We start from the raw sequence: 57,671 nt of genomic DNA on the forward strand, positions 1-57,671 counted from the left end.
TAACAGGTGGGAGAGTAGGTCGGTGCCGAATTTAATACGGAGCCCGTTGTCGAAAGATAACGGGCTTTTGTGTTTTGAAAAGTAAAAAGTAAAAAGTAAAAAGTAAAAAGTAAAAATTCAAAAGGATTGTGCCCGGCAGCAGATCTTACTCCACACGCAAGATTGCCGCGCCCTCGTACCTCCGGCTCGCAAATTGAAATTAAAAAGTAAAAATTCAAAAGTCAAAAAACCTACACAGTACCATTTCTACGTACTAATATCTAATCTCATTACGCCATACGCATTACCCAATACCCCAATCTATATACTAAGTACTACATACTAAAATCTATAGTATCTCAATACGTACTACTCACTACTCAATACCCACTACCAACATCCATCCCACAACCTTTCCGCCGCATGCCGCGGCAGGGCAAATACTTTTGTGGGGCAAAAGTATTCGAAACCCCGTCGCTTGAAACCTTTGCAAGGCATGGCCTGTGCTGGGGCAAATTTCTACATACGGCAAAGCTTTCGATGCGACATTTTGCTTAATAATAGTTAGTGCAATTGAAATTCAGAATTCAAAATTCAAAAGTAAAAAGGATTGTATAGGGTACCAAACCCTACATACGAAGCACTACAATCTAACTACTAACTACTAACTACTAATATCTAATCTCATTACGCAATACTCATTACTCACTACTCAACACGCAAGATTGCCGCGCCCTCGTACCTCTGGCTCGCAAGGACGTCCACTTTAAAACACTTCATGTCTCAATTCGCATTACGCACTACCCATTACTCACTCCAAATCTACCTCCTACGTACGATCTACTAAAATCTATAATACCTCACTACGCAATACCCGTTACACATTACCAATTAATTAGGTATCTTTGCAGAGCAATGGGTACATTATTAGATAGTGGCGTGAAGCCTTACAATCATTACGGCGCTTACTTGAAAGAAAAGTATGATGGGCAGCGCGTCTTTAAAGTTATAGTCGATGGAAATTTTACTTGTCCGAACAGGGATGGTAGCAAGGGATATGGTGGTTGTACGTATTGCAATGTAGATTCCTTTACGCCAGATACGGCAAGAAAAATTCCCTCCATCCGTGAGCAGGTTGAGAACGGGATCGAACGTGCACGAAACTCCTATGGTGCGGAGAAGTTTATTATCTATTTTCAGCCAAATACCAATACATACGCGCCAACGCATTTGCTGAAAATGATGTATGATGAAGCGCTTAGCATAGATCCAGAAAACACCTTAGGACTTTCTGTAGGAACACGGCCAGATTGTTTGGATTTTGACAAAATAGCGTTGTTGGAGTCGTATACAGATCGCCTTGACGTTGATTTGGAGATGGGGATGGAATCCATTTATAATGACACCTTGGAACGGATTAATAGAGGCTGCTCCCACGACGAGTTTCTTTCAGCGATGAATATGCTCAAGAATACGAAATTGGAGCTTTGTGTCCACACGATCTTTGGTTTTCCTTGGGAATCGGAAGAAATGATGCTGCAATACGCGCAGGAGATCAATAGACATCCAGAAATAAAGTTTGTTAAGCTGCATCATCTCCATATTGTAGAAGGCTCGATTATGGGTGTAAAGTATAAGCGTGAGCCTTTTAAATTGTTTACGATTGAAGAGTATACCGACTTTTTAGCCAAGTTTATTCCGCTGTTAAGACCAGATATCATTATCCAGCGTATTTTCGGCATTGCGGATAGAGAGTTATTGATCGCTCCCAACTGGGGGTATCCGAAATCGAAGATTCAGACGCATATTGATAAGGGGCTAGAGGCGAGAGGTGTGAAGCAAGGAAGCTTGTATAGCGTTTAGCATAAAAAACGAGAGGAGTTACTCCTCTCGTTTTTTTATTTAAGGATAGTCTTTAAATCTGCAGGGGAGTAATTTATAGACTTTAATGTTTTATTGTCTCCCTCTCTAAATACCAAAAATAGCCCGTCTACCTCTTTATAAAACGAATTTACACCTTTCGTTTTATAATGCGCTTGCGTAGCAATCGCCTCGTCTTCATTTTTACAGGCTTTGCTCATGTTGGAGCGTTGAACCTCTTCGAATAGGGCGTTGAACTTATCTTTTAAACCAAATTCGAGTACGGCGCCAGAGAGAACATATTGAATATCGCATAAAGCATCAGCTATTTCCACCAAGTCTTTATTATCGATAGCTTCCTGTAATTCCTTTAACTCTTCTGCGATCAGTGCCACACGCAGTTGGCAGCGCCCTTCATCAGGAATAGTCGGTTCTTCCAAAATTGGATGTTGGAAAGTTTTATGAAATTCAGCTACGGAAGTCAATGTTTTTGGATCTGTCATGTTTTGCAATTTTTGCTAAATTACAAAAACTTCAGGCAAGAAAAAAAGGCGCCATTGCAGCGCCTTGTATATTACTTCATTAAATGTTTAAGCTGCACAAGCTCTCGCTCTTCCAGATATCTCCATCGTCCGCGCGTCAAATCTTTCTTAGTTAAGTTGGCGTAAACCACCCTATCCAATTTAACAACCTCATAACCCAACGATTCAAAAATACGGCGCACAATGCGGTTCTTTCCGGAATGTATTTGAATACCCACTTCGCGTTTACTTCCACCTTGTACGTAGCTCAAATCATCAGGTTTAATTAAACCATCCTCCAACTCAATACCAAACTGAATTTTATTGAAATCGCCCTGCGTTAGGTTCTTGCTGAGTTCTACGTTGTATATCTTGCTGATGTTATTGCGCGGATGAGACAACTTCTCTGCGAGGTTTCCGTCATTCGTCAATAAAAGTAAGCCTGTGGTATTACGATCTAAGCGTCCCACTGGATATATACGCTCTTTCGTTGCTTTTGCGACCAAATGCATAACTGTGCGGCGTTCCTGAGGGTCGTCCGTTGTGGTGATATAATCTTTTGGTTTATTCAATAGCACATACACCATTTTTTCGCGTTTTAAGCGCTCGTTGTTATAGCGAATTTCGTCAGTTGCCGGATCTACCTTCGTACCTAATTCGGTAACCACTTCGCCATTTACAGATACTACACCAGAGGTGATGAGCTCGTCAGCTTTCCGACGTGAACAGATACCGGCATTAGAGATGTAACGATTTAGGCGAATTAAACCATCGTCTTTAGGCTCCGCAGAGGCAATCTTTTTACGTGGGTGAAAGGTCTTTACATCGCTATTTCCTTCAGTATCATCAAATCTTTTAAATGGACGTTTTGATTTGTCAAAACTTCGGTTATCACCGCTAAATTTCCGATCACGGTTGTCGCGCGTTGGATAACGGTCGCCTTTATCATCGTCATTCCGTCTATCTTTCTTCTCAAAACTGTTGAACGGTCTATCGTTCCCCCTTCTGTCGTCTTTCTCAAACTTGTTGAAAGGTCGATCGCTCCGCCGCCTGTCGTCTTTCTCGAATTTGTTGAAAGAACGCGTACCATCGCTTCTTCCTCCTTTGTCAAATTTATCGTAAGAACGACCGGAGTCCTTCTTTTCAAACTTGTTGAATGGGCGATCCGCGCTGTTGCGTTCCCCCTTGTCAAATTTCTTGTAAGAACGTTCGTCGTCGCGCTTCTCTCTTTTCTCAAATTTATTGAATGGCTTGTCTGACTGTTTTCTATCAGTCCGCTCGAATCCCGGTTTCCCAGATCCACTTTTTGATGAAGATTGTTGATTGCGACCACTCTTAGACCCGAAACTTCTTTCGTCACTTCGGCCTTTTTTGGAGTTGTCATCACGACTGTTCCTTTTGCTATTGAATGGCATATTTTTTTGGAATTTAGGTTACAAAGTTAGTGTTTTTATTTGAATGTTTGAAAAAAAGTTATGGTCTATAATCCCTGTTTAAACATCCGGAAGTAAAGTTTTTCGGCAAACTCGGTTCAGGGGGCTTCTGGGGAGGTTTGGAACCTACGGAAATGCTTTGTATATTTGTCGGCTGAAAAATGAACCAAGCTATTTTTGATCGTTTTCGAGTTTTCTTTACAACAAATTCGATTCGTGGATAGGTAGCAGTAAGGGATTGAATGATTAAAAAAAAGGTACTATGTTCTTCTATAGTTTTATCAGTCATGTTGCTGTCGAAGCTATATACAAACGCAAACTCTTCTTCCAAGAAGGATCCGATTCGAAAGGCTCTTCTGGAACAGGTAGAAAAAAAGAAAAAGGCATCAGCTATGACGCCTCAAAAACAAAAAGAAGCTTATTACAGTTCGATTCGATTCGCGAATAAGCAACTCCCGCTTCACAAGCATACGGTGGAGACCAAGTTTGAAAGGTATTTAGCAACCTTTTCATACCGTAAGCAGCAGTCCTATGCGCTACATGCCAAAGCGGCAAAACACCTCCCCAAAATAGCTTCGATCCTGAAATCGTATGGCATTCCAGAAGATTTTAAATACGTCCCACTTATTGAGAGTGATATGAATCCGCAAATAACCTCGCACAGAGGAGCCGGTGGCTATTGGCAATTTATGCCTTCCACAGCGCGTCTGTACGGCCTTAAGGTGGGTGGCAAATATGATGAACGCAAAGATCTCATTAAATCTACGCACGCTGCTGCTCGCTACCTTAAAAGTCTGTATAGGGAGTTTGAAGATTGGACTTTAGTTGCCGCAGCTTATAATATCGGCGGAGGTAGCCTAAAGGCCGCCATTCGCAGGCAGGGAACCAGCGATTATTACAAATTACGCCTGAACCAAGAAACAGGATCGTATATTTACAAGCTAGCTTCGGTGAAGCAAGTTATCGAAAACCCAAACAAGCACGGCTATAAGCGTTATGCTAAATTAGACGATAAATACCAAAATGTGAATGAGCAAAACCTCTTATAGAAGGTTCAATACATATACTACAAACAAAAGTCCTCTTAAGGGCTTTTTTTTATGCGATTCCCGTTGGTAATACAGTGAAAAGTACCTATCAGGATAGTGACTAACGTCATTTTTTTCCCGGGTTTCGATCATTAGAATGTCATAGAAATCGCTCTACTTTTACCGCAGAAATTAATAACAAAAGTATGCAGTTAGAGCAATTTAAGTATGACAACAGGATTGTGCGCGATTTCGGAGTCGCGACGATTATTTGGGGTCTGGTGGGCATGTCCGTAGGCTTGTTGGTAGCCTGCCAGTTGATATGGCCCGAAATGAATTTCCTTACCCAATACAGCACGTTTGGAAGGGTTCGTCCGGTTCATACCAATGCCGTCATTTTTGCATTTGTAGGCAATGGAATCTTCATGGGCGTGTATTATTCCTTACAACGCGTGCTGAAAGCTAGGATGTTTAGTGACGTGCTGAGCAAGATTCATTTCTGGGGCTGGCAACTGATTATTGTCGCCTCGGCAATCACGTTGCCCTTAGGATTCACTTCATCCCACGAGTATGCGGAAATGGAGTGGCCTATTGATATCGCCATTACGTTAATCTGGGTGGTTTTTGGTATCAACATGTTCGGGACGATCATCAAGCGCAGAGAGCGGCATATGTATGTGGCCGTCTGGTTTTACATTGCTACGTTTGTCACAGTTGCCGTACTGCACATTGTCAATTCAATACAGCTACCTGTAAGCATGTGGAAGAGCTTTTATGTGTACGCCGGCGTCCAAGATGCGTTGGTGCAGTGGTGGTATGGTCACAATGCCGTGGCGTTCTTCCTAACCACGCCCTACCTGGGCATGATGTACTATTTTTTGCCAAAAATGGCTAACCGCCCAGTGTACTCATACAAGTTAAGTATCCTTCATTTTTGGTCTTTGATATTCATCTACATATGGGCTGGCCCGCATCATCTACTGTATACTTCGCTACCTTCTTGGGTGCAATCGCTGGGCGTGGTTTTTTCCATTATGCTCATCGCGCCCAGTTGGGGCGGAATGATCAACGGCTTATTAACCCTACGCGGAGCTTGGGATAAGGTGCGCACGGAACCTATGCTAAAATTTATGGTAGTCGCGCTAACGAGCTATGGCATGGCTACCTTTGAAGGTCCTATGCTGTCGCTTAAGCAAGTCAATGCGATTGCGCATTTTACCGATTGGATCGTTGCGCACGTGCATGTAGGTGCGTTAGGATGGAATGGATTTATGACGTTCGCGATACTATATTATCTTATCCCACGGGTTTACAAAACTACGTTACACTCTAAGAAACTCGCAAATGTGCACTTTTGGATCGGTACATTGGGCATTTTGTTTTATGCCATACCTATGTACTGGGCGGCTGTGGTTCAAGGACTTATGTGGAAAGAGTTTACGCCTGAAGGCGTCCTTAAATACCCCAACTTCTTAGCGACCACCTTGGAGATCATTCCCATGCACATGATGCGCGCCATCGGTGGAGCACTTTACCTTAGCGGCGCCATTATCATGACTTACAACTTGGTGAAGACAATTAAAAAAGGGAGCCTGCTGGCTAATGAGGCGGCCGAGGCACCCGCTTTATTGCCGCTGAAATCGATAGAACGCGATCAGCACCGACGCTTGGAGCGGAAGCCCATTCTGTTTATGGTACTAGCCCTCATCGCTATTTTGATTGGGGGGATTGTCGAAATGATCCCAACGTTCACCGTAAGCAGTAATATTCCGACGATAGCCGCAGTAAAACCCTATACAGCATTAGAACTGCAAGGCCGTGACTTATATATCCGTGAAGGATGTGTAAACTGCCATTCCCAGACTGTACGTCCTTTTCGTTCAGAAACCTCACGCTACGGGGAGTATAGTAAAGCAGGTGAATTCGTATACGATAGGCCATTCCTGTGGGGGTCAAAGCGGACTGGACCTGATTTGCATCGCGTCGGCGGAAAATATCCGCACAAATGGCATTTCGATCATTTACTTGACCCCACCATAACCTCTCCGGGAAGCATTATGCCCGCTTATCCTTGGTTGATCGAGCAAGCCTTAGATAACAGTACGTTGCAAGCGAAAATGCGTGCGATGCGCACTTTGGGGGTCCCTTATCGTGGCGACGAGATCGATCAAGCACTTGCAGATTTACAGAAACAAGCAACGAACATCACGAAAGATCTGGCCTCGAACCAAGTCGAGATTCGTTCGGATCGCGAGATCGTGGCCATGATTGCCTATCTGCAACGTTTGGGAACAGATATAAAGGCTGTTGTAGCAGAAGAACCAGCAGCAAAATCAGATCAAAACTAGAAAGACGCTATCATGTTTAAGCAAATAACAAATTTAAATGGTGATGAAATGTATCTCATTACCTCCCTATGGATTTTTTTGGTCTTTTTCCTTCTTGTGGCCTGTATGCTAGTCTGGATGAAAAAGGACCACGTCAATTACATGAAAGACATTCCGTTTATGGATTCGGAAGAAAGGGATGGAGAACCATTGCATAGAAATTGAAATCATGAATACAATATTATTAACCGTAGATACCACGGCCAAAACTGCCGAATGGTATATGGGATCGGGAAAAGTGTATAACGACGTACTGATTATTGCACTTATCGTTGTGATGTTGGTCCTGCTTTCTTCGTCTATTGTCGTCCATCGTGCCATTAATGCTATAATCAAGCTTACTATGCCCGATTTAGCGGCGGAAGAGGAAGCAAAGCGCGCCAAAAAGATCGATTGGCAGGCGCGCTGGAATAGGCTGTTAAGCTTGCGGCCTTTAGCGGAAGAAAAGGATATCGAAATAGACCACGAATATGATGGTATTAAAGAATTGAATAACCCCATTCCTGCTTGGTTCAATGCGCTATTTTATTCCACATTAGCTTTTGGTATTGTATACCTTTTGGTCTACCATGTATTCAGCTGGGGACTGACTCAAGAGCAAGAATACAACCATGAGGTGGCCGTCGCCGAAAAGGCAAAGCAAGAATATTTAGCTCAGGCCGCAAACCTGATTGATGAGACATCGATCACCGTAGACGAAACTGGTAGTATGGCGGCGTCTGGAAAAGCGGTCTTCATGTCGAACTGTGTGGCCTGCCACGGGAATGCGGGAGAAGGGGGGATAGGACCAAATTTAACCGATGACTATTGGTTACATGGTGCCGATATAAAAGATATTTTCAAGGTTGTCAAATACGGCGTAGCGGCCAAAGGTATGGTGCCATGGGAACAAACACTTACTCCTGGACAAATCGCCGAGGTAAGCAACTATATCCTTTCTCTGCGTGGCAGCAATCCCGCGAACGCAAAAGAGCCACAAGGAGAGAAAATTTCGGTAGCGGAGGCGTCCCCAATGGAGGCTGGTGCAAAAACGGATTAGTGTAGAAAAGAACAGATCAAGAAGATGGGAGCAGTGTCCACAGCTAAGGTAGCACAGGAAAAACGGGCGCACGAAAAGCGTAAATGGATCTATGTGAAAAAGCCGAAAGGCCGGCTTTATCGCTATCGACAGTGGGTGGGGTATCCGTTGTTACTGCTTCTTCTTGTAGCCCCCTTTGTTAAAATTAATGGCAACCCGTTTTTGATGTTTAATATCATCGAACGCAAATTTTCAGTCATAGGTCAACTTTTCTATCCCCAGGATCTATACATCTTTGTATTTGGAATGCTGATTGTCATGATAGGTGTGCTGCTGTTTACGGTGGTCTATGGGCGGGTTTGGTGTGGATGGGCTTGTCCGCAAACGATTTTTATGGAACTCGTTTTTCGTCGGATAGAGTATTGGATTGAAGGTGACTGGCAGCAGCAAAGGAAGCTTAACGAAGGATCCGATTCGGATGCTAAAGCATGGAGGAAATTTCTGAAGCATAGCGTCTTTTTTATCCTATCCTTTTTGATCGCTAATGTCTTTTTAGCCTATATTATTGGCATTGAGAAGCTAGGCCAGATTATTGTTGCTCCTGTTTCGGAACATCTGGGGGGCTTCATCGCTATTTTGCTGTTCACGTTTCTATTTTATGGGGTTTTTGCGCACGTACGCGAGATTGTTTGTACGACCATCTGTCCCTATGGTCGCTTGCAAAGTGTGCTATTGGATGACCAAAGCTTAACCGTAGCCTATGATGTTGATCGGGGAGAGCCCCGAGGTAAGATTCGAAAGGATACATCATTGCAAGGGGATTGTGTGGATTGTAAACTCTGTGTGCACGTCTGTCCAACCGGGATCGATATCCGGAACGGCCTCCAGATGGAATGTGTAAGCTGTACGGCTTGCATCGATGCGTGCGATACCGTTATGGATAAGATTGGAAAGCCTAAGGGCCTCATCGGCTTCTATGCAACAGCCGAAGCGCTGAACAAACAGGGATTTAAGAAGAAGAATATGCGCGCGATTGCGTACTCTTCGTTGTTGGCTCTACTCATTGGTGCGTTGGCTGTGCTATTATTCAACCGATCCATAATAGGTGGAACGTTGTTAAGAGCCAACGGCAGCAGCTACCAATTAATGGCCGACGACAAAGTAGGAAACCTTTATACCCTGGAACTTCTCAATAAATCAGGGAAGGAAATACCCTTTGTATTAGAACCGGTAGACCCAGGCTACAGCCTTCAACAAGTCAATCCTATAAATTCGCTGGGAAAAGAAGGTACAGCGACATTGAGTTTCTTTCTACGCATAGACAGAAAAGATGTTAAACAATACAAGCAATATGTAAAGGTAAAGATTGTATCGGCAGGAAAAGCTATTCACGTTATGAAAACAACCTTTATTGCTCCATTACCAAAATAAGAATAGTATGAATTGGGGAACAAAAATAGTTGTAGGTCTGGGCACATGCATGCTATGCATTATTTGCGCTGCGGTATACATGGTGGTAAAGAACACTGACAGCTTGGAAGAAACGGACTACTACGAAAAAAGTCTGCACTATGACGAGGTGTATCTCGGAAAGCAAAATTTGATACGCGACCAAGCTATGCCGCTTGTGCGTGTTATCGATGACACGTTGTGCCTAGATTTTAAGCAAGAGCTTAATCGAGGCCAGTTAAAGTTTAAGCGACCTGCCGATAATGCTTTAGACGTGACATTACCTTTCTCCACGACGGCGGGCAGCTATAGGATTGCCCTTGCATCCTTTCAAAAAGGAAGCTGGCAGCTCGAGATTGCTTGGCAAAGTGTCCAGACAAACTATATTTCAAATCATCAAATTTATTTTTAAGCCATGGCTTACCATCACCTTGCTTTTTTTATGGGATTGCTTGGAAGCATACATTGTGTTGCGATGTGTGGCCCATTAATTTTTGCTATCGATAGACAGCTGGGCTTCAGTTGGCGCGTGTTGCTACAGCGTGTGCTTTATCAAATGGGGCGTGTGATGATGTATGGGCTTTTAGGACTGCTACTGGGAGCTGTTGGCAACCTTGCTTTTATGCGCGGGTGGCAGCAGGGTTTCAGTATCGTGATGGGAATCATATTGGTCGCTATAGCGTTCCTGTATATGCTTGGCAGGCGGCATCGCGCGATCAACAGCTGGCAAATGCGGGTGTTACAACCTTTCGCGAAAATAATGGGCTTCTGGTTAAACAGGCCCGGAGGCGCGTTCTTCGTGGGGATACTTAATGGCCTGTTGCCCTGCGGTATGGTATATATGGCTCTAGCATCGGCGATGAGCGCAGACTCCGTTTTGGCCAGCTCCCTCTTTATGCTATATTTCGGTTTAGGAACATTACCGCTGCTCTTCTTTTTTTCCTTGATTAGTGGGATATCGAAATCACTGCTCAAAGGAGGTTTTTCACGGATTATGCCTGTCTTATATCTTGTTATGGGTGTTTGGTTTATGCTGCGCGGAGCTAATTTAGATATTCCCTACTTAAGCCCCTTGCTGCACATTGATGGAGCCATACATTGTATGTAATATCGGTCAAAACTTACCGTTGGTTCACCAACGGTAAGGCTGGTATACTCCATATCCCGAAACGGCTGCCGCTCGTTTATCGCCAGCCCCCGCCTAGGGAACGGTATAGATCAACATAAGCCTGCAACTGGCGTGCGCCGATATCTACCAAAGACAGCTCACTATCCAATGCATTGCTTTGGGCTGTGATGACCTCTAGGTAGGTTGCGTAACCTCCCTTAAATAGTAATGACGCATTTTTAACGGCAAGCTGCGAATTTTCGACTCGCTTTCTAGCCAGCTTCAGTTGTTCCACTTGTTTCTCTACGGTCACGACTGCATTGGATACTTCACTCACGGCTTCCATAACAGAGCGTTGCAACTCGAGCTCAGCCTTTTCTCGTTCCAATCGCGCCACCTCGTACTGATTTTTTAATCTTCCGTTTCTAAAGACTGGTCCTGTTAAGTTTCCGACAATACCCCCGAGAAGTGCACCGGGAATGTTGAACCAATTTTTTGGAAGCATGGAATTGACGCCAAACACACCGTTGAGAGAAAGTTGTGGATAGCGCATGATTTGCTGGATATTCATTTGGGCATTAGCAGAGATCAGCGCATACTCTGCTCGTTTGATGTCGGGCCTGTTACGTACAATTTCAAGGGGTGCTCCCAATGTTATCCCCGTTTCCGTATTCATCAAGCTATCTATTTTATTGTTGCGACCGACGGCTTCGGGCATTTGACCGATGAGCACGCGCAGTGAGTTTTCCTGAATAGCTATTTCCTTCTCGATCTCTGGGATGAGGGAGGCTGCCAATAGTCGTTGTGACTCCGTCTGCTGTATAGCTAAGGCTGTTATTTCGCCAGCCTCAAATTGAAGTTGTATCATGCGCAACGTGCTGTCGTTTAACGTTAAATTTCGTTTAGCAACTTCGATCTGGGCATCCAACATGATCAAGTTAAAATAGCCTTTGGCAATATCGGATACAAGCATGGTCTGAATCGCATTCTTTGCCTCGTAGGAGTCCAAAAATTCCGCTTTCAATTGATCTTTCTGATTAGCGATACGTCCCCAAATGTCAAGTTCCCAACTAAATTCTATTCCACTTGCAAACTGTGATTGGTAGTTAAACAGTTTATTAGGTGCTTCCCCTCCTTCTTCCGTGTACCATTTTGATGAGGGACCTGCATAAAAATCTCTGGATCGGTATTGTCGATTTACGGTAGCGATATTGGCGTCAAAAGCCGGAAGGTACTCTAAGCGGTTCTGTCGAAGATTACGATTGGCAATTTCTATATTTTTCAGCGCGGTGCGCATATCGTAGTTGTTTGCCAGTCCGCTATCGATAAGGGACAATAGTTGAGGGTCGTTGAAAAAACTACGCCAAGGTATATGGCCGAAAATTACGGTGTCTTCTCGGTAGGTGATGGTGTCACCCCGGAATTCTTCCGGCAATCCCAATGCAGGCGGTTGGTAGGGTTTTCCCACCTTGCAGGCAGATGCTGCAGCAATAAGAGCTATGCAATATACTAGATGAACAAATTTCAGATATTTCATTCTTATTCCTCCGTTTTAAATCTTTTTTTGACTTTTTCGTCTAAAGTCTTGAACACAACAAACAGCATCGGGATGATAAATATGCCGAATATAACTCCGGCAAGCATACCGCCCGCGGCGCTAAAACTAATGGAATGATTTCCGATAGCAGACGGCCCCACACTCCACATCAACGGCACTAAACCGGCGACGAATGCGAGGGACGTCATTAAAATTGGCCGTAACCTTAACTTGGCGCCCATGATGGCTGCGTTGTATACACTCATTCCTTTTTCGCGCTCTTGCACGGCAAACTCCACGATTAGGATGGCATTTTTTGCTAAGAGCCCGATCAGCATGATTAGCCCTACTTGCACATAAATATTATTTTGCAGACCAACCAGCAAAACCGTAGTGAAAACGCCTACTAGCCCGACGGGGACGGACAGTAGAACGGCCCAAGGCAAAATATAGCTCTCATACTGCGCAGAAAGCAGGAAGTAGACAAAGAGTAGGCTTAAGCCGAATATAAGAATAGTCTGAGAGCCTGACTGGCTTTCTTCAAAAGACATCCCCGTCCATTCGTAACCATAATTGCCCGGTAGCTGTTCGGCAGCCAATCTTTCGATCGCTTCCATAGCATCGCCAGTGCTAAAACCAGCGGCTGGTGTGGCATTGACCGTAATGGAGTTGTAAAGGTTATAGCGGGAAATGGTCTCTGGCCCGATTACTTTTTTTAGGGTCATTAGCGTTCCTACGGGAACCATTGCGCCATCTTTATTTCGAACGAAGATAGAATTCAACGATTCGGGATCTGTGCGAAAATCGAAGTCAGATTGCATGTACACGCGGTACGTCCGGCCAAAGCGGTTAAAATCCCCTGCATTTACACGGGCAAAATACATTCGTATGGTGTTCATCATCTCTCTGATATCTACACCTAAGCTTTTGGCTTTTACAACATCAATATCGGCCTCGTACTGTGGAAAGTTTGATGCAAATGAGGTATATGCGTTAGCGATTTCGGGAAGATTGTTGATCTGATTAATGAAGGTATCGGCTACCATATCAAAATCTCGGATATCGCCTCCCAGTCGATCTTGAAGAACCAGCTCAATACCAGCGAAATCGCCAAATCCTTGCACGGTCGGTCGCGGAAACACCTTAAATGTAGCTTCGTTGATTTGCGAAAGGTCAGCACTTACGCTGTCCATGAACGCCTCGATAGCCGGTATATCGCGTCGTTCGCTATGTGGCTTGAGATTGATGTATCCTGCCGCGAAGGCCGGACTCGTACTTCCATCCAAAGCATTAAATCCAGATACCGTCGTCATACCCGCTACGTCATTGTATTTTTGCATAATGCTATCTGCTTGGCGTAGCACAGCAGTAGTCCGAGATAAAGAGGCTCCTGGAGGCATGATGAGCGCGTAGGTTACGAAACCATCATCCTCTGTAGGAATAAAGCTTTTGGGGGTTTTGACCAGCAAAACGGCACCAGCAACGGTAATTAGTAACAACCCCAACCAAGCTACTTTTTTCTTAGCTATAAGAAATTTCACAGCCGTGATATACTTCGTCGTCAGCCTATCGAAAGACGCATTGAAGGCGTTAAAGAACCTGTTTTTATAGGTGTTAAATTTGTTTTGCTTCTTCTCTTCTTCCGTATCTGTTTCGCCGTGTTTTACAGGTTTGAGTAACAATGCACATAGTGCAGGACTGAGGGTCAGCGCATTCAACGCGGAAATCAAAATTGCCGTGGCTAGCGTATAGGCAAACTGCCTGTAAAAGATACCGGCAGGGCCTTCCATAAATCCAACAGGAAGAAACACCGCAGCCATAACCATCGTGATCGATAAGATGGCACCTGTGATTTCAGACATCGTCTCCAAGGTAGCCGCTTTGGGCTTCATGCCCGTGTCGTGCATTTTTTGATGAATGGCTTCCACCACGACAATGGCGTCATCGACAACGATACCAATGGCTAGTACCAACGCAAACATCGTGAGTACATTCAGGGAAAAGCCAAATAAACTCAAGAAGAAAAATGTTCCGACCAGCGACACCGGGATAGCTATTGCAGGAATTAAGGTAGACCGAAAATCTTGTAGGAAAATAAAGACGATGATAAATACCAAAATAAAGGCCTCGAATAAGGTGTGCTTTACCTGGCTGATCGATTCATCAATCTGATCGCGCACACTGTATGATATTTCATAGTGGATGCCTTTAGGAAAACTTTTAGCCATCTCCTCTAAGACCTGACGCACCTCGATATCAATAGCGTGTGCGTTAGACCCACTTGTCTGTGTGATGTTGAGGGTTAAGCCTGGATAGCCGTTTACTTTATTATCACTTCCCAGATTCGTGGCGCCAAATTCGATCCGCGCAATATCTTTCAAATACAGCACCGATCCATCCTTGTTGGTTTTGATAACCATGTTCTCAAACTCTTCCGGTTTAGAGAACCGGCCCTTATGCTTGATGACCGTCTCAAACACTTCGTCGGATGTCTCCCCAAATTTCCCGGGTGCAATTTCGAAGTTTTGATCGCTTAATGCCTTAGTAATATCTTGGGGTACCAAGTTGTAGACGGCTAATTTCTCTGGATTTAACCACACACGCATGGAATAGTCACGTGCGCCAATACGAGATACTTGTGCAACGCCATCTACGCGGAGCAACGGGCGGATCATATTGATCTGTGCGAAAGCCTGCAAGAAGGTTTCATCGTAGACGGAATCCTTATGATCAGAATAGAGGTTGATCGTCATGATGGCGCCGCTTTGTCGCGGTTGCACCGTGATCCCGTTTTCATTTACCTCTGCAGGGATCGTACTTATTGCTTTGGATATCCGTGTCTGAACGTTTACCGATGCAATATCTGGGTTGGTTCCTGTTTTGAAAAACACCTGTACACTACCGGCTCCTGAATTACTGGCGGATGAGCGGATGTAAGTCATGTCTTCGACACCGTTAATCGCTTCTTCTACGGGCAATAAGACACTCTCTGCAACCGTTTCTGAGTTGGCTCCTGGATAGCTTAGCGAGACGACTACACTGGGGGGCGCTATTTCGGGAAACCTAGAGATAGGAAGCGTTTTCAAACCGACCAAGCCCAAGATCACAAGAATCAAAGATACTACAGTAGCTAGGACTGGCCTATTTACAAAGGTTTTTAACATATACTTTTTTTAAAGGACACATACCGGCGCATCCGTACCCTGAGGTACAGTGCAATGCGAATGAATGACGTAAAAAATTGACAACTACTGTTGTTGGATCGGAATTACACTGGAACCATCCGTAATTTTGTCGAGACCGGATAGGAGCACGCGGTCGCCACGGTTTAGGCCAGATGATACAATGTAATTATCTTTACTCGTTCCATTGATCGTAATGGAACGCCTTTCCACTTTATTGTCTTTATTTAACACGTATACAAATGTACGGTCTTGCAGCTCACTTGTTGCAATTTGTGGGATTTGAATGACATCTTTTTTTACTTCGGAGATCTTAAGCGTACCTGTGCTGCCGCTGCGCAGTATATTTTTCGTATTGGGGAACGATGCACGGAGCGAAATGGCGCCTGTTGTGCGGTCTACTTGTCCATTAACAGCATCCACGCGGCCTTTTTTTGCATATTCCTCACCATCTGCCAAGATCAATGTCGCTTCCGGGAAACTCAATTGATTATTACTAAGTACAATACCAGCCGCGCTATCTTGTTTTGCCTTTAGTTTGGTGAAGTATAGAAAATCAGACTCGTTCATGGAAAAGTAGACGAACACCTCCTGTACATCGGAAAGCACAGTTAGTGGTTCGTTATCCCCTTTACTGACCAAGTTTCCTATTCGCTTTGGGATGCGGCCTATGTAGCCGCTCACCGGCGCCGTCAAAATAGTGAATTCCTTATTTATCTGAGCACTACGTACTGCCGCGGTCGCTTGGTCTAATGAGGCCATAGCTACATCATACTCTGATTTCGCCGTCTGCAGGCGAACGTCGGAAATGACATCGTTCTCGACTAACGGACGTAAGCGCTCAACCTCTAATTTTGCATTTTCGAGCTTTGCTTTCGCTACGTTTTGCGTCGCCACCATATTGTTCAAAACTTCTTGATAAGCAGAGGCATCTACTTTGAATAATTTTTGGCCCTTTTGTACGAACGATCCCTCATCAACATAGATTTCCTGCAATATACCTTCCACCTGGGGACGAATTTCCACGTTAACCTTTCCCTCAATTGTTCCCAAATAGTCCTTTACCGTCACGGCATCGCTAATTTCCACCGTGTGCACCGGAAGAGCCACTGCCTTCGTCGCATTCTCATTTTCTTCGGATTTACCCGTACTGCAATTTGTCAAGCCGAGGGTGCTGGCTATCAATGTTACTATAAAAGCTATTTGTTTTAAATTAGAACTTTTTAAATTCATCTCTTCTCTTTATCTTGTACGACCTGTAATAAAATTGTAACGGTTTAGTTACATGATGTTTGCAAGTATAACATTTTTTACCGGAAATATGTTGGCTCTTTAACAATTCTTAACGTTAAAATCATGCCAAGATAATTCAAAATCATATTTTTTATATTAAATGAACAATATACTTGTTATAGAACACTTACAGTCAATTTTAGAGTTTATCCAACGCTGGTATTGGGTGCCTTTGCTGCTGCTTTACTTTGGTGTAATAAGTACCATTCTTATTGAAAACAGAAACCCTACAAAAACAATCTCATGGGTGTTGGTAATCGTGTTTTTGCCGGTTATGGGCCTGCTACTTTACTACCTTTTCGGGCAGAAGTTCAATAAGGTAAAGCGTATCAAGCGCATCAACCAGGCGCAGGCTATTCGCTTGAAAAAGGAGTGGCAGCATCTGGAACCTTATATGGAGGAAGACATTTTGCATATTGCCACAAAAATAGGAAGTCTTTCTCGTGTTTTCACATTTTTAAAAAACGAACGCCTTTCGTCACCTACAATTGGCAACAAGGTGGCGCTACTGATCAATGGCGAAAACAAGTTTCCGGACTTATTGCGTAGCATACGTGCGGCCAAACACTCCATTCACTTGGAGTATTACATCTTTGACTTAGATCAGATCGGTTTGGACGTGTTAAATGCATTGGAAGCTAAAGCGGCAGAAGGCCTGCAAGTGCGGCTGTTAGTTGATAGTTTTGGCTCAGCAGATTTGATTAAATACATGGCCAAACAACAGCAGTCCAGGATATTGTTCAAGCCATTCATGCCGGTTACGTTCACCTCTCTTGCTAACAGCAACTATCGAAATCATCGTAAGGTAGCGGTAATTGATGCTGCGGTGGGTTACGTTGGCGGAATAAATATATCGGATCGTTACATTAACAGTGCCGTTAACAAGAACGCTACCTATTGGCGCGACACCACGGTGAAAATAGAAGGTCCGGCAATCAACATGCTGCAGATCGGCTTCTGGAATTCCTGGAATCTGGCAGATGGTCGTCCATTTCTTCTGAGCGATGGCTATCTGCGGAGCATACCGTCTGATGAGAAGCCGGGCGAAGCTGCAACCTCCTTTGTCTCCAGCGATCCGGCCTCTGCTGCACCCTACAATATGGAAGCTATTCTAATCGCAATTGGAGAAGCGGATAAAAAAATACAATTGATCACGCCCTACTATATTCCGAGTGATGAACTTGCAACGGCGTTACAAGTTGCTGCTGCAGCGGGTTTGCATGTCGAGCTCATATTGCCGGAAAAATCAGACAGCTACATCGTGCAACATGCCAGCTTATCCTTCGTAAAACCTTTGTTGGAAAGAGGCGTGCATGTTTATTTTTATAAGAAAGGCTTTATACATGCAAAGACGATCAATATTGACGGGAAATTGTCGTTTATCGGAACGGTAAACTTGGACACACGAAGCTTCTATATTAATTACGAGGTGGCTGCTGTGATATCCGATGCTGCACTGTGTTCGCAATTGGAAAGACAGTTTGAGCTTGATAAGCTTGACGCAGAGCGGATGACATTGCGCGAATGGAAGAAACGGAAAGCATGGAAAAGAGGTCTTGATTCGGTTTGTCGACTATTGGCCCCACTGTTATAAGCTGTTAAATTCTTCATTTTTGCAATAAAAATCAATATATTTAGCTCCGCGAAAAATGTGTATATTGATGAAAAGATTTCCTATTTGGCTGTTTGCCCTTTTCTTTCTTTGTTCCTCAAAGCAAAGTTTAGGCCAGCAGCTACCCACAATCCCTATTAATACTGTAGTCGAAAAAGTACAAAAATATTTTGGCGTTTACCCGGTTGAAAAGGTGCATGTGCACTTCGATAAGCCTTATTACGCGGTGGGCGACACGCTATGGTTTAAAACCTACCTCAATCATAATCTCTATGAGTATGCCCCTAGTAAAATCATTTACGTCGAAATGCTTTCCAGCAAGGATTCGCTGATCCAAACCTTTCGGGTGCCTTTAAAGGGCAATAGCGGGAAAGGACAGCTGGTGCTTGATCCGCAGTTTGTATCGCAAGATAACTATCGGTTTCGTGCCTATACCAAATGGATGGCAAATTTTGATCCGGACTATTTCTTCAATAAGATTGTGCCGGTGGGGGATGCCATCAATAAAAAATTAGGTGCCGATATTACCTTCAATCCAGAGGGCACAAATAAAACAAAAGCAAGTATTCAATTTAGAGATCGCTCCGGCAATCTGTTGGGCAGGCGTAAAATCTCCTGGGAGGCCATTGATGGTTGGGATCCTTTTGACAAGGGGAAAGGAGAGACTGACGACATGGGGCGCGTTAATATCAACCTGACGATTAAGGAGCGCGAATACCTTAAAAAGGGGCGTCTAATCGTGCGGGTAGACGGCGACAAACTTGAGCCTGCGCTTGTTGGCAACTACTCTCTACAGCATGCGTTGTGGGATGCCGATGTACAGTTTTTCCCAGAAGGCGGCGATCTTCTTGCCGGTCTTTCCAAAAAAGTTGCCTTCAAAGCCAGTAACGCAGTAGGTAAGGGACTAAAGATCTCTGGAAAGGTTGTCGATAGCAAAAAGAAAGAGGTGGCATCGTTCACAGATTTAGCTTTCGGAATGGGATCATTTGAGTTTGTACCTGTTCTAGGCGAAAAATATAAAGCTAATATCTCTTTTGAGAACGGCACACAACGTACGGTTGATCTGCCCGAGGTAAAAGCAGAAGGAATAAACGTGGTGTTGTTGAAAGACGACGGTACGAATCTGCAAGTAGGCTTGGTGGCAAACGATGCGTTCTACGAAAAGGCGACCAACCAACCCTTTTACATCTTAGGGCAATCTAATGGTCATCTGGTCTATGCTGCGCAAGCAACGCTAAAAAATTCTTCTGTGCTGGTCAATATTCCCAAGGATAAATTGCCCAATGGGATCGTCCAATTGAGCATTTTGCAGCCCGACGGTAAATTTATTAGTGAACGGCTTGTTTTCAACCAATCCCAGCCGCTATTGGATATTGCGGTAAAAACCGACAAAACCAGTTACACGCAAAAAGAAGCGGTCAAGCTATCGTTGCATGTTGCGCCAAAAGATTCGCTGCAAGGGAACTATTCCATTTCTGTTATCGACGAGTCTAAAGTTCCTTACAACGACGATCAGGATCTCGGAATTTTAAGCAATTACCTGTTAACCTCGGATTTAAAAGGCTACGTCGAGCAACCGAATTACTATTTTAATGAAAAGCACGAGAATAGGATGGAGGCGCTAAACAACCTGCTGATGACACAAGGTTTCCGACGTTTTTCTTATGACGACCTTATCGCCGAGAGGTTGCCGCAGGCACGCTTCTTGCCCGAGCAAGGTATTTCGCTAACCGGAACATTGCGTTTAAATACCGGGCGTACCTTCCCGAATGGTGGGCTTCTGCTTTCTGTTCCTGCACGTAATCTCCGGAAAGATACCTACACGGATGTTAATGGACGTTTTGTTTTTGAGAACTTGGTATTTCCCGATTCGTCGAAAGTGACCATCAGTGCCCGAGGTAACGATAACTTTCGGAATTTGGTGATTAATATGGACCCGACGGAGTTTCCAGGCATTGATCAAGGCAATCCTTACACCGGAAACAATTTGCCAAACATTGACAACGCGATGAAGGCCTACCTCACGAATAGTAAAAATGAATATAGAACATCCATATTAATCGATGAGGTCGAGGTCACAGCTGTGCAACGGAAGACCGTTACGAGTAAGGAGTTTTCTGCGTTATCGGGGCTTTCTATGCCCGAGCATCGAATTGAAGCTAATCGCATTACGGGTTGTAACGTGTTGACCATGTGTTTGTCTACGCTGCTAACCGGTATTACCTACGACAATCAAACCTTGAAGTATTATGTTTCCCGCAATTACAACCAAGGCAGCCGCGTTCCGGTACAGTTTTTCCTCAACGGCATGCCTATTGACGAACCATCGTTAAATTCTATCCAACCTGCAGAAATTGAAGCCATAGAGATTTTCCTTCGGGATGATTTGGGGACTGTAAGTAGAACCTATCAAAACGATGGCGTTGTATCTATTTTAACGAAGAAAAATGAGCAGAAGAAACAGCCTCGAATGTCGCTTGCCGAGATTGAAAGTATGCTTCCGAAAACGAATATCATCGATATGATGCCGTTGGGTTATGTGAAGGAAAGGGAGTTCTATACGCCTAAGTATATCACGCCGGAAAGCAAAAATACGAATGACTACAGAACGACAATTTATTGGAACCCCGATGTTCAGTTGGATAGTCAAGGTAATGCTACCTTCCAATTCTTTAATGCCGATGGCAATGGGAAGTATAAAGTGGTTGTTGAGGGCCAAGATCAACTTGGAACTATCGGCCGTACGGTGTACTATTATAACGTTAAATAGTAGCCTGGCGTGACGTAGCAGGGTTTACTCGCAATAATTTGGAGAAAGTGCTTGTCAACAGCGTTGATTGTGTGTTTAACACCTTCGCTATGGGGAAAGCACCTTCTTTTTTTTTGCAGGTACGCTAATAGGAAATGAGGTTGGCTCGACGCTTAGTCCAGTTTGTCGGCCCCTGAACATGTAGGGTAAAGGATACGATATTAGCGGTTCGTTGGCTCGCTGTCGATTTCCAGTTCCGTCTGTTTTACTAAGACAGCATAGGAACTCGGGATTATTCCTTTGCCATAGCGAACGGCATAATTCTTTGTAAACTCTGCTCCGAAATAAAGAATGGCGGCAGAATAATATACGAAAGCCAATAGAATGATAACGGAACCCGCAGCACCGAATGAGCTGGCGGTAGCGTTATTCGTCAAGTAATATGATATTAGAGATTTTCCCAACAAGAATAGGAGTGTTGTGAAGATAGCGCCCCAAAGGATATCGCGGAAACGAACTTTAGCATCCGGCAAAAGCGCGAATATAAATCCGAACAATGTCGTGATAACTAAAAAGGAAACAACGGAATTGATCATTCCAATAAGATGCATATCCAAATCCGGCAGGTATCTTACTGTAAAATTCATCAGCACGCCAATGATACTGCTGAGTATAAGCGAAGTCATGAGCAAGAAGCCAAGGCCAATGACCATCGAAAAGGAGATCAATCTATCAAAAATAATTTTTAGCCATCCCTTTTTCGGCTTCGCCTTCACCCGCCAGATTTCGTTGATAGAGGTCTGGATATCTACAAAAATGGTGGTAGAGGAAAATATTAGCGCGCCGATACCCACATAAACGCCAATGCTATTTTTACTTTCGAACGATATTCGTTTGATAGCAGAGTCGAGCATATTGGCGATATCGTTGCCGAACAATTGATTAAGCTCGCCCATGATTTCGTCCCGGGCGCCGGTGGGACTGTCAAGCTGGCTGCCATAAAAAAAGCCGAGCGCCCATATCAAAATCAGAATCAGCGGACCTATTGAAAATACGGTATAGTAAGCCAGTGACGCGCTCTTCTTCAAACATTTATCATCCAAAAAATCGTTTATAGTACCGTATAACAGAAGGCCAAAACCTTTTAATTTTTGGCCAATTGTTTCTTTTTCCATGTGTTAATGTTCTTCGTATATCTTGTTGATGATCGCTTCTGTATTTTTAAGGATCACCTTTCGTTTTAAACTTAATTTTGGGGTAAGTTCGCCACCGTCAATGGTCCATTCTTTACCCAGTATCTTAAATTTTTTCACTTTTTCCCATTGTCCAAAATCGTTATTCAGGCGGTCGATCTCTTTTTGATATTTATCAATGACCTCCTCGTTTTCGATAAGTTCTTCTTTGGAATGAAAGGATAGCCCTTTGTGTTTGGCCCATTTCTCCAGCTCTTCAAAGGCTGGAACAATCAAGGCTGCCGGAAAGCGCTGATTTTCGCCCACGACCATGACCTGTGCAATGAGCGTAGATTCCATGAATTTGTTTTCAAGAGCTTGCGGCGCTACATACTTTCCGCCCGCCGTTTTAAACATCTCTTTCTTCCTGTCTGTGATCTTCAGAAAGCCATCTGGGGTGAGCTCACCGATATCGCCCGTATGAAAAAAGCCCTGCTCATCGATTGCTTCTTTGGTAGCCTCTTCATTCTTAAAATAGCCGGATGTAATGCTAGGTCCTTTAACCAATATCTCACCATCAGGAGCGATTTTTACTTCAAGATTTTTCAGCACGCGGCCCACAGTTCCAAATTTAACATCCGTTTCCACATGCGAGTTTACCGCAATGACGGGCGAAGTTTCTGTCAAACCGTAGCCTTCCAAGACCTTGATTCCCGCAGCCCAAAAGACGCGTCCTAAGCGCTCTTGAAGGGCGGCGCCACCGGATATAATCAACTCGATGTTGCCGCCGAGAGCCTCCTTCCACTTAGAAAAAATTAATTTACGTGCGATAGCAAGCTGCACGTTGTAGATGAAGCCGTTCTTGGGTGGCTCTTGATAACGATGGCCCAAATCCAACGCCCAGAAAAACAACTTCTTTTTAATACCAGTTAGTGCTTTGCCTTTTTCGACTACTTTGTCATATACTTTTTCCAGTACCCGAGGAACGGTCGTGAAAATCTGCGGTTTAACGTCATTAATTTCGACGACGATATTGTCAAGGTTTTCTGCATAATAAATTTGAATGCCTTTGGATAGGTAAAGATAGACCACCATACGCTCAAAAATATGGCAGAGCGGCAGGAAGCTTAGTGCGGTGCGTGCATGTGCGGGCACCAAGTGTCCTGAAGCTTCGACATTGCTGAGAATATTTCCGTGGGTAAGAAACACACCTTTCGGCTTTCCAGTGGTTCCAGACGTATATATCAAGGTCAGTAAGTCATCGCTGCCTACTGTTGCGCGTATAGGCTCCAAGTCGGTATCCAAGGATTCACCTTTTTTGAGCAACTCTTCGTAGGATGTTTTTCCATCGACGTCGTCAAACGTGTATACGTCAATAGCTAGCTGATGGTCTTCTATGGCCTGATCTATTTTTTTCGACAAATCGGCATTGCTCACAAAGACCAGTTTTGCTCCAGCATCATTAACGATATAGGAAAGGTCTTGGGCCGATAATGTTGGGTACAAGGGAACAATGGCTACGCCCAACTGATTACATGCGAAGTCGGCGATATTCCATTCGGGTCTGTTCCCAGACATTAAGGCCACCTTATCGCCTTTTCTTAGACCCTTGTCCAGCAATGCTTTGCTGAGGTTGTCTACGCTTTTAACGAAATCGTCGGTAGCATATTTTACCCATTTACCATTTCTTTTGCCGGCAAGCATAGTGGGTTGTGCATACTCCGATTTGTAACGTTCTATAATATCAAATAACCGAATAAGTTTGTTCATATGCATCAAAAATTAGTGGTTTATAATAGTATGTTATCGTACTACTAATATAATGCTTTACAGATGAACGAGCGAATTGTTCGAAAAAAATGTAAGTAAATGATAACAGATTTTAACTTTTTGCATGTGAAAAAAAGTACTATTTTTGACCTACATTAAATATAGTACGTACATGAATAAAGCAAGTTGGCTAATATTGACACTCGGAATCATGCTACTTTCTTTCGGGAAAGTTTCAGCGCAGTTGGATACACAGCACGCCGTAGGCGGGCGCTTTGGTAGTGCGACCGGATTTTCTTATCGTTATACCTTAGCGGAAGATAGAGCGGTGCAAGGAATTATGAGTTTGCAAAGTAATTCAAAATCAAGACGGTTCCGATTGGTCGGGTTGTACGAATTCCATAAGCCACTTGCGGAAAACTTTACTTGGTTTTATGGCTTCGGTGGTAGTGTGGGAAGTTCCCGCGATAAGGATGTGGTTACTACGACAACGAATCCAGACGGCTCGGTCACCACTAGGCGTACGGACAACAAATCCGAGCTCGCTTTAAGTATTGATGGTATTATCGGTGTCGAATATGCGATACCAACAACACCGCTATCGATATCGGTAGACTTAAAACCATATTTTGACTTTCTTCAAGAAAGCTCAATTCGGCTGATCGACCCATTCGGTTTGACGATTCGTTATAAGTTTTAGAACGCATTGTCTATAAAAAAAGCCTTCTTTACGCCGTTTTTTTTGTAAAGGAGGCTTTTTTAGCTTCAGGGCTAGGCGAAGCTATGCAGGTTTGCCGTGTTTTAAGACTCCACAACAGAGAGCCATATCCTTCCTCGTTCTTTCTGCTGTTCGGTCGCGTCTATTCTGGGCTGTATACTCCAAAGCTGTTTCCGACAGTAGCGAAGCGGTGTATGGATCGTGCGTATGCGGCCGTCACGGGCGATAAGTAAGTCGACAATGTCTTCGTACTGTCCTTGAGCCAACGCGAAATCGAGTTCCTTGCCTGCGCTGTCTAAACGGTTTCCATTAATAGCAATAAGTTCGTCGTTGACATTCAAGCCCGCATCCCAAGCGCCCGATGATCGCTCCACATTCTTGATAAAAAGCCTACCATCCTGCTCAACGATGCGTATACCGAGCGAAAGCTCTTGGCTATCTTGGTTGAGGTCGATGAGTTCAAAGCCCACCTCCCGGAAGAACCGGTTGTAATCCAGTTCTACCGTGTTATGTGCAGCATCAAAAATTTCGCCTAGATCAACGCCAGTCACGCGTTCTGCTAAGCGGCGGAATTCGTCTTCCTCGAAGCCTCTACCTTCCTTTTTGTAGAACGTGTTGTAGGCTTCACGTAGCACATCGTCGAGTCGCAATTTACCCTGCGTGCGGGCAATGATGTGTGTATCCAAAGCGACCGCAAGCATTGCTCCTTTATTGTAGTAGGATATACTGCTATTGATGGAGTTTTCATCCGGGCGGTATTGTTTAATCCATGTGTCGAAGCTGGCTTGTGCTGCGGATTGTACGCGATGCCCCGCTCTATTGTATACGAGGTTAAACTCATTGGCTAAAGCGTTTAAATATTCTTTAACAGAATAGAAACCACAACGACGGATGATAAGATTGTCATAGTAAGCGGTGAAACCTTCCATGATCCAGAGTCCGGCAGTGTAGTTCTCTGCATCATAATTGAACGGACCAAGTGCTTTGGGTCTGAGGCGCTTCACATTCCATAGATGGAAATATTCGTGAGCGGCCAGGCTTAAAAAATTCTTGTAAGCTGCATCTATTTTATAGGCATTCCGACTCGCCGCCAGCACGGTAGAATTGAGGTGTTCGAGGCCACCACTACCTGCATTGTAGTTGTGTGTTATGAAGACATAATTGCTGTTCGGATTTTCACCCCATATCGCGGTCTCCTGCTCGATTATTTTTACTAAGTCGCTCGTAAGTTGCTGTTTGTTATAAGAGCCGCCACCCACCATGGCAAATTCATGCTGCACGCCCGCCGCTTCAAAGTGCCAAATATCTTGGTTTCCTATTTCTAGAGGGGAGTCGAAGAGCGTGTCGAAATTATCTGCGTAGTAGGTATTGCTTGCTGTAGGAAGCTTGGGTAACCCTGTAGAAATGCTAGCCCATTGCTCGGGCAGATGCACAGTAACTTGGCAGGGTTGATGCGAAAGACCGTCTATGTATAGAAATGTCGCGGCGGGGCTGATGAAAGCATGATCAGCATCAATGAAATTGGTGCGCACCGATACTTCAAAGCCGTAGATGCGGTAAAAAACATGAATGGGCCCCGCATTTTTGCCTGCAGCAACGCGCCAAGTATTTTTTGATGTTTTCTCGCAGGCCAGCTTTCCGTTGGCGGAGGTAGCATAAAGATGCTCTATATGGCGGGAATATTCCCTCACTAAGTAGGAGCCCGGTGTCCAAACCGGCATTTTCAAGTCTATGTGGTCGCTCTCTACGTGGGGAATAAGCATTTCGATTTCGGCGTAGTGCGCTTGTGGCTCTTTAAAGGAAATAGAAAAATGTATAGCGGATTCAGACATGTATTGTGCTTTTATCAAATGATCCCCACAAAACTAAACTTATTCTTCGGCACATCCAACGGATAATGGAAAAGGAACAAACTTTATGTATTTTAATCATTATCTTTGGGCTATAGATTATTTGAACAGTATTTATGATTTTAGTTGCCGATAGCGGATCCTCGAATTCAGATTGGATGCTTAACCTGCCTGATAGTAAGCCCTTATCTTTTCGTACCAAAGGTCTAAATCCTTTTTTCGTCAATGAGAAAGAGATTGCGAAAGTGATGAAAGAGGTGCCGGAGATTTTGCCCTATGCAAATGAAATTCATGAAGTATACTTTTTTGGTGCAGGCTGCGTGACACCAGATCGAAGAGAGATCGTGTCGAACGCGCTTACCGAGATATTTCCTACGGCTTTCATCAATGTGGAGAGTGATTTGTTAGGCTGTGCATATGCCACATGTGGCGACAAAAAGGGCTACGTATCTACTATTGGGACAGGGTCTGATATCGGTTTTTTTGATGGGGAGCATTTAACCACGGGCGTACACGGTGTAGGCTATGTATTGGGCGATGAAGGTTCGGGCGCTTGGTTTGGCAAGCAGCTAATTACTGCCTTTCTGTATGATAAAATGCCCAAAGATTTGACAAAAAAATTTTCCGAGCAGTACCGCTTAAATAAAGATATCGTCATTAAGAATGTTTACCAACGCGATCGGCCGAATGCTTATTTAGCATCTTTCGCTGAATTTATGGCCGAAAATCGCCTGCATCCTTATATTGATACCTTGCTACGGAATGGTTTCGACGAGTTTGTCCGTACAAATATTATGACCTACCCGGATTATTGGGAATACAAGGTCCACTTTGTCGGCCGTATCGCATATCACTTCGATCTGCAACTTCGGGAGGTCTGTGAAGTACTCGGCGTAAAAATGGGCGCTATTTTAAAAAGTCCGATGGAACATTTATTCCATTTTATTGTTGATAGAGAAACAAAGTTAATACAAGAATAATAACATATGACAGTCATGAGCACCATTATGTTGCTGGTTTCCATGTTTGCACCAGCCACATCTATTTACGATTTTACATTCACCTCCATCGATGGTGAAGAAATAAACATGGCCAATTTTAAAGGTAAAAATATTTTGATCGTTAATACCGCTTCAAAATGTGGATTTACTAAACAGTACAAAGATTTGCAAGCTTTGCATGAGCAGTATGGAAAAGATTTGGTGATTATAGGTTTTCCTGCCGATAATTTTGGAGGCCAGGAGCCGGGAACGAATGAGGAAATCCAGGACTTTTGCGAGAAAAACTATGGCGTTACCTTCTTGTTGTCGGAGAAAGTCGATGTGAAGGGAAAAGATATGGATCCACTGTTTAAATATTTGACAGGAGCTGAAAATGCTGACTTCACCGGTGATATCAATTGGAACTTCGAAAAATTCCTAATCGGTAAAGATGGTAAGTTAGTCCATCGCTACAGATCCAAGGTCAATCCATTGGATGCAAGCATTACCTCGCAGCTGAAATAAGCTGCATTATACATAAAAAAAGACTCCGAAAGAGTCTTTTTTTATGTATAATGGCGGGACCATTTATAAACTAATTTTGTTACGGGTAAAAATACCAAGTTTATAGCTATCGACCAAAGCGCTTACGTTAAGCTTTAAGCGATTTACTTTTATAGGTTGTAATAACAGGATCGGCAACGCGGCTCATAGATATCATGCTCACCAAGTAAGACGCGCTCTTCCTGTGCGGAAATACGGAAAGAATAGTTCGCGGGTGCACCACATTGCATACATACCGCGTGCACTTTGGTAACATGCTCTGCAATGGCCATTAAGGCTGGTATTGGCCCGAAAGGCTTTCCTTTAAAATCCATGTCAAGTCCCGCAACAATAACCCGAACCCCCGCATTTGCGAGTTGTACACAGACGTTTGGAAGCTCATCATCGAAAAACTGAGCTTCGTCTATCCCTACGACTTTAGTATCGGCACTAAGCAGCAAGATAGCAGATGAGTGGGAGATAGGCGTTGAGGGTATACTATTGCTATTGTGCGATACGACAGCGCGCTCATCATAGCGAATATCAATCGCGGGTTTAAAAATTTCAACAGGCAGCTTTGCAAACTGCGCGCGTCTCATTCGGCGGATAAGTTCTTCCGTTTTTCCGGAAAACATCGAGCCGCAAATCACTTCGATACTTCCTACCTGGGAATTTTTCTGAATAAAGGTGTGTTCGGAAAACAGCATGTTGTTGTTTATGATAGTTGACAAAGAGCCGCTTAACGTATCTTAAAACTTCTCCTTGAATCTGTGCTAATATCAGAATTATATCTTAAATTTGAACGAAGGAAATGAGCTGTGTGGCGGAATGACATAGCTATCAGTTCATTTTTTTTTTCCACATATCTGCGAACGGAAGTAACGGCATGTGGACCTAGAAAAATAAATACAGACAAAATATGGCGTATACAAAAGAATCTATTTTTTCCAAAATTGGCGAGTTGTTGGTGGAGCTTAATGACGGCTATACGGAACTGTCAGAATCTGATGCGGGAAGCAAATCCGTTGACATCTTATTACTGGAAGCAAAAGCAAAGTTTTTGGCCACGCATCTGGAAGTGTTAAGACAATTGGAATCTGTCAGCACGCAAGATTCATCCGTAACGAAAAGTGAGGCTGATGAAGCTGAAAGTGAGACCAGACAGGAAATCATTTTTACGCCACCTACAGCGTTGGACGAAGCCATCGACCAACAACCAGTCGAAGAAGAAATCGAAGAAGAGCAAGCTCCTCCGGCAGAAGAATCGTCAAGTGCGCCAGAGCCTGTTGAAAAATCTGAAGAAAAGCAATCTACTGCGATATCGCCAGAGGCGAATGCCGATAAAGCTGTATCTGAAAATCTATTTTCCAAGCCTGAGGCGGTTTCCGAAAATGAGGGGGCTCCGCAGGATACAGAGGAAAAGATATCCGCCAGCAGCAATTCCGAACAACAAGCTGAAAAGATTGTCGAAAATGAAGTGGCGGAAGTTGTTGTGCATGAGGTGATACAAGAGCCAAAGGAAATTGTGCTTGAAACGAAGCCAGTGCAGGAAGAAGCAAAGCCTACCCGGCCTTTGACGTTGAATGAAATGCTTCAACAGCAGCGTCAGGCACAGGGAGGACTTAGCCAAGTGCGTAATAATACAACAGCGACGCCGCCTGTGAAAGCTCCAGAAAGCAAAGTCATAGATCTTAAAACGGTGATCAACCTCAATGATAAATTACTATTTATTAAGGATTTGTTTAACGGCTATTCTTTAGCCTACAGCGAAGCGATAGAGCTGTTGAACCGATATAATACGTTCGCGGAAGCGGATGTGTTTTTACAAACAAATTACGCACTGAAAAACAATTGGGCTGATAAGCCCCAGACAGTGGAGAAGCTATATGCCGTGCTCCGGAAAAAATTTATGTAACGTGCACATCGGCAATGAGGAGAAAGGCTTTCTATCGAAATGGTGGAAAGCCTTTTTTTAAGCTACATTTTTAAGTTAAATCAAACTTTACCCAATCCTGACCTTGATGCCCATAGATAAAGTACTTGGGTTGTAATATTTCAGCGCATATTTCCACATCGACCAAAAAATCATCGGCATGTAGGCCGAGGTCAGTTTTTTGTATAATGTAAACTTGGTTCGCCGTCACGGCATCGGTTCGAGCAAGCAAATCATCTTCCAGAAGCGTGCCGATTTCACTGTATAGGCTTTCGTTTTCCTGAATGATTAACAAGATCGATGGGTTGTCAAACTTTTCCTGTAACAGACTGCCGCCCGCAATCTGAACACTATCCATCAGCTGTTCATTATAAATTGGTTCAAATCCAGAGCGCTGCTCGACGATTAGTACCGTTGGTCGTTGCTCCTGCGGGATAAACTTCAGTTTGTGAATCAGGATATTGATTTCTTCATCAAGGTATTCCGCTTCGTGCGGGGCATTTTGCAGTTTTTCGTTGTATAAATGTGTATAGAAATGAAGTTCTTCCATGCGAATCGATTTGACTTGACAAATTTACGTAAGCGATACGTAAGAACCTAATCCGGGTGCTTTAATGTGCACGAATGGCATATAATTTGTAAATTGCATAAGTAAAAATAACAGTACAACTATGTTCGATAAATTAATGCAGGCTCAGCAAAAGGCTGAAGAAGTTAAAAAGAGATTGGATGGTATTTCCGTTTCGGGAGAAGCCGAGGGTGGAAAGATCCGGATTATTGCTTCGGCGAACAAAGAGATCAAAGAGGTTATCATCGACCCTGATTTTTTGGCACAGGCCGACAAGGAAGAGCTGGAGGAGCTGCTTATCGTCGCGTTGAACAAGACTTTGCAACAGGCAGAAAACGTAAGTCAGTCAGAGATGCAAGCGATGTCACAAGACTTACTTGGTGGTCTTGGCGGGTTAGGAAATCTGTTCAATAAATAAAGGAGGAAAACATGAACGTTACGTATTACGGACAGTCGTGCGTAGAATTTGATTTTGACGGTACGAAAGTACTTTTGGATCCATTTATCACGTACAATGAGCTGGCCAACAATATTGATATCGCGACGATACGTCCCGATTACATCTTCTTGAGCCACTGCCACCAAGATCATGTCGCAGACCTCATTCCGATACAGAAAAATAGTGGCGCAACCGTTGCGGCTATTGTGGAAACGGCAGCTTGGGCAAAAGCTCAGGGGGTTCCGGAAGATAAGGTGATCGACTACAATTTTGGGGGAACGCTGGATTTGCCTTTTGGCCGTGTCAAGATGGTGTATGCTTTGCACACCAACAGTACGCCCGAGGGAGATTATGCGGGTGTGCCCGTAGGCTTCGTTTTCTTTGTTGGCACGAAAAAGATCTATTTTGCAGGTGATACCGGTTTGACCTTAGAAATGAAGCTATTGGAAGATCTGGAACTTGACTGGGCTTTCTTGCCTATAGGGGGGCATTATACGATGGATGTGGACGACGCCATTCGCGCTGCCCGTTTTATAAACTGTAAAAATATCATCGGTATCCACTACGATACGTTCCCGCCGATTCGTATAGACCGGGAAGCTGCCAAGCGAAAATTTGATGAGCAAGGTTTAACATTACATTTGCCCAGCGTAGGTGAAAACCTTACGCTCTAAGTAAATCCATCGTGCGAAGCTGATAACAATGGGCACTTTCATCTGAAGATTCTTTCGATCGATATAGCCCATTGCTGCAGTACGGATAGGTTTAATCATAAGATTAGAAGATTCAGTAAAATCGCTACTTGGATAATAAGGATAAGATAAAGGCCCGGATGCGATAGCATTCCGGGCCTTTATTATGGTATGACCTGCGCTGTTTATAAGCGGCTACTAGGCGTTCTTAGCTGCTCGGTTGATATGAAAAACAACAAGGTCGTCAATCGGTGAACGAAGGATTTTCCCTACTTTCATATTGTACTGTGATGCTTTTTCTTCTAAAACATTTCTGAAATTATACCCGACAGAACCGATACAGTTAAACGTGTAGTTTTGATAATCTGGGTATTTGCTTACGAGATTGTTGAAAAAGGCTTCGAAAGCATCCTCAACAATTTTCCTCGTGTACTGGATATTTACATTATTGTCGTACACAAATTTGCTGAAACTTGCACAGAATCTGTTAGCCAACGGTTTGGTGTACACGTTGTCCATGATCTCATCTGGCGTAAGTTTATAGGTTTCGAAAAATGATTTCGCCACATCTTCAGGCATCAATCCGCGAATAAAATCCGTTAATAATTTCTTACCGATAAAGCTGCCGCTTCCCTCATCGCCTAAAATATAAGCGGCAGAATCGATATTGTGGGTGATGTCATGACCATCATAAATACATGTATTAGTTCCTGTACCCAGTATCGCCGCAAAACCTGATTGGTTGCCTAACAACGCGCGTGCAGCCGCTAATAGGTCGTGTCCAATTTCCACTTTGGCATTGGGGAAAACCTTCTGCATAGCGATTTCTACAATTTTCGCTTTTTCAGCATTGTGAACGCCTGCACCATAGTAATTCACCTCATTAATTTTGTCTAAAGGAAGATCTCCCGGAAGACCCTTTTTAAGCGAATTGACAATGTATTCACTATCAACGAAGTAAGGATTATAACCCTCGGTGTTGAAGTATATTTTTTTATTTGAGTCGTCTAACAAGCACCAGTTTGTTTTCGTAGACCCTCCGTCCGCAATGATAATCATTATAGATTTGGTTTTATTGTGTTATTTTGTTTGTTCTCTTATCAATTTCTTACACTAATGTCTCTTCGAAAATACATTTTTATGTTTAGAAATACGAATGTCCAATAGGAAAAAAGCGTATTTCCAAACTGCTTTATGTTTTTTTTGCTGTAAAAAGTGTGTTTAGAGCATGTAAAGCCGTTTTTTTTACGAAAAACATTTTTTCGTATCTTAGTGTATTTAGTACAATAACTGCTGTTACCTAATCTGCTAAAATATGTCGGTATCCATGGTGAACAAATGGCGTACACTTTAGTTTGCGCGAAAGGAGTGCTGTTTTATATGTTCCAGGAAACAGGTAAATGGTTTAAAAAAATAAAATATATATAAAAAGTGAAGAGCTATAAAACATTTTTGTTTGATCTGCGTTAATATTAATATCTGTTCCAGAGTGAAAAAAATATATATAATTTCTTTGAATATACAAATCTTATGTTATTTTTGTGCCAATTCTCAGATTTATCCTTTTGAGGTGATCTAATGTACTTTCAATAAGTGAATCTTTAAAATATGTTTTAGCTCTCCTTTTCATGTAGGTAGCATAGGCTAGAATAGATCGGATAAAATCAAATTGCAATAAAAATCCTATATCTCATAATAACAAGTTAATGGATATTAATGAACTAAATACCAAACTCGTGTCGGAGTTACGCGAGATTGCAAAAGTATTGGGCATCGCTGATGTCGATAAACTACGCAAACAAGAGTTGATTGATCGCATTTCTGCTATTGCCAAACAATCAATTCAAGAAGAACAAGTCGAGGTGCCGGCAGCGGATGAAGCTGATAAGCCCAGAAAACGTGTTCGCACCCTAAAAACAGAGCCTGTAGCCGTTACAAAAAGACCTTCTAGTGAAGAGGTAAGACCAGAGCTTACTGTTGTGGAGGAAGCCGCCGCAAGACCCGTTGCAGCGACAGAAAATGCGCCTAAAGCGGAGTCTTCATCTCCTGTACTTCCAACAGATTTTGATAACGTTATTGTAAACGAGGGTGTTCTCGAAATTATGCCAGATGGCTATGGATTCCTGCGTTCTTCAGATTATAATTACTTGACCTCACCTGATGATATCTACGTTTCTCAATCACAAATTAAATTATTTGGATTGAAAACGGGTGACAACGTTCGTGGGAGTATTCGTCCACCGAAAGAAGGTGAAAAATATTTTCCTTTGGTGCGTGTTGAATCCATTAACGGTCAAAATCCAGCAGAGATCCGCGATCGCGTTCCGTTTGATTATTTGACGCCGTTATTTCCGGATGAAAAGCTTAATCTGGATCTTGGCGTAGGCAACCAGTCTACGCGCATCATGGATTTGTTTACACCAATCGGTAAAGGCCAGCGGGGCTTAATTGTTGCGCAACCAAAAACGGGTAAAACAAACTTGTTGAAGGAAGTGGCAAACGCAATTGCTAAAAACCACCCGGAAGTATATTTAATTATCTTGCTTATTGACGAGCGTCCGGAAGAGGTTACTGATATGGCGCGAAACGTACGCGCGGAGGTTATCTCGTCAACATTTGATGAGCCTGCCGATCGCCATGTGAAAATAGCCAACATCGTGCTTGAAAAAGCGAAGAGAATGGTCGAGTGTGGACATGATGTTGTTATCCTTCTCGATTCGATTACACGTCTGGCACGTGCTTATAACACCGTAGCGCCAGCATCGGGTAAAATCTTATCGGGTGGTGTAGACGCAAATGCTTTACATAAGCCAAAACGGTTCTTTGGAGCAGCGCGAAACATCGAGAATGGTGGTTCACTCACCATATTAGCCACCGCCTTAACCGATACCGGATCGAAAATGGACGATGTAATTTTTGAAGAGTTCAAAGGAACGGGTAATATGGAACTTCAATTAGATCGTAAATTGGCGAATAAACGTATATTCCCAGCGATTGACCTGACGGCTTCGAGTACGCGTAGAGATGATCTTTTGGTGGACAGAGATACCTTGCAGCGGATGTGGGTGTTGCGCAACCATCTTGCAGACATGAACTCGAACGAAGCAATGGAATTCTTGTTGACACAATTGCGCGGGACAAAATCAAACGAAGAGTTTTTGATCAGTATGAATAGCTAATTCAATCAACATTTGATATTTTTAAGCCATCTTTCGTCAGAAAGGTGGCTTAACTTTTTTATTGCATGAAAAAACATCTCCCTAACACCCTAACTTGTCTGAATCTTTTTTCAGGTTGTCTGGCTGTTTTATTCGCGCTTGATGAGGCCTATCTGTACATGTTTTATTGTGTTCTTGCGTCTGGTTTTTTTGACTTTTTCGATGGCATGTTGGCGCGTGCGCTCCACGTGAAATCTACTATTGGCAAGGAACTGGATTCGCTGGCAGATATGGTTAGTTTTGGGTTTCTGCCAGGAGTGGTGTTTTTTCTACTGCTCCAGTCGGCCACAACGTCTGTCTACGTGCCCTACTTAGGCTTTGTCGTGACTATTTTTTCGGCTTTGCGGCTGGCAAAATTCAATGTAGATGAGCGACAAAGTGCTGATTTTATAGGGCTTAACACCCCGATGAATACATTCTTCGTTGTCTCACTGCCATTTATCGCTTCCAATAGCTCGTTTTCATTTTCGCTGATTGTCCTTTTGCCCCTCATTGCGCTTCTTAGTTACCTCTTGGTGTCTGAGATTAGGCTTTTTAGCATGAAGCTTTCTTCGTTGACTTGGCAGGATAATAAGTTCAAGTACATATTCCTTCTGCTTGCGGCCATCCTACTTGTGGTATTGCAGTTTAGCGCTTTTCCCTTTATTCTGCTCGCCTATGTAGCTTTTTCTTTTTTGCACTTTTCGCAGAAAGATGCTTAGACTCCACGCGGGCTAAAGGCTTTTAAGATAGGCCGAAATTTCGGAAAGCAGACGGGCAAATTGCTGCTCTAACGGAATGAATAGTTGTTCTAAGGTCTGCATATTTGCACCGTTCTTGGCTGCTGTTTCCAATTCCTGAAGTGCTGCCCGTAGCTTGGTTGCGCCGATGTACTCCATGGTCGGCTTGATGTGGTGAGCCTTACTTGAAATGTCCATTTGCTGGCCATTGCTCATCGCTTTTGTCAATCCAGCAAAATCAACCGGTATTTGTACAAGGTAAAGATCTAAAAATTGCTTAATCAATTCCGTGTTCTGCATCATATTTTGTTGGATCGCCACAGGGTCAATCACCGTATAATCTTCATTCATGGGTTTGGGTTTAATAATTGCACCTTCAACGCATCGTCGCAGGCGGTTAGCAAGCTTTCATTTGTTTCTAATAGTATAGGGTGTATAAAATCGGCGGCTATTTCTACCAAGGGTATCAGGGTAAACTTCCTTTGTGCAATATAGGGGTGTGGTACGCTAAGCCGCTCCTGTTGAATAATCTCATCGTTATAATACAAAATATCGATATCGATAAGGCGCGCACCCCATTTTTCGAGCCTACGACGCCCGAGATCATGTTCTATTTCCTGGATGCGGTCCAAAACTGATAAGGCTGACAATTCGGTGTTCACGTCCAATACTTGGTTGAGGAAAGGAGGCTGATCCAGCACACCCCATGCCTCCGACGCATAAATGCGAGATTCCTGATTAATGGATCCGATTCGATTTTTTATGGCCGCCGCTGCGCTGTGAAGTTGGGCGAGAGGCTCCCCTAAATTAGCTCCTAAAAGGAGAAACACCTTATTCATGGCCTAAAGATAAGCCTTATCCATATAATTTTCGAATTCTTCAAAGAAAGGTTTAATTTAGGTTTTTCAAACGTCATTTGTATTATGAGATCTTTTTTTAAATATGTATTGGCTACCGTGACTGGGATCAGCATTGTGGTTGTTCTTTTCTTTGCCGTAATTATCGGCCTTATCATGAGTACGGTCAGTCAAATGGGAAGTGGTAAGGAGATAGATGTTCCTTCCAATGCAGTGCTTTACGTTTCACTGAACCATGCCATCACCGAACGAACGAGTGAAAACCCATTGGAGGGACTGAACTTGCCCGGCTACGGCGATATGAAATCATTGGGCTTGAACGATATTATCGGGCGTATTGCGGCGGCGAAAGAAGACAGTCGTATAAAAGGAATCTACCTCAACCCGACTTATGTCAATACGGGAATGGCTAGTCTAAAGGAAATACGAGACGCCTTGTTGGACTTTAAAAAATCTGGTAAGTTTGTCGTTGCATACAGTGATTCGTATACGCAAAAGGCTTATTATATTGCTTCGGTCGCTGACAAAGTTTACTTAAATCCAGAAGGAGGATTGGAGTTTAACGGTCTGTCCAGCTCCATCGCTTTTGTAAAGGATGCCTTGCAAAAGCTCGGTGTGGACATGCAAGTCGTGAAAGTGGGAACTTACAAGTCGGCAGTGGAGCCGTTTATTTTGAACGAAATGAGCGCAGCAAACAGGATGCAGGTTACGGCATACTTAGAAAGCATGTACGGTTCATTTTTAACCAATGTTTCCGAAGGTCGAAAAATATCGGTGGACTCCCTGCGCTATGTTGCGAATAACTACCTCATACGAAACGCCGATGACGCTGTTCGCTATAAATTTGTGGATGGGAAGCTTTACAAAGACGAGTTGTTGGCAGAGCTGAAAAAGCGACTGAACGTCGAAAAAAAGAAAGATATTCCATCGGTTTCTTTATTAGACTACGTGGGGGCTTCCGGTAAAGAAAAGACGGGAGATCGAGTTGCTGTATTATATGCTTATGGTGACATTGTCGACGGTGAAGGGTCTGATCTTAATATCGGAGGCGACCGTTTCTCGCGCGAGTTACGTAAACTTCGCACAGATGATCGTGTGAAAGCCGTTGTGTTGCGGGTAAATTCGCCGGGTGGTTCTGCCTTAGCATCGGATATTATCGCTCGCGAAGTAGAGCTCACTAAAGCGGTGAAGCCTATCGTTGTTTCTATGGGCGATTACGCAGCCTCTGGCGGCTACTATATTTCCGCCTTGGCCGATTCTATTTTTGCTGAGAAAGAGACCTTGACCGGGTCTATCGGTGTTTTTGGTCTGATACCCAATTTGCAAGGTTTGCTCAACAATAAGCTGGGTATACGTTTTGATGAGGTAAAAACAGGAAAATATGCCGGCCTTATGTCTTCACCAGATAAACCATTAACAGAGGAGGAAAAAGCGATTATTCAGGCGGAAGTAAACCGAATTTATGGCACGTTTACTGGAAAGGTAGCTAAAGGCCGAAATATGGCCGTTGCTGCCGTAGATAGCATCGGGCAGGGCCGCGTGTGGACAGGCAGTCAAGCGCTGGAGAATGGTTTGGTAGATGGTGTGGGCGATGTACAGCGCGCTGTTCGTTCGGCTGCCGCAAAGGCAAAGTTAAAGGACTATAAGCTGGTGTATTACCCGAACGTGAAAGATCCTTTTTCTTCGCTGCTGGGCACGTCTAAAGAAAAAATAAAAGCTTGGATGCTGGGCGAAGAACTGGGCGAGTATCGTCAGTATGTTGAACAGCTCCAAACCATTACGCGATCGTCGGGCATACAAGCGCGAATGCCGTATACCATTGAAATCAGATAAATTTGAAGGCGGGGATTTTCCAATTCCCGCCTTTTTTTTATATTTATAGCTTGAAATGTCACATTCAACTTAAATTTTAAAGTACATATGAAAACTATTGATGATGTAAATTTCTCAGGAAAAAAGGCGTTGATTCGCGTGGATTTTAATGTTCCTTTCGATGAGAATTTTAATATAACAGATGATAATCGCATCCAGGGGGCAGCGCCTACGATTAAGAAAATCTTGGCCGATGGTGGTTCCGTGGTTTTGATGTCACATTTAGGACGTCCAAAAGACGGTCCTACTGACAAGTATTCCTTGAAGCATATCGTGTCACACCTTTCTTCTGTATTGGGCGTAGAGGTCCAATTTGCTGATGATTGTATAGGAGAAGACGCTGTAGAGAAAAGCGCTAATTTAAAAGCTGGCGAGGTACTTTTGTTAGAAAACCTTCGCTTCTATAAAGAGGAGGAAAAAGGAGATAAAGCCTTTGCTGAGAAATTAGCAAAGCTAGGTGACGTGTATGTGAATGATGCTTTCGGAACAGCCCACCGTGCGCACGCTTCTACTGCAATCGTAGCAGAGTTTTTTCCTGATAATAAGTTTGCCGGACAGTTGCTTGCTGCTGAAATCAATAACGCAGAAAAGGTGTTGAACAATCCTAATCGTCCGTTTACGGCCATCATGGGCGGCGCAAAGGTGTCTGATAAAATCGAATTGATCGAGGCTCTGCTAGACAAAGTCGACAATCTGATCATAGGTGGTGGTATGGCTTACACCTTTATCAAAGCCCGCGGTGGTGAAATCGGCAAATCTTTGGTCGAGATCGATAAATTGGATCTGGCGAATGAGTTAGTTAAAAAAGCAGACGAAAAAGGCGTAAACTTGGTGTTGCCTACGGATGCACAAATTGCGGATAAGTTTGCGGAAGATTCGCCTACCTATGATGGACCGAACGACGCGATCCCTGCCGATAAGGAAGGACTTGATATTGGACCCGAATCTTCTGCACATTTTGCTGAGGTGATTGGGGCCTCTAACACGTTGCTTTGGAACGGACCTATGGGCGTATTTGAATTTGATACCTTTGCGAAGGGTACGAAAGCAGTAGCCGATGCGGTTGTTGCTGCTACCGAACGTGGCGCATTTTCGTTAATCGGCGGTGGCGACTCCGCAGCGGCGGTGTCGAAGTTTGGAATGACCGAGCACGTGAGCTATGTAAGCACAGGTGGTGGCGCATTGTTGGAATATATGGAAGGTAAAGCCTTGCCAGGGGTTCAGGCATTAAACGACTAATTACTGATCATATCAGCACGTAAAGTAAAGCCGTAGCAAATTGCTACGGCTTTATTTGTTACCGTATCCCCTCCTTTAGTACGTGTAGCTCAGGCCAAAGGTAGGCATGACTTTTCGCGTCGCCGTCGCATCATTTATATAAGCCAGCCGAGCTGCAACATTCACATCAGGCAAAACATAGCGAAACACGTTAAAGTCTGCCGATATACCGATTCCAAAACTCTTCGGAGAGGAGGAGTTATGCACGTTTTGGAAGTCGGAAAATAGGAGACCTTGAAAACGTTTGATGTAGGCCAATGAACCGATACTCCAATCCGGATAGAAAAGGGGAAGCCTGTAGTTAACCAAAACCGTGTTTGTGACGATGGGGGACGAAAAATTTCCCCAGCCAGACACCATCGGAATATCGTATACACCTTCGTATCGACCATTGCTCTTTTGTGCTGCTACGCGAAATTGTACGCTATGGTTGCTTGATATACCAGGCAAGTAAAAGTTTGTGCGTACGGACAGGATTTGCCCACTGATTTGCTGTTCGAAGGGAAGATGTCTATAGGTCAAACTTATATTTTGTCCCCAGCGTGGGGCAAGGTCCATTCGGCTACGCATACTATTTCGGTTAAAATAGGCCTGGTAGTTGAGTGGAAACGCAATAGTTTCATTGAAATTACGCAAAGCGATACTTACGTCGTAGCGCTTTGTATAGGATGTCCCGAAATTTAGACCATAGCTGTATACCGTATTTTGCCGATAAACGGAGAGGGGTATGGCAATATCAAATGTTGCATGATGATCGCGGTAGTCATACATGATTACCTGTCCAGGCTGGTTGGAGCTCACCGCATTACCCACTAAGCCCCGGTTAGCGTATCGGGCAGTGAATACTGGTAAATATCTTCTGTAGGATACCTCTGCCGAGTATATGCTCTTGGATATATCCGGGTCATACTCGTACCCCAGTTTTATTTGGCTTGTATTCAGAACATCATTGGATAGCCAAAATACCCCCGGTATATAATTGTCGAAGCTTTCGAAGTTCGTGCTACTAATGGATAGGCTATGAAAATTAACCATATTGGCTGTTGGGCTGTATCGCGTTACTTGATACACACTATCCGCCGGTGGCAATACATCGCCGTCGCTGATCTGATCAATAGTTGGCTGCACATAAGGCTGTACCTGTTGCGCAAAGTTTTTCGTTCCGGTCGTTAATTTTTGGGAAGCAAGTTTATAGCCATTGTAGCGGTAATCGTTAAATAACAAGAGGCTGTCTGAGCGGATCGACGCATTGAATGCGCCAAAGCGAGCATTCGTTAGCTTCGACGTTACGCCACGCTGGTCTACGCGGTAAATATTGTCCCTGCCATCAAAATGAGCTTTAAAGAGTATGTCGTCGCCAACGTAAAACGGGCGTTCCAGCTGCTGATTGCCCCAACCGAAAAGAAGTCGTTGTTTAGTGCCTTCCGCTTCGATTTCTAAAAGGTTTGTTCCTTCAGCGCTTACCGCTATCACAATAACTTTGTCACCCGTGTCGTTAAATTTCGGTTGCTGTATATGCACGCCCTTCGGTACCGCTTTACGCGCTACAGCCTCGCCGTTTTCCGCATTCAAGAAAACCAACTGGCTTCGATTGGCCCGGTCGACCTCCACTACAGCTATGATATTTTTCGAGGGATGTAGGGCGGGCGAATAGTACCTGGACTTATGCGTAATTGTTTTTAATTTTTTTGTCTGCAGATTGAGGATGTTGATGACATTATAGGTTTGCTTACCAAAACGTGGGTCTTTTCTGTATTCATCCCACACCATTTGCTGCCCTCTTATGTGGAAATAGGGCGTGATCTGAATCCCAGTTTTTGCTATCGCATACTCCCGACCTTCAGCATCTATCCTGATGATCTCATTGACGGATTGTGGGCTAGATTTCAGTACATACAGCCTGTCATTTTCATCGGCTTGTGGTAGGATATAATCACTCGGATATCGGCTTACTTTTGTTTTTATTTCATTTGTTGTTGAATATAACTTGTCGTTTTCAGACCAAAACTTTTCCCGTTCGCTCATCATCTCCACAAACATTTTTGCCGGCGTCAATCCCGAGGCATTTCTGAAAGCTCGTTGGAAATTAAACGGTCGAAGCAATTTTGTACGCATTTCCTCCATTATTTTTTCATGGCTTTCGATACCATATTGGTTGGTAAGGTGCGTGTTTAAAAACAAACCAATACTGTAATGTGAGGGGACGTTATCCTTGAAAGAGCCCAGCACATATTTGTTGAAATCATACTTCTCCCCAGATAGTACGTTTGCTCGTATCGGCATTTCCCAAGAAGGAAGCCTCCCCCTGCCACCGGCACTATGTATCGTTTCAATCTGCACGGCATCGCCCTCAAAATACCAAGCCGGTAGATTTAGAGCATATAGTGCTAAGGCCAGTTGTTCGAAAAAAGGGCCTTTAATTCGTCCTGTCAATTTGTCAAATTGGGCAACATGACGTAGCTCATGTAAGGCCAAGTTTGGAAGCCACTCCTGATTGTCTGCGGTAGAGGAGGGCACGGGGTAAAACTCCGATTTACGCGGAGCAAGTTGTACATATCCATTTTGACTGAGATGATTTCCTTGTAAAATCAAGTTAATTGGCTTTGGGTTTTTCTGTAGGTCCCGACTACTTTTCGTGCGCAGTAATGGCAGTTGGGAAGCGAGCTTTATCGCGGCGCTATCGAATGTGCTTGGGAAGATAAGCCGGTAATTTTCCGTCTGTATTTGTCTCCATTTGATCGATGAGTGTGCTTGTTCGTTGTCAATTATTTGGCTCATTAATTCGCTTGAACAAATAGTACCAGACAATACTACTAATAATTTGATAATCAGTTTTTTATTCATTAATAATGGCTATGAGTTGATGGTTTGCTAAGATGTTTAGTTAATTTTGGTTGTTTTGTATTCTCTTTATGTTTATATATTATATGTTAATTAATTGATATATATAGTTTTATGTTATTTTAACAAAATAGATTTACATTCTTTTTTGTGGTCATAATGTTCGTCTGCGGTGTTCTACACTTCCGTATACCGAAATCAAACCGATGAATAATTACGAGTTGGAAACCGCAAACAAGATAGGGAAAATAAATTGTTTTTTTATTCGATGTAGGTAGTGTGGATTGCTGTTTTTTATGAGGGAAGATATTCCTCTTCTCGTTCTCGCAATCAACCGATACGCCCGATGGAGATTTATAGTATGTGCGCAATTTCGATCGTCGCTTTTCATCTTTGCAGCATACTGAAAAGTACAATGAGCCGTTTCATTTTTCGACAAAACCGGCTGTTTTTTGATGCTAGCGGTTGTATGACACGATGGCATCTTATGCCGCTATTTGGTGACTTGGATCCAAACAGTTTTCCGGCGTCATTGTTATCCATATTTGGTGCAGATCGTTAAAAAAAATGAATTAGTAATTTCCAACTAAAAAGTCGACTTTTGCTGCAAACAAACAGTACCCATGTAGGATTAAAATTTATAGTGTGTTATGGAAGAATTAGAAATGCAAGTAGAGCTTATTGAGAATTGGATAGCAGCAGATCAGATCTCGGAGCTTCAAGATTTTCTGAATGAGCAGAACATTTCCGATGTGGAAGAGTTCATCGATGAGCTTCCAGAGCATGCGGCCCTTTTTATTGAAACGCTCAACATCAACCGGGCAGTTCATGTATTCAGTATCCTCGATTTCCCCACCCAAGAACGTATCTTCAAAAAGCTGTCTCCAGGCAAGGCTCGCGAGTTAATTAACGAGATGCCTCCTGATGATCGTACATCATTTTTTAGTGAATTAAAAGGTGATGTGGTGAAGCATTTGATCATTATGCTTTCGCCGGAAGAGCGGAAGGAAGCGCTCTCCCTATTGGGTTATCCGGAGGATAGTGTAGGGCGACTGATGACCCCCGACTACATCACCGTAAAACCCCACTGGGACATTCCCCGCATCCTGGAGCACATACGACGCTATGGAGACGCTTCGGAAACGATTGATGTCTTGTATGTCATCGACAAAGAGGGGCGATTAATGGACGATATCAAGATTCGCGATATATTAGTTTCGGACCCGGATACGAAAGTGGAAGACTTGATCGATAATCGGCTTATTTCACTTCACGCGAACGATCCGCAGGAAGAAGCTGTAAATGTCTTTCGGATGAACAACAGAGTCGCTCTTCCCGTGGTGGACGAGCAAGGCATTATGTTGGGTATGGTAACCATTGATGATATCCTTTGGGTCGCAAATGAGGAGTATACCGAAGACATGCAGCGGATAGGGGGTACAGAGGCGCTTGACGAGCCTTACTTGGATGTATCTATCTTCCATTTGGTAAAAAAGCGCGGAGGATGGCTTATCGTGCTTTTTCTGGGGCAATTGCTTACGTTTAACGTGCTCAAGTTTTATGAAGACCGCTTAACAACTATTTTAGTGTTACTGATGCCCGTTATTATGTCCAGTGGTGGGAATAGTGGTTCCCAAGCGTCAACCCTGATTATCCAAGCGATGGCAATGGGGGAGGTGACCTTGCGCGATTGGTGGCTAGTCATGCGAAGGGAGATCTTATCTGGCCTTTTGCTGGGGCTGATATTGGGAACGTTAGGCTTCTTCCGAATTTCCGTGGATCAAGCATTTTCAGGTACGTATGGCGATGCTTGGGTATTGTATGGTTTGGCAATCGCCTTTTCGCTTGTCGGTGTCGTACTCTGGGGGTCATTGGTTGGAGCGATGTTGCCATTTGTGCTACGCAAAATGGGTGCCGATCCGGCCAGCTCTTCTGCGCCATTCGTATCTACGTTGGTTGACGTGACCGGTTTGATCATTTACTTCACCATTGCCACGTTGGTATTGGGAGGGATATTAGTTTAGTCAAAAAAAATCTCGTTGTAGGTGAGTGAGTTGTGTTTTTACCCTTAAAAATATTTGCAGTGCTCAACAAAACTTCCGATAATTGCATCACTGAAACGGAGTTGACCGCTTCATAAAATTCCTGAATAGCTCAGTTGGTTAGAGCATCTGACTGTTAATCAGAGGGTCGCTGGTTCGAGCCCAGCTTCAGGAGCCCCTTAAAAAAAGCTGTTTTTCGATAAGAAAAGCAGCTTTTTGCGTTTTAGGGCAGATTAGGGACATCTACCCTTCCCGAGTCGGATCCTCCGAAATGGCGTGATTTACATGTTTTTTTTGAACTCACATACGAATGGTACAAATTGGGTACCGAAATTCTACCGTGCTTAAGGAAGAAATGGTCGATAGAAGAGTAACCGATATATAAAGATTTGTTAAAAGAAATTATGTATTCCATTTTTTTCTTTTTTTTTTGGTTGTAGGGTCATTTCTTTAATATTATCTTTCTTTTTACCTTTTAAATTTTAATAATTGATGTTTTTGTCCATTTATTAAGTTTTATTTCCTGTTTCTTCACCTTTTTATGCTGATTAATTTGGTGTTTTTTCAATTTATGTTCCATTTTGATTTTTTCTGTGCTGTTTTCGTCTCGATTTTTTGTATAAAATGATGGTATCTGTGATTTACTTATAAATTTTTCTAAAAAATTTCTGTTATAATAAATACTTAAGTATATTTGATCAAATTAATCAATTACTTAAGTGTTTTTTTGTATGAATCAGATAAAAAATAGTTTAATGGGTTACAGGCTTCGTCGATATTTATGCCTTACTGGGTTATTGGTTGTTGTTTTGCAAGCATCTCAAGCGAAAAACACCTTCGATGTTGTTAAAAATGGCGAAGAGGGGGACTCTTTAGAGCGCCATAATCCATTATTAGACATACCTCACTTTAACAAAATACGTAAGTATTCTAAATTTAGCTTTAACCGTGGTAAAGAAAACGAGCAAGTTGATTCCGTGTTTACGCCATCCATTCATGTTGGCGCAATCGTACACATGTATGCATCAGCACAGCAAGATGGTTTTGCTATACCGCATACAGCTCCAGAACCAAATGCTTGGGGAAAAGGATTTTCACTGTATCGTGCCCGGGTGCTCGTGGGTGGACAATTGTCTCGCAAGGGAAGTTTTTTTATGGAAACGGACTTGCCGACCGTAATTGGCGTCGGTAATACTGACGGAACAAAAAATGTAAAAGTCTCGCCGATCATTTTGGATGCACAGTATCAGCACGATTTTAGCAATGCATTTCAATTGATCGTTGGTAAACAGTTGGTGTCTAACAATAGAAATGGATTGCAGGGTGCTGGTGCGCTTCTCGCTAACGATTTTTCATACTTCCAATATCCCTACAATATGTTTGAGGACAGCCCTCTGCAAGGTAATTTCGGACGGGATCTAGGAGTAAATACACGCGGTTTTCTATTTAAAGACAAATTAGAATATCGTCTCGGTGCCTTTACAGGTCGTATAGTTGACGGTAAGGATCCCCTTCGTTTTGTTGGCCGGCTTGCCTACAATTTTTTCGAGACAGACAAAGATTACTATTATGCAGGGACCAATCTCGGAACACGTCGACTACTCACTTGGGCTGTCGGCTACGACCAGCAAGGGAGCTATCAGAATTATAGCAGCGATTTGTTTGTCGATTATCCCTTGTCGGATCAGGGCGCCGTTACCTTAAGTGCAGCATTTCAGTACATGACGGGCGGTACCTCCACTGGAACGCACTCATTTGCTGCATTGATACCCGCTCAAACGGTACAGTTTCTGGAGTTGGGATATTATTTTAAGCAAGCACGGCTACAGCCATGGATAAAATTTGAAAATAACCAAATCTCGGCCGATGCGACCCAGACGGGTGGTGTAGCGCCTGCGAGGTTTGATAAACTTCAGTCTGGTTCTGTATTTGGAGGCGGGCTCAATTATTTTTTCAATGACATAGGGACCAACCTGCGCCTCTCTTATATTACACGTACGTACAATGTCGAAAACGAAGCAACATCAACCTTTGATAAACGTACGTACGGTCAGTGCTGGTTGCAACTACAGTTTTTTATATTTTAACCCATTTAACATACACACCCTTCAAATTTAATGATATGAATTTTGGACTAGAATCTTTCTTTAAAAACTCAGCCATCTTGATGGGCATAGGAGTTTTAAGCTTTACCTCATGCAATTCGGGAAATACTGGGAGTTCCAGCAGTGCCTCTGATACCTCTGCCAATACGGTAAAAGTCGGCGTTTTACATTCTCTGAGTGGTACGATGGCTATTTCGGAAGTTTCATTGCGCGACGCCGTCCAGATGGCCGTTGAAGAGATTAATGCATCTGGCGGTGTTCTTGGAAAGCAAATCGAACCCGTCATCGTAGATCCAGCTTCTGATTGGGATCTGTTTGCAGAGAAATCCAAAGAGCTGTTGATCGACAAAAAAGTGTCTACTGTTTTTGGCTGTTGGACATCGGTTTCCCGAAAATCCGTGCTCCCCGTGTTTGAGCAAAACAATGGTCTGTTATTTTATCCCGTACAGTACGAAGGTGAAGAAAGCTCTAAAAATGTGGTATATACAGGGGCGGTTCCGAACCAGCAGCTGATTCCAGCTGCGGCATACTTGATGAGCCCGGAGGGAGGAAGTTACAAGCGATTTTATCTCTTGGGTACCGACTACGTTTTCCCCCGTGTAGCCAACAAGATTTTGAAATCCTATCTGCTGTCAAACGGTGTGCCGGCAGAGAACATTATCGAAGAATACACACCGTTCCATCATCAGGATTATCAAACCATCGTATCGAAGATCAAGAAGTTTGCCATCGGTGGCAAAGCCTGCGTACTGTCGACGATCAATGGTGACTCCAATATTCCTTTTTATAAAGAATTTGCCAATCAAGGGCTTACTTCGGCAACTTGTCCCGTTATGGCATTTTCGGTAGCTGAAGATGAGCTGCGTTCTATGGATACAGAATTTTTGGTCGGTCATCTCGCCTCCTGGAATTATTTTCAGGCTATCGACAGTCCTAGGAACAGTGATTTTGTGGCCAATTTCAAGAAATTCTGTGCAGATAATAATTTGCCCGGTGGTAGCGAACGCGTTGTAGATGATCCTATCTGTTGGGCTTACACCAATGTTTATCTTTGGGCTAAAGCAGCGGAAAAAGCCGGTTCTTTTGAGGTGGACAAAGTACGTGCTGCGTTATTGGGACTTTCTTTTGACTCTCCGGCAGGAACAGTTACTATGGATACCAAGCTCAACCATTTGGCAAAACCGGCCCTTATTGGTGAAATTAAACCCGATGGACAATTTAACATTATCTGGAAATCGGAGGGACTGATACAGCCTCAGCCTTTCTTCGATTTTGCTGTCGCAAAATAAGGACTTAAACTATTTTTATCATGACAATACAAGTTAGACTACTGAAAACAGTGGTGTGGGGATTGCTGTGCTGTTTATCAACACTTTCAGCGCATGCTCTTGCTGACTCGACCGCTTTTTATATCAATCAGGTAGTGCACCCCGCCATACAGGAAGATAGGACCGGAGCACTGCACAAACTGTTGCAAATGGACCATCCTGAGGTATACCCATTTTTGTCCGCAATACACAGCAGTGCACTCTACGAGTGGCAGGGACAGGCGGTTTCGGCCATCAAACATCCTCAGCATGATGACGGTAGCATGATCATAAAGGCTTTGTACCCCGTCTATAAAACGATATCCGACGACAACGGCGTACCGCTATCGGTGAGCAAGTCGGCACTTCATGCCGTTCCAGTCTCACGTCCAGACCGCTTGATTTTGGCGGGTCACGCTGCACATTTGGATCTATTTAATCCAAGTGCCCAGAGACGTTCGTCGGCCTACGGCGAAGCGCTTCGATCAGGTGGTATCAATACGGAGTTGCTGCTTTGGGCGTTGGCGAATGAAGAGGATTATGCTGTACAACAGGCTGGTAAAGAGGCCTATTATTATGACCGATTGGTTAAGGCAGGCGATCCGTTACAGGTGAAGTCCTGGACAGATTCCATTTATGAAAACGCAAGCTCCAATGCGGTTTATCTGTTAAGGAACCATGTACAAGAGCATGAACTTTCGGCGGATCTTTCATCCTATATCCTTGGTAAAGCGGAGGATTTGGAGCGTGATTCACTTTGGATGCAGCGCATACAGCATGTGTTTAGCGGTCTTAGTCTTGCGAGTATTCTCGTGTTGATATCACTTGGTTTGGGGATCGTCTATGGTTTGGCGGGTATCATCAATATGGCGCATGGCGAGTTTTTGATGATTGGTGCCTATGCCACATTTACGGTGCAGTTACTTTTTACCAATGTATTGGGCGTTCAGTCTTCTGATTGGTTTTATTTTGCCGCATTGCCCATATCTTTTGTTGTCGCGGGTGTGGCGGGTCTTCTTCTCGAACGACTCGTGGTTAGGCGTCTTTATGCCAAGCCCCTGGATAGTTTGCTGGCTACATGGGGAGTGAGCCTTATCTTGATACAGACCGCACGGTGGATCTTTGGCGACATGACGGCCGTCAAACTTCCAGGTGCCTTGTCCGGTGGTATTGAGGTTAATCCCCATCTTGTATTGCCTTATAATAGGATTTTTATCATCGTCTTGACGCTGATCATTGTCGTGGCCGTATACTGGGTCTTGATGCGCACACGGTTGGGATTACAGATCCGCGCTGTCACGCAGAATAGAAGTATGAGTGCCTGTCTGGGGATTGATACCAAGCGGGTCAATGCGATCACATTTTTCGTTGGGTCGGGTCTGGCAGGTTTGGCCGGGTGCGCGATGACACTAATTGGCAATGTTGTTCCGGATATGGGCCAGTCCTACATTGTAGACTCCTTTTTGATGGTCGTGATCGGTGGCGTTGGCAAGATTGTCGGTATCATCGTTTCAGCGATAGGCATTGGAATATCCTCCAAAGTTTTAGAAGCATTTTTTGAGGCCGTCTATGGCAAGGTACTGATCCTTGTTTTGATCATGATCTTCATGCAGTTTAGACCGAAAGGACTATTTCCGGACCGGGGACGCTCTGCCGAAGACTAAAAAGTATATACTTAAAAAAACGTGTGATGTTTACAAAAACAAACAAAATCATCTACAGCTTATTCCTGCTTATATTCGCCGTTCTTTTGCCGTTGGGTTATAGCGCCGGCCTCATTTCTATCAACAGCGTGTCACTCTGGGGACGTTATTTTTGTTTTGCGATCGCTGCCTTGGGTATAGACCTGATCTGGGGATACACCGGCATCATGTCGATGTGCCAGGCTATTTTTTTCTGCCTTGGGGGGTACGCAATGGGGATGTACCTGACCTTAAATTCAGCCTCCGGCACAGCAATGCTACCAGACTTTATGTCTTGGAATAACCTGACTGATCTACCCTTGCTTTGGCAACCGTTCCAGCATTTTGTTCCTACGGTACTACTGGCCTTGGTGGTTCCGGCACTTCTAGCCTTGTTTATCGGTTACTTCATATTTCGAAGCCGGATTAAAGGTGTGTATATGGCTATTATCACGCAAGCCCTCGCACTTTCCGTTTACCTGCTTTTCCTCCGTAATGAGACGAACATGGGCGGTACCAACGGTCTGACAAATTTCAAATCGCTGTTAGGCTTTGATCTCAGCAGTGCCTCTGTCAAGATAGGCATGTATATGCTGTCGCTGGCGGTGCTGGTCGGCGTTTACGGATGCTGTAGAAAGATTGTAGGATCAAAGTTTGGCAAAGTGCTGATGGCTATACGCGACAGCGAGTTCAGAGTCGGATACACCGCCTACAATGTGCTGTACTATAAACTCACAATTTTCGTCATAGCCGGGGCGATCGGTGCGCTCGCCGGAATGCTTTATGTTCCTCAGACCGGAATTATCACCCCTGGCCGTATGGATGTCAAAGCATCTGTAGAGATGCTTATGTGGGTGGCTCTTGGTGGCCGGGGCCATCTCAAAGGTGCGGTGCTTGGTGCATTGCTCGTCAACTGCCTCTACAGTATATGTACCACTGTGTTTCCTGAAGGGTGGTTATTTATTCTCGGCATCCTGTACGTACTTACTGTGCTCTACTTTGATAAAGGATTTTTGGGGCTGTTGGAATGGTTGGCTATCCGCGTAGGCTTTCGGGATGCTAAGGCTGGTACTGTGACTTCGGGTATAAACAATTAATTATAAAATAAGATACACATGTTATTACAAGTTGAAGATCTTTCCGTATCCTTTGGTGGGCTACAAGCCCTCAACCTCAGCAGCTTTTCTTTGGCGCGCAATGAGCTGCGCGTTATCATCGGGCCAAATGGAGCAGGCAAGTCCACCTTCATGGATCTACTGTGCGGTCGTACGAAGGCCGACCGAGGCAAAGTCATATTCGACGGTACATCCACCTTGGGGAAGACCGAGGTAGAAATTGCCGAGTTGGGCATTGGCCGAAAGTTCCAAAAGCCTTCCGTTTTCCCGAGCCTTTCGGTATATGACAATATGTTACTGGCGGTCAAAATGGAAAAGGGTGTATTTGCATCGCTGTTTTTCAGCATGACCAGCGATATAGATGATCGCATACGGGACACGGCCGTTCGCGTAGGTCTGCACGCAGTGCTGGACAAAGCTGCTGGAGATCTTTCCCACGGACAGAAGCAGTGGCTCGAGATTGCCATAGTAGTCTTGCAGCATCCAAAGCTTTTGCTTATCGATGAGCCTGCAGCCGGTATGTCCGACAGAGAAACCGAAAAAACTGGCGAATTGCTTATAGAATTGTCTAAGCAGCACAGCGTGATTGTCATCGAGCATGATATGCATTTTGTGAAGCAGATCGCACGGGATAAGGTGACTGTATTTGTCAACGGCCAACTTTTGACAGAAGGGACATTTAGCCAGGTTAAGAATGATCAGCGTGTGATCGATAGCTACCTCGGTAGATCCAGTGCAAAAACGGTTAACAGCTAAGTATTTATGAAAGAAGAAATGATATTATCAGTCAATGATTTAAAAGCCGCGTATGGACAAAGCACTATTCTGTGGGGAGTCAATATAGAGGTTAGAAAAGCGCGGGTCACCACCGTGATGGGACGTAACGGCGTAGGGAAATCCACTTTGCTCAAAGCAATTATGGGGCTGGTGAAAGCGCAGAGCGGATCGGTCAGGCTGGATGGTCAAGAAATCCAAAGTCTGGTTTCCTACAAGATTGCCCGGGCGGGGGTAGGTTATGTCCCCCAGGGACGTGAGATTATCCCTAAATTGACAGTCTATGAAAATCTTCGCCTGGGTTTAGAAGCCACGCCCGATTACAAGGAAAAGATATCCGAGGAAGAAATTTATGACCTTTTTCCTATCCTCAAGGAGTTTAGAAAACGATTAGGGGGCAACCTAAGTGGCGGTCAGCAACAGCAACTCGCCATTGCTCGGACATTAATCAGTGGCCCAAAACTTTTACTATTGGATGAGCCTACAGAAGGCATACAGCCTTCGATTGCCTATGAGATCGGTGACATCATCCGTAGGCTTGTCGTTGAAAAAGAATTGTCGGTATTGCTGGTCGAGCAGAAGATAGATTTTGCCCGTCACGTCACAGACCATTTTTATCTCATGGACCGCGGTAAGATGGTTCAGGATGGATCGGCAGATCGCTTTGACTTTTCAGAATTGCAAGAACATATCGCGGTATAAATAGAAAATTATTAAAAGTATACATATGAAATACCCATGCTTCTGAAAGCAGAAACACACATGAGTATGCCATATGACCTGTAAAAATCAAACTAGAAACATATGAAACTATCACCCAAAGAAATAGAAAAGCTGATGTTGCACAACGCAGGGTTCGTTGCGCAAAAGCGGTACGCCCGTGGGATCAAACTGAATTACCCCGAATCGATAGCACTGATCGCCACGCAGCTCCTAGAATTCATCCGAGAAGGAGAGTCGGTAGCCGCACTGATGGAAAAAGGCCGTGAGATATTAGGGTACGATGATGTGATGGAAGGGGTGCCCGCGCTGTTGGATACCGTTCAGGTTGAGGGTACATTTCCAGACGGCACAAAGTTGGTAACCGTGCATCAACCGATCAATAGGTCGGACATACAGAATGACTATGCCCTGTATGGTTCCGGGCTCAGCCGAACAATGGCGATTAAGGCGATCAATAATGAGACCGAAGCATCTCCTGGCGAATCGTTTGTCGGTGAGGGTGACATCGTGCTAAACGAAGGTCGAGCCACCATCAGTATCGAGGTGCACAACACCGGTGACCGCTCCGTGCAGGTCGGATCGCACTATCCATTTGCCGAAACCAACAAAGTCTTGCAGTTTGACCGCCTATCCACTGTTGGCTACCGCCTGGACATTCCCTCCGGTACCGCCATCCGCTTTAAGCCGGATGAAAAGACCACTGTTCAATTGGTGTCTATAGGAGGTGAGCGCAAGGTGTTCGGCGCTAATGCACTGATTAATGGTCCTATAGCGGGTAGAGAGGAAGAAATCGCCATGATATTGGAAGAAAAAGGCTTTTTGGCACACCATTAATAGACTTGAAAACGAATTTATCCCATCTAAAAAAAGAAATAAAATGGCACACAACATATCAAAAGTAAAATATGCAGAATTGTTCGGTATTACGAAAGGCGACAAAGTCCGATTAGGAGATACCTCATTGATTGTCGAAGTAGAAGAAGATCTGACCGTCTATGGAGAGGAGTGTATCTTTGGCGGTGGCAAGTCGGTGCGCGACGGCATGGCACAGGCTACAGGTTTTGCGCCCGAGGATGTGCTCGATATGATCATTACCAATGCTGTGATCATTGATCACACCGGTATTTATAAAGCAGATATCGGTATCAAGGACAATTATATAGTTGGTGTGGGGAAAGGAGGAAATCCACATATTATGGATGGCGTGGATCCCCGGCTCATCATAGGAGCCAATACCGAGATTATTTCCGGTGAAGGCAAGATCATTACCGCGGGTGGTGTGGATACGCATGTGCACTTTATCTGCCCGCAACAATCCGAAGAAGCGCTTGCGAGCGGTGTCACGACACTTATTGGCGGTGGTACAGGGCCAACGACAGGTACCTTGGCCACCACGATCACACCCAATGCTACGTATATCAAGATGATGTTGCAAGCTACCGATACTTTCCCGCTCAATATCGGTTTCTTGGGCAAGGGTAGCTCTTCAGGTCCCAAAGAACTGGAAGCGCAGATCGAAGCTGGAGCAATGACACTAAAGTTGCATGAAGACTGGGCGTCCTCGGCCTCCGCGATAGACAATTGTTTGTCCATCGCAGACCAGCATGATGTGCAGGTGTGTATCCATACCGATTCGCTCAATGAAAGCTGTTACGTAGAGGATTCAGTCAAAGCATTCGCAGGGCGCGCTATTCACTGCTACCATATCGAAGGAGCCGGTGGCGGCCACGCACCTGATACGATCACCATGCTTGGCGAGCCTAATGTATTGCCCTCATCCACATCGCCCACCAATCCCTACACGATCAATACGGTAGATGAGCATTTAGATATGTTGATGGTATGCCACCACCTGGACAAGAGTATAGATGAAGATGTCGCATTCGCGGCCAGCCGTATTCGTAAGCAGACGATTGCAGCCGAAGACGTGCTTCACGATATGGGTGCAATATCGATGTTCACCTCAGACTCTCAGGCCATGGGGCGTGTAGGGGAGGTGCTCTGCCGAACTTGGCAGATTGCCGATAAAATGAAGGTACAGCGAGGAAGCCTGCCTGAGGATGAAGGTACCGGTGCGGATAATTTTAGGGTAAAGCGTTACATCGCAAAGTATACCATCAACCCTGCGATCACCCACGGCTGTAGCCATGTCATCGGGTCGGTAGAAAGCGGCAAGCTTGCCGACCTCATCATCTGGGATCCGCGCTTTTTCGGTATCAAGCCAGAGCTCACCCTGAAAGGTGGTGTGGTTGTTCAGGCGCAGATGGGTGATCCCAATGGTTCTATCGCCACTACACAACCGATATTCTCCAGACCCATGTACGGGGCACTCGGCAAAGCCGTCGGCCGGACATCCATGGCATTCGTGTCGAAGGCTTCGGTACACCAAGTCGAAGGCTATGGACTGCATAAAGCGATAGAGCCCGTCCGCAACACGCGTGGCGTGCGCAAGAAAGATATGATATTTAACGATGCGCTACCTGTAGTCAAGGTACACCCAGAGACTTACGAAGTGACAGCAGACGGCGTGCCGATTACTTGCGAGCCTGCGGAGAAGGTATCTCTAGCCCAGTTGTATAGCTTGTTTTAACCCAGATTACGCAATAGGAATGTAAAACATGATGCTGATGAAGTTCATGAGCTAATGCGGATTCTGGATTTAGCATATTTGGAGGTAAATATGGTACATTTGCAAAAGAAGGTGTCTGGATGGGGTGTGGCTAGGTTTAATTAAGACCCGCAGCTTATTCCTATAGATGCCAACTTTTGGTATACCAATGAAGATTAATCTTATGCGTAGTTCTGTCGAGCGGAAGCTCTTTAAGCAATTTACCCTAAGATACGCGATAGCGTTATCTATTATCGCTGTCCTGACTATAGTGAGCCAGTGGCGTATACAGCAACATTTGAGCCGTTCGTTGGATGACTCGCATGTTATCAATTTTACCGCACGACTGCGGACACACAGCCAGTCGCTCAGCAAGATTGCGCTTATGCTACAGAATGGATATGCCTACGAAAGCAGCAAGAAAGAGTTTGTAAACACACTCCGTCAGTGGGTAAAAGTACAGCAGAGTCTGGAAGACGGCAATAAGTTTTTGGAGTTGCCTACTTATAATTTGGGCGAGATCAAAGAGCTTTTTGAACTGGTGCGTCACCCCCGTGAAGAGATGATGCAGGCTGCAGAGCAAATCGTTACGATCACGGATACTGCGCAGGTACCACCTGCTATACTTTTGCGACCTTATGTGGAAACCATACTAAACTATGAGCAATCCTATCTCTTGGGCATGGATCTTATTGTATTTGAATACGATCGTTTCGCCCGGGAGCGTATCAGTCGCCTCAAAGAGACGGACTATATTATGCTAGGTCTGTTGTTGCTTACGCTCACACTTGAAGTGCTCTTTATTTTCTATCCGCTGTCCGTACATATCAAGCGTGTCGTTACCGATCTCGTGCGGTCAGAAGAACATTCTTCCAACTTGTCGGGAAAACTGCAGGAAGCACACGCGCAGATGGAGCGTTCGTACAGTGAGATACGGGAGGTCAATTTCGCGCTCGATAAGGCCACTTATCTGGTCAAGATAGATACCGAAGGCAAAATTTTGTACGCCAATGACAAGTACTGTCACGTGACGAGGTACACAATGTCGCAACTGCGTGAAAAACCGATATTTTATAACAACAAAGGAGGTGAGGAGAGTGTTATCTATGGTCACATACGTAATCACAAAAAGAGGCTGGAAGTATGGCAGGAAGAGATTTTCGACTATGCTTCGGATGGAAGCGGATTTTGGTTGGATGTCACACTGATCCCGGTTTTTGACCAGATGGGAAGCGTTTACCAGTATTTGGTCATCGGCAATGATATCACTAAGCGTAAGAATGCTGAGCGCGAGAATATGTTGTTGATAAAGGAGAAGCTCAGGCGTGATACGCAAGACCAGCACATACGCTCCTACGCGATTATCAATGGGCAGGAAAAAGAACGCAAGCGGGTGGCGACGGAGATTCACGACGGCATCGGGCAGATGCTGACAAGCTTACGCATGAAAATAGAGCAAGTCACAGACGGAGGGGGAGACGCAAGATTAGAGATGTCTATGATCAACAGTATGCTCAATCAGCTGATCACGGAGACCCGCCGCATCTGCTCCGATTTATTGCCCAGTGTACTGGAAGACTTTGGTTTGCTATCGGCTATTGAAGATCTGGTGAAAACCTGCAGAGATGCCGATCACGCTACATCATTTATACTGGATACGAATATCGGTCAGCAGCCCCTGTCCCGTGAGCTTGAAGTCACCGTCTATCGGATTTTACAGGAGAGCTTGAACAATGTGATCAAACATGCGCAAGCTTTGACAGTAGAAATATATTTAGATACTTCGGCAGAATACTTAAATTTGATTGTTAAGGATAATGGTAGAGGTTTTCATTTTGAAGAACAGTTTATGCATGATCCTAGGATGGCCCGCAAGATGAATGGTCTGAAAGGGATGAAAGAGCGTGCCGAACTACTCGGGGGGACTTTTACGATTAGTTCTGAACAGGGCAAGGGAACAACTATTATTTTGGAGATACCATACTAACTATGAATGTACCTATTAAAGTCTTTTTGGTAGATGACCACGAGATTTTCAGAAATGGACTGAAGCAACTGATCAATAGTGAAGACGACATGGAAGTCATCGGAGAGGCCGGCGATGGGGAATCCGCGTTGCAAGATCTTGCGACCATCGTTCCGGACGTGATCATTATGGATATTCGGATGTCGGGTATCAACGGTCTAGAAGCAGGGCAGGCAATTCTAAAGATGCGCCACGAAAGTAAAATTATCTTCTTTAGTCTTTATGACAGTCCCGACTATGTAGCCAAGGCATTGGATATGCAGGCAAGCGGGTTTATCTTAAAAGATACGAGCAATAAGATTTTTCTCAATGCGATACGCACCGTATATGCCGGCCGGTTTTATTTTATTGGTGAAGTCACCGATATTTTGGTGAAGAAATATTTAGAATCGCAGCGTGGGACTTTAGGTAGACATCCGGCTCCCGAGGCGGTGTCCCTATCACGGAGGGAGCAGGAAATTTTGCAGATGATCAGTGACGACCTCACCACCAAGGAGGTCGCCGAATTATTAAACGTTAGCGTGCGTACGGTCGAAGCCCATCGGCAGAATATCCTTCGTAAATTCCACACAAACAATATGGATGAGGTGTTGCAGACGTTAAAGAATTAGACGTCAGCTCCTCTGTTTTTAATCGATTTCAAAAAATCGACTAAATTTTCACAGCTATCGCCCGATGAATGA

General features: G+C 44.2%; 44 protein-coding genes and 1 tRNA gene. 31 read left to right on the forward strand and 14 right to left on the reverse strand.

Annotation, left to right across the window (positions count from 1 at the left end; genetic code table 11):
- Positions 1 to 894: 894 nt before the first annotated feature.
- Positions 895 to 1,842, forward strand: coding sequence for a TIGR01212 family radical SAM protein (locus tag B0I21_RS00005; protein WP_133638305.1), 948 nt, complete (start codon positions 895 to 897; stop codon positions 1,840 to 1,842).
- Between the two features lie 35 nt (positions 1,843 to 1,877).
- Here the strand turns inward: B0I21_RS00005 and B0I21_RS00010 are convergent, their stop codons facing one another.
- Both B0I21_RS00010 and B0I21_RS00015 read right to left on the reverse strand, forming a co-directional pair.
- Complete coding sequence (locus tag B0I21_RS00010; RefSeq protein ID WP_133638306.1) at positions 1,878 to 2,342, reverse strand: pyrophosphohydrolase domain-containing protein; 465 nt, start codon at positions 2,340 to 2,342, stop codon at positions 1,878 to 1,880.
- Between the two features lie 71 nt (positions 2,343 to 2,413).
- Complete coding sequence (locus tag B0I21_RS00015) at positions 2,414 to 3,775, reverse strand: pseudouridine synthase (RefSeq protein WP_133638307.1); 1,362 nt, start codon at positions 3,773 to 3,775, stop codon at positions 2,414 to 2,416.
- A 410-nt stretch (positions 3,776 to 4,185) separates the two neighbouring features.
- On the opposite strand from B0I21_RS00015, the gene B0I21_RS00020 reads away from it, so the two are divergent.
- From B0I21_RS00020 to B0I21_RS00050, 6 genes are all read left to right on the forward strand, one after another.
- Positions 4,186 to 4,842 (forward strand): lytic transglycosylase domain-containing protein, encoded by a 657-nt coding sequence (locus B0I21_RS00020; RefSeq protein WP_243835898.1) that lies wholly within the window; start codon positions 4,186 to 4,188, stop codon positions 4,840 to 4,842.
- A 185-nt stretch (positions 4,843 to 5,027) separates the two neighbouring features.
- On the forward strand, positions 5,028 to 7,169 hold the full coding sequence (ccoN, locus tag B0I21_RS00025) for a cytochrome-c oxidase, cbb3-type subunit I (RefSeq protein ID WP_133638309.1): 2,142 nt from the start codon (positions 5,028 to 5,030) through the stop codon (positions 7,167 to 7,169).
- Between the two features lie 208 nt (positions 7,170 to 7,377).
- Complete coding sequence (locus tag B0I21_RS00035) at positions 7,378 to 8,247, forward strand: cbb3-type cytochrome c oxidase N-terminal domain-containing protein (protein WP_133638311.1); 870 nt, start codon at positions 7,378 to 7,380, stop codon at positions 8,245 to 8,247.
- A 24-nt stretch (positions 8,248 to 8,271) separates the two neighbouring features.
- On the forward strand, positions 8,272 to 9,657 hold the full coding sequence (gene ccoG, locus B0I21_RS00040) for a cytochrome c oxidase accessory protein CcoG (protein WP_133638312.1): 1,386 nt from the start codon (positions 8,272 to 8,274) through the stop codon (positions 9,655 to 9,657).
- Positions 9,658 to 9,664: 7 nt separating this feature from the next.
- Positions 9,665 to 10,087: a FixH family protein gene (locus B0I21_RS00045; protein ID WP_133638313.1), complete on the forward strand. Its 423-nt coding sequence runs from the start codon at positions 9,665 to 9,667 to the stop codon at positions 10,085 to 10,087.
- 3 nt (positions 10,088 to 10,090) lie between these two features.
- Complete coding sequence (locus B0I21_RS00050) at positions 10,091 to 10,783, forward strand: sulfite exporter TauE/SafE family protein (RefSeq protein ID WP_133638314.1); 693 nt, start codon at positions 10,091 to 10,093, stop codon at positions 10,781 to 10,783.
- Positions 10,784 to 10,859: 76 nt separating this feature from the next.
- Here the strand turns inward: B0I21_RS00050 and B0I21_RS00055 are convergent, their stop codons facing one another.
- From B0I21_RS00055 to B0I21_RS00065, 3 genes are all read right to left on the reverse strand, one after another.
- Positions 10,860 to 12,320: an efflux transporter outer membrane subunit gene (locus B0I21_RS00055; protein ID WP_133638315.1), complete on the reverse strand. Its 1,461-nt coding sequence runs from the start codon at positions 12,318 to 12,320 to the stop codon at positions 10,860 to 10,862.
- Positions 12,321 to 12,322: 2 nt separating this feature from the next.
- Complete coding sequence (locus B0I21_RS00060) at positions 12,323 to 15,484, reverse strand: efflux RND transporter permease subunit (RefSeq protein ID WP_133638316.1); 3,162 nt, start codon at positions 15,482 to 15,484, stop codon at positions 12,323 to 12,325.
- 84 nt (positions 15,485 to 15,568) lie between these two features.
- Positions 15,569 to 16,735, reverse strand: a complete 1,167-nt coding sequence (locus tag B0I21_RS00065; protein ID WP_133638317.1) for an efflux RND transporter periplasmic adaptor subunit — start codon at positions 16,733 to 16,735, stop codon at positions 15,569 to 15,571.
- 160 nt (positions 16,736 to 16,895) lie between these two features.
- Between B0I21_RS00065 and cls the strand changes: the two genes are divergently transcribed.
- Both cls and B0I21_RS00075 read left to right on the forward strand, forming a co-directional pair.
- Complete coding sequence (cls, locus tag B0I21_RS00070; RefSeq protein WP_133638318.1) at positions 16,896 to 18,389, forward strand: cardiolipin synthase; 1,494 nt, start codon at positions 16,896 to 16,898, stop codon at positions 18,387 to 18,389.
- Positions 18,390 to 18,456: 67 nt separating this feature from the next.
- A complete protein-coding gene (locus B0I21_RS00075) occupies positions 18,457 to 21,177 on the forward strand; it encodes a carboxypeptidase-like regulatory domain-containing protein (RefSeq protein ID WP_133638319.1) in 2,721 nt (906 codons plus the stop codon).
- 200 nt (positions 21,178 to 21,377) lie between these two features.
- Here B0I21_RS00075 and B0I21_RS00080 read toward each other — a convergent pair whose 3' ends face one another.
- Positions 21,378 to 22,331 carry a YihY/virulence factor BrkB family protein gene (locus B0I21_RS00080; protein WP_133638320.1) on the reverse strand — a complete coding sequence of 318 codons (954 nt, stop codon included), beginning with the start codon at positions 22,329 to 22,331 and terminating at the stop codon, positions 21,378 to 21,380.
- Positions 22,332 to 22,334: 3 nt separating this feature from the next.
- On the reverse strand, positions 22,335 to 24,098 hold the full coding sequence (locus tag B0I21_RS00085; RefSeq protein ID WP_133638321.1) for an AMP-dependent synthetase/ligase: 1,764 nt from the start codon (positions 24,096 to 24,098) through the stop codon (positions 22,335 to 22,337).
- 172 nt (positions 24,099 to 24,270) lie between these two features.
- Here B0I21_RS00085 and B0I21_RS00090 point away from each other — a divergent pair, with 172 nt between their 5' ends.
- Positions 24,271 to 24,798: a hypothetical protein gene (locus B0I21_RS00090; RefSeq protein WP_133638322.1), complete on the forward strand. Its 528-nt coding sequence runs from the start codon at positions 24,271 to 24,273 to the stop codon at positions 24,796 to 24,798.
- Between the two features lie 101 nt (positions 24,799 to 24,899).
- Here the strand turns inward: B0I21_RS00090 and B0I21_RS00095 are convergent, their stop codons facing one another.
- Positions 24,900 to 26,648, reverse strand: a complete 1,749-nt coding sequence (locus B0I21_RS00095) for a M61 family metallopeptidase (protein ID WP_133638323.1) — start codon at positions 26,646 to 26,648, stop codon at positions 24,900 to 24,902.
- A 134-nt stretch (positions 26,649 to 26,782) separates the two neighbouring features.
- On the opposite strand from B0I21_RS00095, the gene B0I21_RS00100 reads away from it, so the two are divergent.
- On the forward strand, positions 26,783 to 27,646 hold the full coding sequence (locus B0I21_RS00100; protein ID WP_133638324.1) for an N-acetylglucosamine kinase: 864 nt from the start codon (positions 26,783 to 26,785) through the stop codon (positions 27,644 to 27,646).
- Between the two features lie 15 nt (positions 27,647 to 27,661).
- Positions 27,662 to 28,171: a glutathione peroxidase gene (locus tag B0I21_RS00105; RefSeq protein WP_133638938.1), complete on the forward strand. Its 510-nt coding sequence runs from the start codon at positions 27,662 to 27,664 to the stop codon at positions 28,169 to 28,171.
- A 149-nt stretch (positions 28,172 to 28,320) separates the two neighbouring features.
- Here B0I21_RS00105 and B0I21_RS00110 read toward each other — a convergent pair whose 3' ends face one another.
- Positions 28,321 to 28,896, reverse strand: coding sequence for a thymidine kinase (locus tag B0I21_RS00110; protein WP_133638940.1), 576 nt, complete (start codon positions 28,894 to 28,896; stop codon positions 28,321 to 28,323).
- A gap of 212 nt (positions 28,897 to 29,108) precedes the next feature.
- On the opposite strand from B0I21_RS00110, the gene B0I21_RS00115 reads away from it, so the two are divergent.
- Positions 29,109 to 30,104 carry a hypothetical protein gene (locus B0I21_RS00115; RefSeq protein WP_133638325.1) on the forward strand — a complete coding sequence of 332 codons (996 nt, stop codon included), beginning with the start codon at positions 29,109 to 29,111 and terminating at the stop codon, positions 30,102 to 30,104.
- Positions 30,105 to 30,174: 70 nt separating this feature from the next.
- Here B0I21_RS00115 and B0I21_RS00120 read toward each other — a convergent pair whose 3' ends face one another.
- The gene (locus B0I21_RS00120; RefSeq protein WP_133638326.1) at positions 30,175 to 30,672 is read right to left on the reverse strand and encodes a hypothetical protein; all 498 of its coding nucleotides are present in this window, start codon (positions 30,670 to 30,672) and stop codon (positions 30,175 to 30,177) included.
- A 97-nt stretch (positions 30,673 to 30,769) separates the two neighbouring features.
- Between B0I21_RS00120 and B0I21_RS00125 the strand changes: the two genes are divergently transcribed.
- Together B0I21_RS00125 and B0I21_RS00130 are read left to right on the forward strand one after the other, a co-directional pair.
- Entirely contained in the window at positions 30,770 to 31,108 is a 339-nt protein-coding gene (locus B0I21_RS00125) for a YbaB/EbfC family nucleoid-associated protein (protein WP_262708455.1), read from the forward strand.
- Between the two features lie 11 nt (positions 31,109 to 31,119).
- On the forward strand, positions 31,120 to 31,803 hold the full coding sequence (locus B0I21_RS00130) for a metal-dependent hydrolase (RefSeq protein WP_133638328.1): 684 nt from the start codon (positions 31,120 to 31,122) through the stop codon (positions 31,801 to 31,803).
- Positions 31,804 to 32,019: 216 nt separating this feature from the next.
- Here the strand turns inward: B0I21_RS00130 and B0I21_RS00135 are convergent, their stop codons facing one another.
- On the reverse strand, positions 32,020 to 32,880 hold the full coding sequence (locus tag B0I21_RS00135; RefSeq protein WP_133638329.1) for an N-acetylglucosamine kinase: 861 nt from the start codon (positions 32,878 to 32,880) through the stop codon (positions 32,020 to 32,022).
- Positions 32,881 to 33,527: 647 nt separating this feature from the next.
- On the opposite strand from B0I21_RS00135, the gene rho reads away from it, so the two are divergent.
- Together rho and B0I21_RS00145 are read left to right on the forward strand one after the other, a co-directional pair.
- Positions 33,528 to 35,000: a transcription termination factor Rho gene (gene rho, locus B0I21_RS00140; RefSeq protein ID WP_133638330.1), complete on the forward strand. Its 1,473-nt coding sequence runs from the start codon at positions 33,528 to 33,530 to the stop codon at positions 34,998 to 35,000.
- A 65-nt stretch (positions 35,001 to 35,065) separates the two neighbouring features.
- Positions 35,066 to 35,740: a CDP-alcohol phosphatidyltransferase family protein gene (locus B0I21_RS00145; RefSeq protein WP_133638331.1), complete on the forward strand. Its 675-nt coding sequence runs from the start codon at positions 35,066 to 35,068 to the stop codon at positions 35,738 to 35,740.
- A 12-nt stretch (positions 35,741 to 35,752) separates the two neighbouring features.
- On the opposite strand, the gene B0I21_RS00150 is transcribed toward B0I21_RS00145, so the two are convergent.
- Together B0I21_RS00150 and folK are read right to left on the reverse strand one after the other, a co-directional pair.
- Positions 35,753 to 36,109 carry an Hpt domain-containing protein gene (locus tag B0I21_RS00150; RefSeq protein WP_133638332.1) on the reverse strand — a complete coding sequence of 119 codons (357 nt, stop codon included), beginning with the start codon at positions 36,107 to 36,109 and terminating at the stop codon, positions 35,753 to 35,755.
- Positions 36,106 to 36,597, reverse strand: a complete 492-nt coding sequence (folK, locus tag B0I21_RS00155) for a 2-amino-4-hydroxy-6-hydroxymethyldihydropteridine diphosphokinase (RefSeq protein ID WP_133638333.1) — start codon at positions 36,595 to 36,597, stop codon at positions 36,106 to 36,108. Before folK ends, B0I21_RS00150 begins: the two co-directional genes overlap by 4 nt.
- Before the next feature lie 84 nt (positions 36,598 to 36,681).
- On the opposite strand from folK, the gene sppA reads away from it, so the two are divergent.
- Positions 36,682 to 38,448, forward strand: coding sequence for a signal peptide peptidase SppA (sppA, locus tag B0I21_RS00160; protein ID WP_133638334.1), 1,767 nt, complete (start codon positions 36,682 to 36,684; stop codon positions 38,446 to 38,448).
- Between the two features lie 87 nt (positions 38,449 to 38,535).
- Positions 38,536 to 39,726: a phosphoglycerate kinase gene (locus tag B0I21_RS00165; protein ID WP_133638335.1), complete on the forward strand. Its 1,191-nt coding sequence runs from the start codon at positions 38,536 to 38,538 to the stop codon at positions 39,724 to 39,726.
- 75 nt (positions 39,727 to 39,801) lie between these two features.
- On the opposite strand, the gene B0I21_RS00170 is transcribed toward B0I21_RS00165, so the two are convergent.
- The gene (locus B0I21_RS00170; protein ID WP_243835899.1) at positions 39,802 to 42,543 is read right to left on the reverse strand and encodes a TolB-like translocation protein; all 2,742 of its coding nucleotides are present in this window, start codon (positions 42,541 to 42,543) and stop codon (positions 39,802 to 39,804) included.
- Positions 42,544 to 43,256: 713 nt separating this feature from the next.
- Between B0I21_RS00170 and mgtE the strand changes: the two genes are divergently transcribed.
- The 12 genes from mgtE to B0I21_RS00230 all read left to right on the forward strand — a co-directional run bounded on the left by mgtE (position 43,257) and on the right by B0I21_RS00230 (position 57,599).
- On the forward strand, positions 43,257 to 44,630 hold the full coding sequence (gene mgtE, locus B0I21_RS00175) for a magnesium transporter (RefSeq protein WP_133638337.1): 1,374 nt from the start codon (positions 43,257 to 43,259) through the stop codon (positions 44,628 to 44,630).
- Positions 44,631 to 44,749: 119 nt separating this feature from the next.
- Positions 44,750 to 44,823 (forward strand) — tRNA-Asn (locus B0I21_RS00180).
- A 556-nt stretch (positions 44,824 to 45,379) separates the two neighbouring features.
- Complete coding sequence (locus B0I21_RS00185) at positions 45,380 to 46,735, forward strand: hypothetical protein (RefSeq protein ID WP_133638338.1); 1,356 nt, start codon at positions 45,380 to 45,382, stop codon at positions 46,733 to 46,735.
- Between the two features lie 35 nt (positions 46,736 to 46,770).
- On the forward strand, positions 46,771 to 48,042 hold the full coding sequence (gene urtA / locus B0I21_RS00190; protein WP_243835900.1) for an urea ABC transporter substrate-binding protein: 1,272 nt from the start codon (positions 46,771 to 46,773) through the stop codon (positions 48,040 to 48,042).
- Positions 48,043 to 48,062: 20 nt separating this feature from the next.
- Positions 48,063 to 49,724: an urea ABC transporter permease subunit UrtB gene (gene urtB / locus B0I21_RS20250; protein WP_208292229.1), complete on the forward strand. Its 1,662-nt coding sequence runs from the start codon at positions 48,063 to 48,065 to the stop codon at positions 49,722 to 49,724.
- Positions 49,725 to 49,750: 26 nt separating this feature from the next.
- Positions 49,751 to 50,839 carry an urea ABC transporter permease subunit UrtC gene (gene urtC / locus B0I21_RS00200; protein ID WP_133638339.1) on the forward strand — a complete coding sequence of 363 codons (1,089 nt, stop codon included), beginning with the start codon at positions 49,751 to 49,753 and terminating at the stop codon, positions 50,837 to 50,839.
- Positions 50,840 to 50,857: 18 nt separating this feature from the next.
- The gene (gene urtD, locus B0I21_RS00205) at positions 50,858 to 51,613 is read left to right on the forward strand and encodes an urea ABC transporter ATP-binding protein UrtD (RefSeq protein ID WP_133638340.1); all 756 of its coding nucleotides are present in this window, start codon (positions 50,858 to 50,860) and stop codon (positions 51,611 to 51,613) included.
- Between the two features lie 6 nt (positions 51,614 to 51,619).
- Positions 51,620 to 52,333 (forward strand): urea ABC transporter ATP-binding subunit UrtE, encoded by a 714-nt coding sequence (gene urtE, locus B0I21_RS00210; protein ID WP_208292230.1) that lies wholly within the window; start codon positions 51,620 to 51,622, stop codon positions 52,331 to 52,333.
- 102 nt (positions 52,334 to 52,435) lie between these two features.
- A complete protein-coding gene (gene ureA, locus B0I21_RS00215) occupies positions 52,436 to 53,188 on the forward strand; it encodes an urease subunit gamma (protein ID WP_133638341.1) in 753 nt (250 codons plus the stop codon).
- 43 nt (positions 53,189 to 53,231) lie between these two features.
- Positions 53,232 to 54,944: an urease subunit alpha gene (gene ureC / locus B0I21_RS00220; RefSeq protein WP_133638342.1), complete on the forward strand. Its 1,713-nt coding sequence runs from the start codon at positions 53,232 to 53,234 to the stop codon at positions 54,942 to 54,944.
- Between the two features lie 187 nt (positions 54,945 to 55,131).
- Positions 55,132 to 56,949 (forward strand): sensor histidine kinase, encoded by a 1,818-nt coding sequence (locus B0I21_RS00225; protein ID WP_166637740.1) that lies wholly within the window; start codon positions 55,132 to 55,134, stop codon positions 56,947 to 56,949.
- 2 nt (positions 56,950 to 56,951) lie between these two features.
- Positions 56,952 to 57,599, forward strand: coding sequence for a response regulator transcription factor (locus B0I21_RS00230; RefSeq protein WP_133638344.1), 648 nt, complete (start codon positions 56,952 to 56,954; stop codon positions 57,597 to 57,599).
- The last annotated feature ends 72 nt before the right edge of the window (positions 57,600 to 57,671 follow it).

Source organism: Sphingobacterium paludis (assembly GCF_004364125.1).
GTDB lineage: Bacteria > Bacteroidota > Bacteroidia > Sphingobacteriales > Sphingobacteriaceae > Sphingobacterium > Sphingobacterium paludis.

What these genes read in the sequence shown, in the direction of transcription:
- B0I21_RS00045 (WP_133638313.1), top strand. Translation starts at nt 9,665, where the DNA reads ATGAATTGGGGAACAAAAATAGTTGTAGGTCTGGGCACATGCATGCTA.
- B0I21_RS00005 (WP_133638305.1), top strand. Translation starts at nt 895, where the DNA reads ATGGGTACATTATTAGATAGTGGCGTGAAGCCTTACAATCATTACGGC.
- B0I21_RS00145 (WP_133638331.1), top strand. Translation starts at nt 35,066, where the DNA reads ATGAAAAAACATCTCCCTAACACCCTAACTTGTCTGAATCTTTTTTCA.
- B0I21_RS00015 (WP_133638307.1), bottom strand. Translation starts at nt 3,775, where the DNA reads ATGCCATTCAATAGCAAAAGGAACAGTCGTGATGACAACTCCAAAAAA.
- ureA (WP_133638341.1), top strand. Translation starts at nt 52,436, where the DNA reads ATGAAACTATCACCCAAAGAAATAGAAAAGCTGATGTTGCACAACGCA.
- urtC (WP_133638339.1), top strand. Translation starts at nt 49,751, where the DNA reads ATGTTTACAAAAACAAACAAAATCATCTACAGCTTATTCCTGCTTATA.
- urtD (WP_133638340.1), top strand. Translation starts at nt 50,858, where the DNA reads ATGTTATTACAAGTTGAAGATCTTTCCGTATCCTTTGGTGGGCTACAA.
- B0I21_RS00130 (WP_133638328.1), top strand. Translation starts at nt 31,120, where the DNA reads ATGAACGTTACGTATTACGGACAGTCGTGCGTAGAATTTGATTTTGAC.
- mgtE (WP_133638337.1), top strand. Translation starts at nt 43,257, where the DNA reads ATGGAAGAATTAGAAATGCAAGTAGAGCTTATTGAGAATTGGATAGCA.
- B0I21_RS00060 (WP_133638316.1), bottom strand. Translation starts at nt 15,484, where the DNA reads ATGTTAAAAACCTTTGTAAATAGGCCAGTCCTAGCTACTGTAGTATCT.
- B0I21_RS00055 (WP_133638315.1), bottom strand. Translation starts at nt 12,320, where the DNA reads ATGAAATATCTGAAATTTGTTCATCTAGTATATTGCATAGCTCTTATT.
- urtB (WP_208292229.1), top strand. Translation starts at nt 48,063, where the DNA reads ATGACAATACAAGTTAGACTACTGAAAACAGTGGTGTGGGGATTGCTG.
- B0I21_RS00170 (WP_243835899.1), bottom strand. Translation starts at nt 42,543, where the DNA reads ATGAGCCAAATAATTGACAACGAACAAGCACACTCATCGATCAAATGG.
- sppA (WP_133638334.1), top strand. Translation starts at nt 36,682, where the DNA reads ATGAGATCTTTTTTTAAATATGTATTGGCTACCGTGACTGGGATCAGC.
- ccoG (WP_133638312.1), top strand. Translation starts at nt 8,272, where the DNA reads ATGGGAGCAGTGTCCACAGCTAAGGTAGCACAGGAAAAACGGGCGCAC.
- B0I21_RS00090 (WP_133638322.1), top strand. Translation starts at nt 24,271, where the DNA reads ATGAATAAAGCAAGTTGGCTAATATTGACACTCGGAATCATGCTACTT.
- B0I21_RS00085 (WP_133638321.1), bottom strand. Translation starts at nt 24,098, where the DNA reads ATGAACAAACTTATTCGGTTATTTGATATTATAGAACGTTACAAATCG.
- folK (WP_133638333.1), bottom strand. Translation starts at nt 36,597, where the DNA reads ATGAATAAGGTGTTTCTCCTTTTAGGAGCTAATTTAGGGGAGCCTCTC.
- B0I21_RS00080 (WP_133638320.1), bottom strand. Translation starts at nt 22,331, where the DNA reads ATGGAAAAAGAAACAATTGGCCAAAAATTAAAAGGTTTTGGCCTTCTG.
- B0I21_RS00150 (WP_133638332.1), bottom strand. Translation starts at nt 36,109, where the DNA reads ATGAATGAAGATTATACGGTGATTGACCCTGTGGCGATCCAACAAAAT.
- B0I21_RS00135 (WP_133638329.1), bottom strand. Translation starts at nt 32,880, where the DNA reads ATGATTATCATTGCGGACGGAGGGTCTACGAAAACAAACTGGTGCTTG.
- urtE (WP_208292230.1), top strand. Translation starts at nt 51,620, where the DNA reads ATGAAAGAAGAAATGATATTATCAGTCAATGATTTAAAAGCCGCGTAT.
- cls (WP_133638318.1), top strand. Translation starts at nt 16,896, where the DNA reads ATGAACAATATACTTGTTATAGAACACTTACAGTCAATTTTAGAGTTT.
- urtA (WP_243835900.1), top strand. Translation starts at nt 46,771, where the DNA reads ATGAATTTTGGACTAGAATCTTTCTTTAAAAACTCAGCCATCTTGATG.
- B0I21_RS00120 (WP_133638326.1), bottom strand. Translation starts at nt 30,672, where the DNA reads ATGGAAGAACTTCATTTCTATACACATTTATACAACGAAAAACTGCAA.
- B0I21_RS00185 (WP_133638338.1), top strand. Translation starts at nt 45,380, where the DNA reads ATGAATCAGATAAAAAATAGTTTAATGGGTTACAGGCTTCGTCGATAT.
- B0I21_RS00110 (WP_133638940.1), bottom strand. Translation starts at nt 28,896, where the DNA reads ATGCTGTTTTCCGAACACACCTTTATTCAGAAAAATTCCCAGGTAGGA.
- B0I21_RS00095 (WP_133638323.1), bottom strand. Translation starts at nt 26,648, where the DNA reads ATGTCTGAATCCGCTATACATTTTTCTATTTCCTTTAAAGAGCCACAA.
- B0I21_RS00230 (WP_133638344.1), top strand. Translation starts at nt 56,952, where the DNA reads ATGAATGTACCTATTAAAGTCTTTTTGGTAGATGACCACGAGATTTTC.
- rho (WP_133638330.1), top strand. Translation starts at nt 33,528, where the DNA reads ATGGATATTAATGAACTAAATACCAAACTCGTGTCGGAGTTACGCGAG.
- ureC (WP_133638342.1), top strand. Translation starts at nt 53,232, where the DNA reads ATGGCACACAACATATCAAAAGTAAAATATGCAGAATTGTTCGGTATT.
- B0I21_RS00010 (WP_133638306.1), bottom strand. Translation starts at nt 2,342, where the DNA reads ATGACAGATCCAAAAACATTGACTTCCGTAGCTGAATTTCATAAAACT.
- B0I21_RS00050 (WP_133638314.1), top strand. Translation starts at nt 10,091, where the DNA reads ATGGCTTACCATCACCTTGCTTTTTTTATGGGATTGCTTGGAAGCATA.
- B0I21_RS00165 (WP_133638335.1), top strand. Translation starts at nt 38,536, where the DNA reads ATGAAAACTATTGATGATGTAAATTTCTCAGGAAAAAAGGCGTTGATT.
- B0I21_RS00100 (WP_133638324.1), top strand. Translation starts at nt 26,783, where the DNA reads ATGATTTTAGTTGCCGATAGCGGATCCTCGAATTCAGATTGGATGCTT.
- B0I21_RS00225 (WP_166637740.1), top strand. Translation starts at nt 55,132, where the DNA reads ATGAAGATTAATCTTATGCGTAGTTCTGTCGAGCGGAAGCTCTTTAAG.
- B0I21_RS00105 (WP_133638938.1), top strand. Translation starts at nt 27,662, where the DNA reads ATGAGCACCATTATGTTGCTGGTTTCCATGTTTGCACCAGCCACATCT.
- B0I21_RS00035 (WP_133638311.1), top strand. Translation starts at nt 7,378, where the DNA reads ATGAATACAATATTATTAACCGTAGATACCACGGCCAAAACTGCCGAA.
- B0I21_RS00065 (WP_133638317.1), bottom strand. Translation starts at nt 16,735, where the DNA reads ATGAATTTAAAAAGTTCTAATTTAAAACAAATAGCTTTTATAGTAACA.
- B0I21_RS00075 (WP_133638319.1), top strand. Translation starts at nt 18,457, where the DNA reads ATGAAAAGATTTCCTATTTGGCTGTTTGCCCTTTTCTTTCTTTGTTCC.
- B0I21_RS00115 (WP_133638325.1), top strand. Translation starts at nt 29,109, where the DNA reads ATGGCGTATACAAAAGAATCTATTTTTTCCAAAATTGGCGAGTTGTTG.
- B0I21_RS00020 (WP_243835898.1), top strand. Translation starts at nt 4,186, where the DNA reads ATGACGCCTCAAAAACAAAAAGAAGCTTATTACAGTTCGATTCGATTC.
- ccoN (WP_133638309.1), top strand. Translation starts at nt 5,028, where the DNA reads ATGCAGTTAGAGCAATTTAAGTATGACAACAGGATTGTGCGCGATTTC.